Source organism: Micromonospora sp. NPDC050695 (genome assembly GCF_040654415.1).
Taxonomy (GTDB): domain Bacteria; phylum Actinomycetota; class Actinomycetes; order Mycobacteriales; family Micromonosporaceae; genus Micromonospora.
Window position 1 is genome coordinate 57312 of sequence record NZ_JBFAHZ010000001.1, and the last position, 57671, is coordinate 114982.

Sequence of the window (57671 nt, forward strand, 5' to 3'; positions counted from 1 at the left end):
GCAGGCGGCGCTCGGCGGGGCGGACACGCTCGCGTCGCCGGTACACGACCAGGCGGGGTCGGTGCGCGACGCGGAAGCCGCCGTCCCGCACGGCCCGACCCAGCCCACCGCCTCGGACCTGAGCCTGTCGTCGGCGTCGCCGCTGGCCGGCGACGCGCCGGGTCGTCCGGTGCTCTCGACCGAGGCGGCCGTGTCATCCCCGGACGGGCACGGCCCGGCCATCGCGGACCGGCCCGGCCCAGCGCACCCGATCGCCGCCGACCCCACCCTCTCGTCGGTGGCCGCGCCCACGGCCGGCGCCCTCTCGTCGGTCGCGGTGCCCACGGCCGACGCCCTCTCGTCGGTCGCGGCGCCCACGGCCGGCACTCTCGACCAGGCCACGCCACACGGTGGTTCGGTTGCCCCGGGTGTCACCGGCCCGTCCGGGTGGTCCCCGCCGGCCACGAGCCCGCCCAGCACCCCGGCCACGTCCCGCACCCCGGCCACGACCGTCGGCCCGGCACCGCTCGCCAGCCCGGCCTCGCCCTTCGCGATCCGGGAGGCGTTCGCTCCGGGACGCGTACCCGCCCACCCGGCACGCGGCCGGGCGTCGATCCCCACCGACCTGTCAGCACCCTCGCAGTCCGAGATCGAGGACAGCGACTGGTACGCGGCCCGGTGGGCCGCCGAGGCGGAAGCCGCCGAGCGGCGACGCTACCGGGGCTACTACGAGTCGCGACGCAACGAGTTCGAGAACAGCCGGCGGCAGGCCGAGGCCGACCGACTGCACGCCCTGGCCGCCGAGCACGACCGCAGGGCCGTCGAATACGCCACCTACGCCCGGCAACTGCACCGGACCGGCCACCCCCGGTGGGCCGACGGCTGGCAGCGGGCCGCGAACGACGAGACGCGCGCGTACACCCAATGCCGTGACCTGGCCGACGCGGTGCTGGCCGGCACCCGGGCACCGCAGGTCGTCGACATCGGCGACGCCGCCTTCCGGCAGGCCAACAAGGACGTGGGCGCGCTCGCCCTCGGCGCGGTGGAGACCGCCGGGCCATCCCGGCTCACCGGCGACGACGTACCCCCGCCGATCGACGACTCCCGGCCATACGGACAGCCCGGCGGACTGCGCCCGCCGCTGGCCCTGCACCAGGTCGACGTCGAACGGCAGATGCCCCGCGACCCGGACGGCAACGTCACCCGCACCGCCGACCCCCGCCGCGGCGCCTGGTTCCGGCTCTTGAACGACGGCGGTCCGATGGCCGACGCCACCCGGGGCATCAACTGCCTGGACTGCACCCTGTCGATGTTCGAGACATGGGTGCACGGACGGCCGCGGGTGTCGGCACCGCGCACCTTCGACGGCTACCTCGACGGCGACACCCGTCGCCCGATCCGCGGCGAGGCCGGCGGGCCCGGCCGGGTGGAAGACGTCACCGGTGGTCGTTTCCAGCAGGTCCTCGCCCCGCCGCCCGGCCAACGGCTGCACCCCGCACACGCGCGGCAGGCCGCCGACCGCAGCTACCGCAACCTGCACGACCAGTTGCTGCTCGGCGGCCACGGCAGCTACGCGTTCCTGGTCACCGAATGGGCCGGCGGAGGCTCGCACGCCTGGGTGGCGCTCAACCAGAACGGCACCGTCCTCTACGTCGACCCGCAGACCGGCCTCATCCGCGACCGACCGCTGTACCCCGACGTGGTCGGCATCGACGCGCTGGTGCTCGACGGAGGCGGCCGCCCCATGCCGCTCGGCGGACTACCCCGAGGCCGGTTCAGCGAACGGCCCGACCTGCCGCACCACCCACCGGTACGCGACGACGGTGGCCACGGCGACCCGTACATCAACCGGATGTACCTGCTCCTGGACGGGCCGGGCGCGGCCTCGTCATCGCCGGACGGCGATCGGTCGCCCGGCGCTACGTTGGATCAGCCCTCGCCGCCCGCTGACCCGGCCCGCGCCGTCACGCTGGCCGAAAGTCTGGACCAGGTCTTCGCGGCCGGGGTGAGCCCCGTTGAGTTCGCGTCAGTGGTCGATCCGCCCACCCTTCGTCGGCTCCTGCCGGAGCTGGACGAGGCGTCGGCCCGGGATCTCGTGCGGTTGTTTGCCGACGATCGGGTCCGCGACATGCTCGACCACGCCCGGCGGGAGCCGCCCTCGAACGAGCCGGCCCTGGCCGAGAACCTGGTTCGGCAATTGGTGCGGCGGCCCGATCTGGCCCGCATGATCGAGTCCACACCGGAACTCGGGAAGTCGTTGACCGCTCGCCCGCTGACCCTCTTCCACCTGGCCAGCCACCAGCAGGCCATCGACGTCCTCGCCGAGGTCCTGAACGATGTCGCCCAGCAGGAGGTGAGAGGGTCGGATACCGCTGAAATGGAGATCAACCGGCCCGAGCCCACTCCTCTGACGGACCAGCAGCGCTCGATCAGCGCGAGCATTCGGTTGCAGGATTCTTCGGCCACACAACCCGGTTTTGACAGGCGTCATCACGCAGACCCGTCTTATCGGCAGCGCTACGTCGATGAACTGTATGCGGAGGCAGTTGTCGCCCAGGTGGAGCTGAACCAGTTGGCGGTTTCCCTGGCCGAGGTGAATGGCGATCGTGTCGGCCAGCCTGGCTGGCGGCAGCAGCCCAAGGATCGCCGTCGGGCCGAAGACAAGTTGGGGAAGTATCGGGGTGACGCGTCCAAGTTGCTCGACCTGGCCGCCGCGAAGGTCGAGTTTCGCCGCTTGGACGATCTCTACGCAGCGCTCGCGCGGACACGAGACCATCCCGATATCACGATCGTCTCCTGCGATGACCGCTTCGTATCCCCTATGGACAGCGGCTACCGGGACGTCCAACTCGTTCTGCGGATGAGCAATGGCCACCTGGCTGAGTTCCGGCTACACCTGGCGGCGCTCGACGAGGTCGCGGTCTGGGAGCATGTGCTCTATGAGGTCCGGCGCGACATCGAAGCAATCGCCCAAGCCGACGGGCGAGCCCTGACGCCGAGAGAGCGATCGATTACCGGAGGCATCCGGCGTCGCGAGCAACAACTGTTCTGGCAGGCATTGCAGTCAACCTTCGAGGAGAACGACTAGTGTCAGAGGGTCTATCGCTCCCCTCCTACTACCTCTATTACCAATCCCCGGTAAAGATCGTGGAAACCCCGGATGGGGGTGCCAGAGTGTGGCGCGTTTCCATCGATACCGGCGGTTGGCAGGAGGAAAATGGCATCTTCGTGGAGATCACGCTAGGTGTCGGGGGTGAAATTTTTCGGCGCACCCCAGAGGACTTCGTTCAGGAGGTGGAACGCTTTCGGGCGCACTATCTCGAGGGCGACGGGCCGATCTTCGGCCTCTACGAGACGATACAGGCGCTTCGAGATGCGGCGACGGCCGAAGACCGCCACCTGACGCCCAGAGAGCGAGCCCTCATTCGTGGAATCCGCCAGCGGACGTTCGTGATGTTCGAGGAGCAGCTGCGCCTCGCTGGCGACCCTGGCGCGGACCCCGATATCGCCGGCCGGACTGTTCGTGACTGATGGGGGCTTGGGGTAACGCGATCCTGTGGGAGCACCGCAGCCGAGGATGGGCTTTCGATCCCGACCTGGTCGAGCGATTCGATCCAGATGCCCAGTACGAGTTGAGGAGGTCGACATGACCCGGAGATCCGGGTCGGACGCCGAGAGCAGGGCCGAGCCTCACATCTCCGGCGGTGAACCCACGCGGGTCTTCGGCTGGTCGACGATGTTCGTTCATTCGGGCGACGACCCGCGCTCGGGCGGCAATTTCGCCGATGAGCGGACCGTCCTCGTCGAGTTCCTGCGCAACCAGCGCCTGACGCTGGAGCGCAAATGTGACGGCTTGGACGCCGAGCAGTTGGCCCGCCGTTCCGTCCCGCCGTCGACGATGTCGCTGCTCGGCTTGATCCGGCACTTGGCGGAGGTGGAGCGGGGGTGGTTCCGGCGGACGATGGCTGGCCAGGAAGCGCCCCAGATCTACTGTTCGGATGACGATCCCGACGGGGACTTCGACGGCGCGTTAGCCGATCCGGCAGTGGTCGACGAGGCACGACGCGCCTGGCGGGCCGAGGTCGAGTTCGCCGAGCGGTTCGTGGCCGAGGCTCCGGACCTTGAGGTGCAGGGGCGGCAACGGAAGGGCAACGTCGTCGTGCTGCGCGAGCTGTTGGTGCACATGATCGAGGAGTACGCGCGCCACAATGGCCACGCTGATCTGCTGCGCGAGCGGATCGACGGAAGGGTCGGCCTGTGATGGTCGCAAACTTTGTCGCCGGCCCTTCAGGGCCGCCGCCCAGCCTGATGGGGTAGTTCGGGTCGGCGAATAACATTGAGGGATGGCAGAGCCCAAGACGGAGAAGAGCACGTCCAACGCCTGGGCATGGCCGGTCGGCATTCTGATCGGTCTGGTGATCGGCATCCCCTCGTTCGGTTCGACGGGTGGAGTCGCCTTCGGTGTCGCCCTCGGCATCGCCTTCGCGCTCGCCTTCGGCGCGACCGGGAAGCGGTCCGAAGGCGGCCCATCCGCAGGCGACACGGCCGAAGGCGACCCGTCGGCAGGCGGCACGGCCGGAGAAGGGGGCTCGACCGCAATTCCCCCGAAGGGTTCCTCCATCCCGGACATTGCGGACGCCAGCGCAACCGGAGACAGTGCCGACGGTCCGCGCCGAGGGTGATCCACTCCCGTTCACCGAAAGTGGGGTATCCGGGGCCTGGGGATAGCCCGCTTTCGCCGAAGCCGAGTGGATTAAGCAGTGCGCCAGGCCTGACGGCCGCGCCGCGCACTGTTGCGGAGGCGGTGGGCGTGCAGGAGGCGTTGCGACCGCTCGTTGACCTGGTCGGGCCGGGCCCGGCCACGCCGGTGATGGTGGCCGGGCTGGACGTCGCGTACGCGCAGAGCGGTGACCTGCTCGCGGCGGCCGTGACCGTGTTGGACGCCCGGACGCTGGCCGTGGTGGATTCCGCGGTGAGCGTGGGTCGGCCGGCATTCGGGTACGTGCCGGGGTTGTTCGCGTTCCGTGAGTTGCCGGCGCTGCTCGCCGCGCTGGATCGGCTGTCCACCCGACCGGACCTGCTGGTCTGCGACGGGCACGGGTTGGCTCATCCGCGCCGGTTCGGGCTCGCCTGCCATCTCGGGGTGGTGACGGGGCTGCCCGCGATCGGGGTGGGTATGACGCCGCTGATCGGTGAGTGGGATCCGGTGCAGCGGGGGCGGGGTTCCTGGTCGCCGCTGCGGGACGGGGGTGACGTCGTCGGCCGGGTGGTGCGGACGCAGGACGGGGTGAAGCCGGTCTTCGTCAGCGTCGGGCATCGGATGAGCCTGGACAACGCCACCACTCAGGTGTTCGCGTTGGCGCCGCGGTACCGGCTGCCGGAGACGACCCGGACCGCCGACCGGCTGTGCCGGGAGGCGCTGGCCCGCGCCCGTTGACCGCGGCACCGGTCGACACGGCTCGGCCGACCGAGCCGACCGAAGGCCGAGCCGACCGAAGGCCGAGCCGACCGAGCAAAGGCCAGGCGGAAGGCCCGGCCGACCGAGCGAAGACCGAGCCGACCGAGCAAAGGCCAGGCGAAGGGCCGTGCGGCGCAGGGGTCGGCGAGCGGGCGGGCGGGGCCGTAAACCGTAACGCCGCACACATGCGGACCGCTCTATGACCAGGGGTGGGGGTGGGCCGGTAGTAGCCTGACCCGCGGACCCCACCCGGGGAGAAACGGTGAGGTGATCATGACGGTGCGTCGGCGCGCGGCGCGGCTCGCGACGATCTGCGGTGTTCTGGGCGGCCTGGTGCTGCTCGGCGCGTCGCCGGCGTTGGCCGACGACGACTCGGTCCGGGTCGCTTCGGCCAGCAGTTTCGCCGCCGGTGGCTCCCCCCAGGGGGTGAATGTCGCGGTGCGCAAGCGCTCCGACGGGTGCGTCGTGCTGCGGACCGCTCTGGGTCTGCATCTCGAGGGTCTCCAGCCGGATCAGGTGGCGGTGCAGGTGAACGCGGGTGGGCGCTGGTTCCCGGTGGCGGTGTCCGGGAATGACGGCAGCGCGGTGACCGCGCAGACGTCGCCGGCGAAGCCGACCCTGTGCAAGGGCAAGGGCATCACGGTGCGGTACCGGGTGGCGTTCGCCGCGGGCGCTCCGGGCGGCCGGCTCGTGGTGACCGGCGTGGGGGCCAGCGCGGCCGGTCAGGAGTTGGGCCGGGGCACCGACACGGCGAAGGTGACCGGTGCCCGGGTCACCCCGTCGCCGACGCCGTCGAAGAAGCCGACCCCGACCCCGAGTCCGACCGAGGCCGCGACGGCCGCTGAGGCGGTGAACCCGGTCGCGCTGGGTCCGACGTCGGGCGCGCCCGACGCGTCGGCGGCCGCCGACGAGTCCGGAGGTGGCTCGCCGGTGATGTTCTTCGGTATCGCGATGGTCGCGGTCGGGCTGCTGCTCATCGTCCTGCTGGTGCGACGCTCCCGGCAGGACCGGCCGCCGGCCGACCGGCCGTCCGGGCCGCTTCCGGGCAACCCCGGCGGCACCACCTACCGCTCCGGCGGTGGGTCGCCGGCCGCGCCCGGTCACCCCGGCTCGGTGTACGGCCAGCAGCCGCCGCCCGGCAGCTACCCGACGGTGCCCGTCCCGCGGCCCACCCCCGGTGGGGTCTACGGGACGCGGCCTGCCGCGACGGAGTCGACTCCGCACGCGACGCAGCCGATGCCGGGTGCGCCGGGTGCCAAGGGGCAGCCCGACGATCCGTCCGACGGCGGAGAGCACACCACGGTCATGCCCCGGCTCCCCGGCTGAGCGGGGCCGGACCCCTCCCCTCCGATACGCTCAGGTTCGGTGGAAACTGCGGCCAAGGAGCGAAACTAGTGTCTGATCTGTCCCGGATTGTGAAGGCGTACGACGTCCGAGGGACGGTGCCGGACCAGTGGGACGAGCGGGTCGCCGAGGCACTTGGAGCCGCGTTCACCCAGCTTCTCAACTCCACCGACGAGCCGGGCGACGCGGTCGTCGTCGGGTACGACATGCGGGCGACCTCGCCCGGGTTGGCTGCCGCCTTCGCGGCCGGCGTCCGCGCCGAGGGCCGTTCGGTGATCGAGATCGGGCTCGCCTCCACCGATCTGCTCTACTTCGCCTCGGGTTCGCTCGACCTGCCCGGGGCGATGTTCACGGCCAGCCACAACCCGGCGCAGTACAACGGCATCAAGATGTGCCGCTCGGGTGCCCGGCCGATCGGCCAGGCCAGCGGGCTCGCCGAGATCCGGGACCGCGCGCAGGCCCTGTTGGACTCGGGTGAATCCCGTCCGGCGGGTGAGCCGACCCGACCGGCCGAGCGGCGTGACCTGCTTCCCGACTACGCCGCGTACCTGCGCAAGCTGGTTGACCTGTCCGGCATCCGGCCGTTGAAGGTCGTGGTCGACGCGGGCAACGGGATGGGTGGGTTCACGGTTCCCACCGTGCTCGGCGACGCGGCACTGTCGGCGCTGCCGTTGGAGATCGTGCCGCTCTACTTCGAGTTGGACGGCAGTTTCCCCAACCACGAGGCCAACCCGTTGGATCCGGCGAACCTGGTTGACCTGCAGCGCGCCGTGGTCGAGCACGGCGCCGAGATCGGGCTGGCCTTCGACGGTGACGCCGACCGGTGCTTCGTGGTGGACGAGCGCGGCGAGCCGGTCTCGCCGTCGGCGATCACCGCGCTGGTGGCCGCGCGTGAGCTGGCGAAGCACCCGGGTTCCACGGTGATCCACGGCATCATCACGTCCAGCGCGGTTCCGGAGATCATCCGCGAGCACGGCGGCAAGCCGGTCGTCGCGCGGGTCGGGCACTCGTTCATCAAGGCGGAGATGGCGCGGACCAATGCCGTCTTCGGTGGTGAGCACTCGGCGCACTACTACTTCCGGGACTTCTGGTTCGCCGACACCGGGATGCTCGCCGCGATGCACACCCTGGCCGCGCTGGGCGAGCAGTCGCTGCCGCTGTCCGTGCTGGCGGGGGAGTACGAGCGCTACGTCGCCTCCGGCGAGATCAACTCGACGGTGGCCGACCAGGCCGCCGCGGTGGCCGACGTGCGGGCCGCGTACGCCGACGCGGTCGTCGACGAGATGGACGGGCTCACCCTGCGTTTCCCCGACGGCGCCTGGTTCAACCTGCGTGCCTCCAACACCGAGCCGCTGCTGCGGCTCAACGTCGAAGCACCCACCCGGGAACGGATGGTCTCGCTCCGGGACGACGTGCTCAACCGCGTTCGCCGATAAGATCGCCTGCGCCGGTCGGCACCGCCGCCGGTCAAGCCGCACACGTGGAAGGAGCCGTGCCATGGCCCTGGATCCGCAGTTGCTCGAGATTCTCGCCTGTCCGGACACGCACCACGCCCCGCTCACCTACGATGCCGAGGCGCAGACGTTGACCTGCACGCAGTGCGGCCGGATCTTCGAGGTCCGGGACGACGTGCCGGTGCTGCTGCTCGACGAGGCGCGTGGCGGCCCCGGGCAGGCATCATGATCGACGGTACGGCCGGGGTCAGCGGTCGTCGCGAAGCCGACGAGGCCCTGCTCGACAATCCGGACGCGCTGGCCGAGCACGATCCGGGCGGCATGCTCCGACACACCGCGTCGGCCGGCGCGCAGGTACGTGAGAGCGCGGCGTTGGCCGCCGAGGCGAATCTGGCGGTGCTGGCCGACGACGGGCGGCCCCGGGCCGTGGTGATCGCGGGCATCGGCACCGCGGGGCGTACCGGTGACGTGCTGGCCACGGTCGCCGGCCCGCGCTGCCCGGTCCCGATCATCGGGCACCGCAGCGCGGGCGTACCCGGCTGGGTGGGTGCCGCCGACGTGGTGATCGCGGTGAGTGCGTCCGGTCGGAGCCCGGAGGCGCTGGGCGCCGCCGAGGCGGCGCACCGGCGGGGTGCCCGGCTGGTCGCGGTGGGTGCCCCGGATTCGCAGTTGCAGTCGATCGCCGAGCAGGCCCGTGCGCCGTTCATCCCGGTGCCCCGGCGCGCGCCGGCGCGGGCCAGCCTCTGGGCGCTCACCGTGCCGGTGCTGCTCGCCGCCCGCTCGCTGGGCCTGGTGAAGGTCAACGAGGCGGATCTGGCGGAGACCGCCGCCCGGCTCGACGCGGACGCCGACCGCTGTCGTTCCGCCGCGGAGTCCTTCGTCAACCCGGCGAAGTCGCTGGCCATGGGCCTGGCCGGGTCCATCCCGATCGTCTGGGGTTCGTCCCCGCTGGCGACCGTGGCGGCCCGCCGGTTCGGTGACACCCTGTCGGCCAACGCCCGCTACCCGGTGGTCACCGGGGCGCTCGGTGAGGCCGGTCGTGGTCGGGTCGGCCTGCTCGACGGCGTGTTCGGTGGTCTGGCCGAGGGGGAGCGGGACATCTTCGCCGACCCGTCGGAGGACGACGGCGAGGGGACCCGTCTGCGGCTGGTGCTGCTGCGCGACGGCGGGCTCAACGCCGAGGACGACACCGACGAACCCTTCGCCGTGGAGGAGCGCCGCGCGGACGCGGTGCAGACCCTCGCCGAGCGTCGCGGGGTGCGGTGTGACGTGGTGACCGCCGAGGGCGGCTCCGCGCTGGAGCGGCTGGCCTCGCTGATCGCGGTGCCGGATTTCGCCTCGATCTACCTTGCTCTGGCCCACGGGCTGGATCCGATGGCCGTACCGGCCATCACCGAGATGAAGGAGCTGTCGAACCAGTGAACGAACGTAGGGGGCGGCGCGTCATGCGCGGACCGGTCGGCTTCGTCGGGCGAAGCGGAGCGGCGGCATGAGCGCCAACGGTGGGACGAGGGCGATCGTCGCCGCTCTGCTGGCCAACGTCGGCATCGCCGTCACCAAGTTCGTCGCGTTCCTGCTGACCGGGTCGTCGTCGATGCTGGCCGAGTCGATCCACTCGGTCGCCGACTCCGGCAACCAGGGTCTGCTGCTGCTCGGTGGCAAGCGGGCCAAGCGCGCGGCCACCCCGGAACACCCCTTCGGGTACGGCCGGGAGCGCTACATCTACGCGTTCATCGTGTCGATCGTGCTGTTCAGCCTCGGTGGCCTCTTCGCCCTCTACGAGGCGTGGCACAAGTGGTCGGATCCGCACGGCATCAGCGAGTGGCAGTGGGTGCCGGTGACCGTGCTGGTCGCGGCGATCCTGATGGAGTCGTTCTCCTTCCGGACCGCGATCAAGGAGTCGAACCACATCCGGGGCAACCAGTCCTGGGTGCGTTTCATCCGCCGGGCGAAGGCGCCGGAGCTGCCGGTGGTGCTTCTGGAGGACTTCGGCGCGCTCGTCGGTCTGGTGTTCGCGCTCTTCGGCGTCACCATGACGCTGATCACCGGCAACGGCGAGTGGGATGCCGCCGGCACCGCGATGATCGGCGTACTGCTGGTGGTCATCGCCGTCGTGCTGGCCATCGAGACCAAGAGCCTGCTGCTCGGTGAGGGTGCCGAGCCGAAGGACCTGGCCGCCATCGAGCACGCCGTCACCGATGGTCCCGAGGTCGAGCGGATCATCCACATGAAGACGCTCTACCTGGGTCCGGAGGAGCTGATGGTCGCCGCGAAGATCGGCGTTCCGGCCTGCGAGAGCGCCCACGACCTGGCCCGCGGCATCAACGCCGTGGAGGCGCGGATCCGTGCCGCCGTGCCGATCGCGCGGGTGATCTACCTGGAGCCGGACGTCTACAGCGTCGCAGCCGCCGAGGCCGGCACCGGTGCCGCCGCCGACACCGCGGTGCCCCAGGCCCAGGACGTGTCGGGCGAGGCGGCCGGGCGGCCCGGGGGCTGACGGGTGGAGCTCCTGTACGGACCGATCCGGGACTACGCCTGGGGGTCGCGCTCGGCGATCGCCCTGTTGCAGGGCCGGCCGGTGCCCAGCGCCGGCCCGGAGGCGGAACTGTGGCTGGGCGCCCACCCGGGCGCCCCGGCCATGGTGGAGCGCGCCGGGCTCCAGGTCAGCCTCTGTGACCTGGTGCGGGACGAACCGGGGCAGTGGCTCGGCCAGCGGGTGTCCGACCGGTTCGGCAATCGGCTGCCGTTCCTGCTCAAGGTCCTCGCCGCGGACGCCCCGCTGAGCCTGCAGGCCCACCCGGACGCCGAGCAGGCGCGGGCCGGGTACGCGGCGGACGCGGAGCGCCCCGAGGCGGAACGCAACTATTCCGACCCGCACCACAAGCCGGAGTTGCTGGTGGCGCTCACCCCGTTCGAGGCGCTGTGCGGCTTCCGGGCACCGGCCGAGTCGGCCGAGGCGCTCGCGGCGTTCGGCGTACCGGTGCTGACGCCGGTGGTGGACGCGTTGCGGGCCGGGCCGGCGGGGCTGCGGACGGCGGTGCGGACGCTGCTCTGCTGGCCGGCCGGGGAGCGCGAGGACCTGCTGTCGGCCGTGGTGGCGGCGCCGGCCGACGGCCCGGACGCGGAGTTGGCCCGCCGGTTGGCGGTCGCCTACCCGGGCGATCCGGGTGTGCTGGTCGCGCTGCTGCTGCACCACCTGCGGCTGGTGCCGGGGGAGGCGATCTGGATGCCCGCCGGCAACCTGCACGCCTATTTGAGCGGCTGTGGCGTGGAGATCATGGCGGCCAGCGACAACGTGCTGCGCGGCGGACTGACACCGAAGCGGGTGGACGTCGACGAGTTGCTGCGGGTGCTGCGTTTCGAGGTGCTCGACGACCCGGTTCGGACGGCGCGGCCGGTCGGCCCGGGGGTGGACTGTTGGCCGGTGCCGGTGGACGACTTCGCGCTGCACCGGGTCCGGGTCGGGTCGGCGGTGCCGTCGGTCACTGTGTTGCTGCCCGGCCCGCGGGTGGTGCTCTGCGCCTCGGGGTCGATCACGGTGGACGACGGGGCGGGTGCGGTGACGCTGGTCTCGGGTCAGGCGGCGATCGGCGACGCGGCCGGCGAGCCGTTGCGGATCGGTGGTGCCGGTGAGGCGTACGTGGCGACGTCGGGGCTGCGCTGACGCGCGCCCGTCGCTACGACACAAGTCCGACTTTCCCGGAATGGCTTGACGCGTCCCTGCCTCAGTGTGACTCTATGAGTACGCAGCGTTATCGCGACGATGGTCCGACGACGTGCGGGGGAACCAAACCGGGGGGATGCGCGGGGCGGGCGGGACGTGGGCGGATGTCTGTCCACCACCGACCGCCCCGTGCGCTGTCCGTGGACCGTCCCCTGATGTCCGTCGCCGACGCGCGTAAGGTGGAAGGTCGGCGCAGACATCGTTCGACAGGAGCTTTCATGACCAGCACCCTCCCGGCGTCCGCCAGCGGTACGCCGTCCGAGGCCCGGCCGAGCACGCTCGCCGAGGGCGACTTCAAGGTGGCGGATCTGTCGCTCGCCGAGTTCGGGCGTAAGGAGATCCAGCTCGCCGAGCACGAGATGCCCGGCCTGATGGCGATCCGTCGGGAGTTCGCCGAGGCGCAGCCGCTCGCCGGCGCGCGGATCACCGGTTCGCTGCACATGACCATCCAGACCGCCGTCCTGATCGAGACGCTGGTGGCCCTCGGCGCGCAGGTGCGCTGGGCGTCCTGCAACATCTTCTCCACGCAGGACCACGCCGCCGCGGCGATCGTCGTCGGCCCGGACGGCACCCCCGAGGCCCCCGCCGGCGTCCCCGTGTACGCCTGGAAGGGCGAGACGCTTCCGGAGTACTGGTGGTGCACCGAGCAGGTGCTCCTCTGGCCGGACGGCCACGGCCCGAACATGATCCTCGACGATGGTGGCGATGCCACCCTGCTCGTGCACAAGGGCGCCGAGTTCGAGAAGTCGGGGGTCGTCCCGCCGGTCGAGTCCGCCGACTCCGAGGAGTACGCGGTCATCCTCGAGCTGCTGCACCGTTCGCTCGGCGAGGACGGCCAGCGCTGGACGCGGATCGCCGCCGACATCAAGGGCGTGACCGAGGAGACCACGACCGGCGTGCACCGGCTCTACGAGATGCACCGCGCCGGCACCCTGCTCTTCCCGGCCATCAACGTCAACGACTCGGTGACCAAGAGCAAGTTCGACAACAAGTACGGCTGCCGGCACTCGCTCATCGACGGCCTCAACCGGGCCACCGACGTGCTGATCGGCGGCAAGATGGCCGTCGTGATGGGCTACGGCGACGTGGGCAAGGGCTGCGCCGAGTCGCTGCGCGGTCAGGGTGCCCGGGTCGTGGTGACCGAGGTGGACCCGATCTGCGCGTTGCAGGCCGCGATGGACGGCTACCAGGTCGCCACCCTGGACGACGTGGTCGAGCAGGCGGACATCTTCATCACCGCCACCGGCTGCTTCGACGTCATCACCAACGAGCACATGGCCCGGATGAAGCACCAGGCCATCGTCGGCAACATCGGCCACTTCGACAACGAGATCGACATGGCCGGCCTGGCGAAGCGTTCCGACGTCGAGCGGGTCAACATCAAGCCGCAGGTCGACCTGTGGCGCTTCGCCGACGGGCACGCGATCATCGTGCTCTCCGAGGGCCGCCTGCTGAACCTGGGCAACGCGACCGGGCACCCGAGCTTCGTGATGTCGAACTCGTTCGCCAACCAGACGATCGCCCAGATCGAGCTGTTCACCAAGACCGAGGAGTACCCGATCGGCGTCTACGTGCTGCCCAAGCACCTGGACGAGAAGGTGGCCCGGCTGCACCTGGGCGCGCTCGGCGCCAAGCTGAGCACGCTCACCAAGGAGCAGGCCGCGTACCTGGGTGTCTCCCAGGAGGGTCCGTTCAAGCCGGACCACTACCGCTACTGATCGACGTTTCCGGACCGGGTCGGCTGTTCGCAGCCGGCCCGGTTTCGTCGTATCCGGGTCAGGGGCGGCGACGCGCGGGCCGGAACCAGGTCCAGACGCACCAGGCCAGCCACGAGAGTGACACGACGGTGGCCAGTGCCCGCAGGCGCAGCGCGCTGAGCAGCAGCACCACGGCCAGGACGGTCAGCCACGGCAGGAATCCCTTCACGGCGGGATCCTCCCACAGTCGGCGAGAGTGAGCTTGTCATGAACGACTTGACGAGCGCCCTGAGCAGGGAGGAAGGTATGGCTGCCCTAAGTTAGCTGAGGCGTGCCTAACGAACACGGAGCCCGGATGTTCGCCACCTACCTGATCGGCCTGCGGGAAGGCTTGGAAGCGACCCTGGTGGTCAGCATCCTGGTGGCGTTTCTGGTGAAGTCGCAGCGTCGGGACCGGTTGCCGCAGGTCTGGGCGGGCGTCGGCCTGGCCGTGGCGCTCTCGGTGCTCTTCGGCTGGCTGATCGAGTACACGTCGACCTCGCTGCTGGCCCGCTCCGAGGACCGGGAGCTGTTCGAGGCGATCACGTCCGTCGCCGCCGTGGTCTTCGTCACCTGGATGATCTTCTGGATGCGCCGTGCCGCCCGGACCATCGCCGGCGAACTGCGCGGCAAGCTCACCGAGGCGCTGGCCGTCGGATCCCTCGCGGTCGCCGGCATGGCCTTTCTCGCGGTGATCCGCGAGGGCCTGGAGACCGCGCTGATCTTCTACTCCGCGGCCCAGGGCGCGGCCGGTGACAGCGGGCCGCTGCTCGCGTTGATCGGCGGCATCGTCACCGCCGTGGTGCTCGGCGCGCTGCTCTACGCCAGCGCCCTGCGGATCAACCTCAGCAAGTTCTTCACCTGGACCGGCGCGCTGCTGATCCTGGTCGCCGCCGGCATCCTCAAGTACGGCGTGCACGACTTCCAGGAGGCCGGCGTGCTGCCGGGCCTCAATGACCTGGCCTTCGACATCACCAGCGCGCTCGACCCGACCACCTGGTACGCGGCACTGCTGGCCGGGATGTTCAACGTGACGCCCGCGCCCACCGTGCTGGAGACCATCGCCTGGGTCGGGTACGCGGTGCCGGTCCTCCTGCTCTTCCTGCGCCCGACCCGGCGTAAGCCGACCTCCACCGCGACCGCCACCACCGGCACCGAGGCCGAGGCGGCGACCACGCCGCAGCCTGCCTGACCCCACGAGGAGAGACAGCTCAGATGCGTACCACCCGCTTTTTCGCGCTGGCCGCCGCCGGCGTGCTGGCGACGGCCGGTGTGGCCGGTTGTTCCGACTCCGACAAGGGTGACGCGGCCGGTGCCGGCGGCCCGATCGTGGTCAAGGCCAGCGACACGGCCTGCGAGGTCGGCGCCACCGACCTCGACGCCGGCACCGCCACCTTCAAGATCACCAACTCGGGTGCCAAGGTGACCGAGTTCTACGTGTACGCCTCCGGCGACCGGGTGATGGGCGAGGTGGAGAACATCGCCCCCGGCCTGAGCCGCGAACTGCACGTCGAGCTGCCGGCCGGCACCTACGAGACGGCCTGCAAGCCGGGGATGAGCGGCAAGGGCATCCGGGGTGCGCTCAAGGTCAGCGGGTCGGCGCAGCCGCTGACCGCCGACGCCGCGCTGGCCGGTGCCACCGAGAACTACCAGCGCTACGTCAAGAGCCAGACCGACGCCCTGCTGGTCAAGACCGAGGAGTTCGTCGCCGCCGTGAAGGCCGGCGACGTGGCGAAGGCCAAGGCTCTCTACCCGGTCGCCCGCACCTACTGGGAGCGGATCGAGCCGGTGGCCGAGATCTTCGGCGACCTCGACCCCAAGATCGACGGCCGCGAGGAGGTCATCGAGGAGGGGATGGAGTTCACCGGCTTCCACCGGATCGAGAAGGACCTCTGGCAGTCCGGCGACATCAGCAAGGACGGTCCGATCGCCGACCGGCTGCTGGTCGATGTCAAGGAGATCGTGGCCAAGGCCAACGCCGAGAAGCTCTCCCCGCTGCAACTCGCCAACGGTGCCAAGGAACTGCTCGACGAGGTGGCCAGCGGCAAGATCACCGGCGAGGAGGACCGCTACTCGCACACCGACCTGTGGGACTTCGCCGCCAACCTGGAAGGTTCCAAGGCGGCCGTGTCGGCCCTCCGGCCGGCGCTGGAGCAGCGCTCGCCGGAGCTGGTCACGCAGTTGGACACCGAGTTCGCCAACGTCGAGGCGCTGCTCGGCAAGCACCGGGACGGCGACGGCTGGAAGCTGCACACCGCGCTGAGCAAGACCGAGCTCAAGGACCTGTCCGACGGGATCAACGCGCTCGCCGAGCCGATCAGCAAGGTCGCCGCGGCCGTCGCTCGGTGACCGGACCTCAGGGGGAGTCGAAACCGATGAGCGGGAGCAGGGTGACCCGGCGGCGGGCGATCACGCTCGCCGGCGCCGGGGTGGCCGGTGTCGCCGGAGTGGCGGTCGGTGCGGGAGCGCTGGTCAGCGGCTCCCGTGGCCCGGCCGCCGCGAGCGACCACCCGGCCGGGGCGGTGCCGTTCCACGGTGAACACCAGGCCGGCATCGTCACCCCGGCCCAGGATCGGCTGCACTTCGTCGCCTTCGACGTGATCACGAAGGACCGGGCCCGGCTGGTCGAGCTGCTCGAGGAGTGGACCGCCGCCGCCGCCCGGATGACCACCGGGCGCGACGCCGGTGTGCTGGGCGCGGTCGGTGGGATGCCGGAGGCGCCGCCGGACGACACCGGCGAGGCGCTGGGCCTGCCCCCGTCGCAGCTCACCCTGACCATCGGTTTCGGGCCGACGCTGTTCCGCGACGCCGACGGCCGGGACCGGTTCGGCATCGCCGACCGGCGCCCGGCCGCCCTCGCCGAGCTGCCCCGGTTCCCCGGCGACGCGTTGCAGCCGCAGATCTCCGGCGGCGACCTCTGTGTGCAGGCGTGCGCGAACGATCCGCAGGTCGCGGTGCACGCCATCCGCAACCTGGCCCGGATCGGCATGGGCGTGGTGAGCGTCCGCTGGTCGCAGCTCGGCTTCGGCCGGACCTCGTCGACCTCCCGCGACCAGGCCACCGCGCGCAACCTCTTCGGCTTCAAGGACGGCACCGCCAACCTCAAGGCCGAGGACACCGCCCTGCTGCGCGACCAGTTGTGGGTGCAGCCGGGCGACGGGCCGGACTGGATGACCGGCGGGTCGTACCTGGTCACCCGCAAGATCCGGATGCTCGTGGAGACCTGGGACCGGACGTCGTTGTCCGAGCAGGAGGAGATCGTCGGCCGGACCAAGGGCAGCGGTGCCCCGCTGGGCCGGACCGACGAGTTCGACGAGCCGGACTTCGCGGCGCGCGGCGCGGACGGCAAGCCGGTGATCGCCGAGCACGCCCACGTCACACTGGCCCACCCGAGCCGCAACAACGGCGCCCACCTGTTGCGTCGCGGCTACAACTTCGTCGACGGGTCGGACGGCCTCGGCCGCCTCGACGCGGGCCTGTTCTTCATCGCCTACCAGCGTGATCCACGCCGGCAGTTCGTGCCGATCCAGACCCAGTTGGCCCGCCACGACGTGATGAACGAGTACCTGCGGCACGTCTCCAGCGGCCTGTTCGCCTGCCCGCCCGGCGTCCGTGACGGGGGCGACCACTGGGGGCGGGCGCTCTTCGGCTGACCGCCGTCCGGATCACGACAGGGCGACCGGCTGGAGGCAGCGGTGGCGCTGGGCGGCGCCGACGGGGGATCATGGGGGCAGCCCGGCCCGGGATCCACCCGACGCCGGTCCCACCGAACTGAACGGGGATGCAATATTAATCCCATGAGAGCCCGGGTACTGGTGGTCGACGACGACCCCGCACTCGCCGAGATGCTCGGCATCGTGCTGCGCAGTGAGGGTTTCCTGCCCTCGTTCGTGGCCGATGGTGAGCGGGCGTTGGCCGCGTTCCGCGACAGCCGGCCCGATATCGTCCTGCTCGACCTGATGTTGCCCGGGATGAGCGGTATCGACGTGGCCCGGTCCATCCGGGCCGAGTCCGGCGTGCCGATCGTCATGCTGACGGCCAAGAGCGACACCGTGGACGTGGTGCTCGGCCTGGAGTCCGGCGCCGACGACTACGTGGTCAAGCCGTTCAAGCCCAAGGAGCTGGTCGCCCGGATGCGGGCCCGGCTGCGCCGGGGCGAGGACGTGGCGCCGGAGATGTTGACCATCGGCCCGCCCGGCAACCAGATCACCATCGACGTGCCCGCGCACACGGTGAGCCGCAACGACGAGGAGGTGAAGCTGACGCCGCTGGAGTTCGACCTGCTGGTCGCGCTCGCCCGCAAGCCGCGTCAGGTCTTCACCCGCGAGGTGCTGCTCGAGCAGGTCTGGGGCTACCGGCACGCGGCCGACACCCGCCTGGTCAACGTGCACGTCCAGCGACTGCGGGCCAAGATCGAGCCGGACCCGGAGCGACCGGAAATCATCCTCACCGTGCGGGGCGTGGGCTACAAGGCGGGGACCGGATAGCCTGGTCACACTGTGTTGACCTCGCCGCCCCCGCACCCCTCGACCACGGCTACCCGCCGGCCCACCGCCGGTGGGGAGTTCTGGCGTGCCGTGAGTGGTCGCGCCGCCCGGGTGGTGGCCCGGGTGCACCAGACGTGGCGTCGCTCGCTGCAGGTGCGGGTGGTCACCATCACGCTGGTCGCCTCCAGCCTGCTGGTCGGCGGGTTCGCGTTCCTGATCGCCGACAAGATCACCACGATCCTGCTGGACAACGCCCGCACCGACGTCCGGCTGCGCGTGAACAGCGGTGCCAGCTACGCCGCCAAGCAGGTCTCGCTGTACGGCCAGGCGCAGGAGGCGCAGCTCCAGGAGACCATCGACGGCACGGTCAACTACCTGGCCGGCGGCGACCCGCAGCAGACCAGTGGCGTGGTGGTGGCGATCACCGCGGACAACTACCCCAACGACATCCAGACCCGCACGGCACCGTCGGTGAACGTCCAGCCACTGATCAGCCCGGAGCTGCGGGCCGCGGTCGCCGACGGCAAGGTGGCCAGCCAGATCCGCACCGGCCGGCTCACCGGGCAGAGCACCAAATACCTGGTGTACGGCTCTCCGGTGCCCACCCGCTTCGGCCAGATCGAGCTCTACTACCTGGTGCCGTTGACCCGGCAGGACTCCACCGCCGCCGACGCCCGAGCCACCGTGGTGGCCACCGGCGTCGCCCTGGTGATCCTGCTCGGGCTGCTCGCCGCGCTGGTCACCCGCCTGGTGGTCAACCCGGTCCGGGTCGCCGCGCGTACCGCCCAGCGGCTCTCCGCCGGCCTGCTCGACCAGCGGATGGTGGTCAACGGCGAGGACGACCTGGCCCTGCTCGCCGCCTCGTTCAACCAGATGGCCACCAACCTGCAACGGCAGATCCTGCGCCTGGAGGAGATGTCCCGGTTGCAGCGTCGGTTCACCTCCGACGTTTCGCACGAGCTGCGTACCCCGTTGACCACGGTCCGGATGGCAGCCGACCTGATCTTCGCCGAGCGCGACGAGTTCGACCCCGCGGTGGCCCGCAGCGCCGAGCTGCTCCAGGCCGAACTGGACCGATTCGAGGAACTGCTCACCGACCTGCTCGAGATCAGCCGGTTCGACGCGGGCTTCGCCATGCTGGACGCGGAGCCGACCGACCTGGTGCCGGTGGTGCACCGGGTGGTCGAGCGGCTGGCCGGCCTGGCCGAGCGGGTGGGCGTACCCATCGAACTCGACCTGCCGGGTACGCCGGTGATTGCCGAGGTCGACCCGCGCCGGGTCGAGCGTGTGCTGCGTAACCTGGTCGGCAACGCCGTCGAGCACGGTGAGGCCCGGCCGGTGCTGATCACCCTCGGCATCGACGACACCGCCGTGGCGATCACCGTGCGGGACCACGGAGTGGGCCTCAAGGCGGGCGAGGAGAAGCTGGTGTTCAACCGGTTCTGGCGGGCGGACCCGTCCCGGGCGCGGCAGACCGGGGGCACCGGTCTGGGCCTGTCGATCAGCCTGGAGGATGCCCGGCTGCACGGCGGCTGGCTGGAGGCGTGGGGCGCTCCGGGTCAGGGTGCCCAGTTCCGGCTCACCCTGCCGGCCCGTGCCGGCGACCGGTTGACGACCTCGCCGCTGCGGCTGGTGCCGGCCGACGCCGCGTTGCCGTTCGGCGGCCCCCGCGACGGTGGCCCGCTGGCCATCGGCCCCGGCACCGGTGGGGCGTTGGCGATCGGCCCGGCACCGGCCGGGGACGGGCAGCGGGCGGAGGTGGGTTCGTGAAGCGGCCGGCCCTGCTCGGAACACTCGGCGTGGTGCTGATGGTCGGTGCCGCCTGCGGCATCCCGGCATCGTCGGACGTGCGGGTGGACGGCAAGGGCGGGGCCGCGACCGAGGCCGGCTCGGTCGACGGCCGGCGGAGCGAGCCGCCGTCGCGGACGGCCAGCGGCAGCTCCAACGAGGCGTTCGTCCGCAACTTCCTGTCCGCCGCCGCCGGCGAGCCGGACCGGGCGTACGAGCGGGTCAAGGCGTTCATCCTGCCGCAGGACCGGCCCCGCCTGCAGGACAAGAAGGGCAGCGAGGTCGCGCTGACCGTGGTCCGGTTGCGGGAGTCGGTCTACACGCTCAACAGCGACTCGACCACCACGGTGAAGATCACCGTGCAGCAGCTCGGTGTGCTGCGGGCCAACGGCACCCTGGCCCCGCCGGTGGCCACCGAGACGGAGTACGAGTTCCGGCTGCGCAGCGGTGCGGTCAACGGCGCCGGCACCGACGAGCGGGCCGGCCTGTACGTGCTCGACCCGCCGAACGTGCTGCTGCTCAGCGACATCGCCCTCCAGCAGTACTACAAGAGCGAGTCGATCTACTTCTGGAGTTCCGACCGCACCCGGCTGGTGCCTGATCAGCGCTACCTGCCCGAGGCGGTGCCGGAGGAGCGCCGGGTCAACGAGGTCGTGAAGTGGCTGGTCGGCGGCCCGTCCGACTGGCTGCGCCCCGGTGTCGTCGGGCTACCCGACCGCACCGAGCTGATCAACAACGCCACCGGCGCGAACGACCGGTGGGAGGTCAATCTGGACATGTCCGGCGATGACCAGAACACCATCGACCAGCTGGTCACCCAGCTCGCCTGGTCGCTGGGCGACCTCGCGGGCGAGCTGGAGTTGAAGATCCGCAACAACTCGCAGCCCGTGCAGGACCTGAGCGCCCGCCGGGCGGCACAGCGGCTCTACCCGATCAGCGAGAACCCGCAGCGGTTCTGCGTGTACGAGGGCACGATCCGTCCGCTCGACTTCGTCGGCGAGCTCAGCGGCGCGGTCCCGCTGGCGGCCGAGGTCAACCGTGGCATCGTCTCGGCCAGCATGGCGCGGGCCGACAACCGGATCCTCGCCGCGATGGTGTTGACCGGCGGCAAGAGTCGCCAGCGGCTCGCGGTGGGCACCGGGCCCGCCCCGATCACCACGATCACGCGCAGTACGAGCGAGTACGCCTCGATCAGTCGTCCGGTCTGGTTGCGGATGGCCGACTCCCGGCCCGGTCGGGGTCTGGTGGTGGCCGATGGCCAGCTCTACCGCTTCGACGAGGGCGCACGGATGTACCCGGTGCCGCTCAACCTGCCCTCGGCACCGGTCACCGCGGTGGCCGCCGCGCTGGACGGTCAGCGCGTCGCGTTGATCGCCGGCGGCCGGCTCTACGTCGCGGCGGTCAACCTCGACGGCGGTGGGGTCTCCATCGGCCCGCCCCGGCAGTTGATCACCTCGCTGTCCGGCCTCACGACGGTGGACTGGGGTCGGGAGGACCAGCTGGTGGTGGGCGGGTCGGCCGGCCAGCCGGCGATCTACGAGATCAGTGTCGACGGCGTCCTGGAGACACCGCTGCGCACCGACGTCGGTGCCAAGGTCAACCACCTGGCGGCGTACCCGACGAACCGCAGCGTGCCCCTGCCCAGCGGGGCGTACATGTACGAGGCGAACGGGGTGGCGTACCGCAGCAGCCCGTTGGAGCGGATCGGGCTCGAACGGGTACGCGACATCGCCCCGCCGTCGGCCGGCGTCCGGCCGAACAACCCGTCCGCCCCGTTCTTCCTCTACTGACGCCGTGCGCGGGCTCTGGGCGGACCTCACCGACCTGGTGCTGCCCGCCGACTGCGCGGGCTGCCGGGAGAGCCGGTCCGGCCTGCGGCACGGCGTCTGCCCCGCCTGCGTGGCGACGCTGAACGCGCTGCGTCCCGGGCCGGTGCGTCCCACCCCCGTCCCGGCGGGCATGCCACCGTGCGTCGCCCTCGGTCCGTACGCCGGCCCGTTGCGCGAGGCCCTGCTGGCGTACAAGGAGCACGGCCGGCACGGGTTGGCCCGTCCGCTCGGCGGGCTGCTCGCGGAGGTCGTCGCGACGGCGGTCGGCGACGTCCGCCGTCCGGTGGCGCTGGTGCCGGTGCCCGACACCGCCGCGGCGGCCCGGGCCCGGTACGGCGACCACCTGGACCGGTTGGCGCGGCACTGCGCGGCCCGGCTGCGCCGGGGTGGCTGGTCGGTCCGGGTACGCCGGCCGCTGCGCGCCCTACCCCGACCCGACTCGGTGACGCTGGACAGCGTGGGCCGGGCGGCGGCCGCCGAGGCGGCGTTCCGACCCCGCTCCCCGGTCGGTGCCGGCGCGGCGGTCGTGGTGCTGCTGGACGACATCGTGACCACCGGGGTCACGCTGGCCGCGGCGGCCCGCGTGCTGGGCGCGACCGGTTCGGCACCGAGTGTCGCGGCGGTGCTCGCGGCGACCGAGAAAAGACGCCGTTTGTAACCGACCGTGTTTCCGTTTCACCCGTTGGTGTATGAGCTGCGAAAATCCTGGGCGGTCTCGGCAACATGGGGTGACTGCCGGGCAAACAGGCGTTAGCGTTTTGCTGTCGGGGGTAGGAGGTCGTTCCACCCGCCCCCGGCGGTGAGAGGAGGCGTAGCCGTACTGACCGGTCGACGCCAGCGGGTCTCCCACGGCGCGCGACCGGGTTACCGGATCGAAGACCATCCGAACAAGGGAGGTCACGTGGACATCGTGGTCAAGGGCCGTAACGTCGAAGTGCCGGACCATTACCGGGTACACGTAGCCGAGAAACTCGCAAAGATCGAACGCTACGATCACAAACTGATTCGTGTCGATGTCGAGCTGTTTCACGAGCGCAATCCGCGCCAAGCCGACCACTGCCAGCGGGTGGAGATCACCTGCATTTCCCGCGGCCCGGTGATGAGGGCCGAGGCCTGCACGAACGACTTCTACAGCGCACTCGACGCCGCTATCGCGAAGCTCGACACCCGGCTGCGTCGCGCGGCCGATCGCCGCCGCGTACACCGGGGTCGGCACGCGCCGATCTCCGTCGCCGCCGCCACCGCTGGCCTACCGGTCGCGGACCTGGTGGCCGCTCCGCTCAGCGCGCCGGGTGACGGCGCCCGCGCCGGCACCGCCGTCGCGGAGCGGGTCGACGATGAGGGCGACGACCGGCAGCCGTGGCACATCGCCCGGGAGAAGGTGCACCCGGCGGAGCCGATGACGATCGACGACGCGTTGTTCGAGATGGAACTGGTCGGCCACGACTTCTACCTGTTCCAGGACAAGGAGTCCGGCCGCCCCAGCGTCGTCTACCGGCGCCACGCCTACGACTACGGGATCATCTCCCTCGCCACCTGACCGGTCGCGGAGCCATGTCGATCATGGAGTTGTGGTGGGCGACCACCACAACTCCATGATCCGGCGTCACCGGAGGTCGGCGGGCAGCAGCGCGAAGGTGAGGTCGTCCAGGCGGCCCCCGGCCAGGCCGGGGAGACTCGCGCGGTGCAGGGCCTCCCGGTGGAAGCCGGTCCGCTCCAGCACCCGGTGCGAGGCGGTGTTGTCCGGCACGGTGCCGGCGGTCAGCCGGGCGACTCCGGCCGAGCCGAACGCCCAGGCCGCGATCAGCCGGACCGCCCGGGTGGCGTACCCCCGGCCCCGCCAGTCGGGGAGCAGCGCGTAGCCCACCGACGCCTCGCCCCGCGCCACGTCGGTGTACGACAACCCGCAGCTGCCCACCGGCTCGCCGCTGGCCACGTCGGTGATCAGCAACCGGGCGATGTCACCGGTCAGCCACCCGCTCTCCGCGAGCCGGCAGCGCCGCTCGATCGCCTCCCGCGTCGGCGGTACCGGCGGCGCCTGGTTGGCGACGACCTCGGGCCGGCTGTGCAGCCGGTACATCAGCTCCGCGTCCTCGGGCGCCAGCCGGCGCAGGGTAACCACCTGATCGGTGAGCACCCCGCCGGGTAGGTCGGGCAGCAGCCGGGCGGCCGGGCCGGGCGGATCGTCGGCGAGGCGTACCCAGGCCAGCAGATCGTGCCGGTCGCCGCCGCGGCCGGACCCGGCCGACCGGCGCGAGCCCTCGTAGTGGAAGCCGGCGGCCAGTGCGACACGCTGGCTGGGGGCATTCGCCGGGTTGGTGAGCAGCTCCAGCCGGACGGTTCCGGTGGCGAACGCGTGTTCGCTCAACGCGCGGGTCGCCGCCGCGGCGACGCCGCGTCCGCGCGCCGACGGCCGTACCCAGTAGCCGATCTCGGCCTGGCCTCGCGCGGGCACCGGATTGCTGAGACCCACCGTGCCGAGCAGGCGGTCGGTGGCCGGGTCGGCGACCGCGTACGCGGCGCCGCCGCCGGCCCAGGCCGCCGGGGCCCCGGCGTCGATCCACCGGCGGGCGTCGACCTCGGTGTACGGGGCCGACAGGCCCGTCATGAACCGCTGGCTGACCGGGTCGGCCAGGCCGTCGACCACGTCGGCCGTGTCCTCGGGGCGAAACGGCCGCAGCCGCACCCCGTGCGCCTCGACGACCTCCTGCGGCGTCATGCCAGATCCTCGGCCAGCAGCGCGGCGATCCAGACGTCGGCCCGCTCACCCCGGTGCGGCACGCCACCCCGGGCGACCCCCTCGAACGTGAAGCCCGCCTTGTCCGCGACCCGGCGGGAGGCCGTGTTGCCCACGTTCGCCTTCCACTCGATTCGGGCCAGGCCCAGGGCGGTGAAGCCCCAGGCGCTCAGCGCGAGCAACGCGGCCGGCATGTAGCCCCGACCCCGGACCTCCGGGGCGGTCATGAACCCCACGTCGGCCAGCAACGGATCGCCGGGGGAGAGCCGCAGGTCGATGGTGCCGGCGTACCGGTCGTCCGGGTCGGCGATCGCGAAACACGCGGCGTCGCCGCGCGCCCAGAGCTCTCGACCGTATCCCTGGTACCACTGCGCGTCGGCATGGTCGTACGGGTCCGGCACGGTGGTCCAGCGGACGCTCTCCGGGTCCTGGCAGGCCCGCACCACGGCGTCCAGATCCTTTGCCTCCATCGGCCGCAACCGCAGCTCGCCGGCGCCGGCGGTGGCGAAGAGGGTCGGCTGCGGGCGGCCGAAGACGGCGGCCCGTCGGGCGGCCAGGGTGCCCGCTCCGGCCGGCCCGGTCGACCCCGGCTCGGGCACCTCGCCGGGCAGCAGCGAGCCGACCCAGCCGTCCGACGCTGGTGGGGAGAGCCGCAGCCGGCCGTCGATCCGGAAGCCGGCCCGGAGCGCGACCAGGCGGGAGGCGTGATTACCCACCTCGGCCCGCCAGAGCAGTCGGCTCAGCCCGAGCGTCCCGAACGACCAGCGGGCCACGGCCCGGGTCGCCCGGACGCTCACCCCCCGGCCCCGCGCCCACGGGGCCGTCCAGTAACCGACCTCGCCGGTGCCGGCACCGTCGATGGAGACCAGACCGCACGAGCCGAGCAGCTCGCCGGAGGCCGGATCGCAGACCGCGAACGGTGCGCCGGTGCCCTCCGTCCAGGCCCGTCCGCTCAGCTCGGTGACGAAGCCGTGAGCGTGTTCGGGCCGATATGGGCGCGGTACGCTCGTCCAGTGCTGAATGTCCGGATCCTGGCACGCTCGGTGTACGGCGTCGGCGTCGGCCTCCTGCCAGGGGCGCAGCAGCACGCCGTCCTCGATGATCTCCACGGGCTCCACTCGTGCATCGTGCCGGAACGTTCGCCGACGGCGTAACCGGATAACGTCCAGCGCACGGCCAGGACGTGACTTATGTCGGGTTCGGTGTGACGGACCACCGCCACCAGTGACCATGGCGCCGATGGAGCGCCTACGATGGTTCGAGACTGTCTAGGGGAGCGTTGATCCGTGTCGATTCTGGAAAAGGTCCTTAACGCGGGCGAAGGCCGCATGGTGCGCCGGCTCAAGGCCATCGCCAATGCCGTCAGCTCGATCGAGGACGACTACGTCAACCTCACCGACGAGGAGCTGCGCGGCATGACCGAGCAGTTCCGGGAGCGGCTCGCCGACGGCGAGACCCTCGACGACCTGCTGCCGGAGGCGTTCGCCGTGGCCCGCGAGGCGGCCGCCCGGGTGCTCGGCCAGCGGCCGTACGACGTCCAGGTGATGGGTGGAGCGGCGCTGCACTTCGGCAACATCGCCGAGATGAAGACCGGTGAGGGCAAGACGCTGACCTCGGTCATGGCCGTCTACCTCAACGCGCTCTCCGGCGACGGCGTGCACGTGGTCACCGTCAACGACTACCTCGCCCAGCGCGACGCGGCCTGGATGGGCCGGGTGCACGAGTTCCTCGGGCTGACCGTCGGCGTGGTGCTGCCCAACCGGCCGGCCAGCGAGCACAAGGCCGCCTACGAGTGCGACATCACCTACGGCACCAACAACGAGTTCGGCTTCGACTACCTCCGCGACAACATGGCCTGGTCGAAGGACGAACTGGTCCAGCGCGGCCACAACTTCGCGGTGGTCGACGAGGTCGACTCGATCCTGATCGACGAGGCCCGTACCCCGCTGATCATCTCCGGTCCGGCCGAACACTCGGCCCGCTGGTACGGCGAGTTCGCCGGCGTGGTGGCCCGGCTCCAGCCCGGCACCGACGGCGAGGGCGACTACGAGGTCGACCACTCCAAGCGCACCATCGCGGTGACCGAGCGCGGTGTCGCCAAGGTCGAGGACCGGCTCGGCATCGACAACCTGTACGAGTCGGTGAACACTCCGCTGGTCGGCTACCTCAACAACGCCATCAAGGCCAAGGAGCTGTACAAGCGCGACAAGGACTACATCGTCAGCGACGGTGAGGTCCTGATCGTCGACGAGTTCACCGGTCGCATCCTGCACGGTCGTCGCTACAACGAGGGCATGCACCAGGCGATCGAGGCCAAGGAGGGGGTGGAGATCAAGCAGGAGAACCAGACCCTGGCCACCATCACCCTCCAGAACTACTTCCGCCTCTACAACAAGCTGTCCGGGATGACCGGTACGGCGCAGACCGAGGCGAGCGAGTTCAACAAGGTCTACAAGGTCGGCGTCGTGAGCATCCCGACGCACCGCCCGATGGTCCGCGAGGACCGGCCGGACGTCATCTACAAGACCGAGAAGGCCAAGTTCAACGCCGTCATCGAGGACATCGCCGAGCGGCACCAGCTGGGCCAGCCGGTGCTGGTCGGCACCGTCTCGGTGGAAAACTCGGAGATCCTCTCCCAGCTGCTGCGCCGCCGCGGCATCCCGCACAACGTGCTGAACGCCAAGTTCCACGCCCGGGAGGCCGAGATCGTCGCCCAGGCCGGGCGTAAGGGCGCGGTCACCGTGGCGACCAACATGGCCGGCCGCGGCACCGACATCCTGCTCGGCGGCAACCCCGAGTTCCTCGCGGCCAACGACCTGCGCCAGCGCGGTCTCGACCCGCTGGAAAACGAGGAGGAGTACGCCAAGGCGATGGAGGAGGTCCTGCCCACCTGGAAGCAGGCCTGCGACGCCGAGGCGGACGAGGTCTCCGCCGCCGGTGGCCTGTACGTGCTGGGCACCGAGCGGCACGAGTCCCGTCGGATCGACAACCAGCTGCGCGGTCGCGCCGGCCGGCAGGGCGACCCGGGCGAGTCCCGCTTCTACCTGTCGCTGCAGGACGAGCTGATGCGGCGCTTCCGGGCCGGCGCGGTCGAGGCGGTGATGGAGCGCTTCAACATCCCGGAGGACGTGCCCATCGAGTCGAAGATGGTCACCCGCCAGATCAAGAGCGCCCAGGCCCAGATCGAGGGCCAGAACGCCGAGATCCGCAAGAACGTGCTGAAGTACGACGAGGTGCTCAACAAGCAGCGCCAGGTCGTCTACGCCGAGCGGCTGCGGGTGCTCAACGGTGAGGACCTGTCCGACCAGGTCCGCAACATGATCGACGACACCGTCGAGGCGTACGTGCGGGGTGCCACCTCCGAGGGCTACGGCGAGGACTGGGACCTGGAGCAGCTCTGGTCCAGCCTCAAGCAGCTCTACCCGGTCGGCGTGACGATCGAGGAGCTGGAGGAGGACGCCGGCGGCTCCCGGGCCGGCATGGATGCCGACTTCCTGGTCGCCCGCCTCAAGGAGGACGCGAACGCCGCGTACGACCGCCGCGAGGAGCAACTCGGCACCGAGGGTGTGCGCCAGCTCGAGCGGATGGTGCTGCTGCAGGTCATCGACCGCAAGTGGCGCGAGCACCTCTACGAGATGGACTACCTCCAGGAGGGCATCAACCTCCGGGCGTACGCCCAGCGTGACCCCGTGGTGGAGTACCAGCGCGAGGGCTTCGACATGTTCGCCACCATGATGGACGGCATCAAGGAGGAGACGGTCGGCTTCCTCTACAACGTGGACGTCCAGGTGACCGAGCCGGAACCCGCGGAGTCGGAGGAGGTCACGCTGCTCGACAAGCCGGTGGAGATCCGGGCCAAGGGTCTCAACCGCGCCCCGCAGCGCCAGGGCCTGCAATACTCGGCCCCCACCATCGACGGTGAGGCCAGCCCGGGTGCGGTGGCGGTCGAGCAGGCCGAGCAGCAGGCGCCCGCGCTCGGTGTGGGCCGTCCGGCCCAGGCTGCACCGGCGGCGCCGGGGCAGACCGCACCGTCCGCCCCGCAGCGGCCGGCCTCCGGGCTGCGTGGCCCGGCGCTCCCGACCGCCGGCTCCCGACGTCCAGCGCCGAACCAGGCGGACGCCGGCAACGGCCCGTCGCGCAACGCGCCGTGCCCGTGTGGCTCGGGCCGCAAGTACAAGCGCTGCCACGGCGCCCCCAACGGCGGCAACTGACCGACAGCAGTCCCGACGGGCCCCGGCCGATCTGGCCGGGGCCCGTCGGCGTCTCCAGCCTCGCGCGCCCGGCCCGGCCCGGCCTCGCCGACTGGCCCCGCGTCGGTGTCGGCCGCTTGAGAAGTGCCCGCGTCGGAGGGCTCTCGAAGGGCCCGTCGGCCGGGGTGCTGGCCGTGGCGGCGGGCGGTCAGAGGACGTGTAGGGCGGTGCAGAGCCAGCGGCCTCGGCGGTGCTCCAGGCGGAGCGCCATTGCCCAGCTCCGCCCGCCGTCGCCGGTGAACACGGCGGCGGCCTCCACCGCCGCGTCCCGAGGTTCACAGACGCGAAGACGGAGCAGCCGGGCCAGCGGCCTCGTACCGCGGCGGCGGGGCGTCCCGGCCCGCCCGGACGCCCGTGCCAGTTCGATCAGCAGGTCGCCGGACCGGGTCGGGTCGAGCAGTGGCCGGACCTGTGCGGGCGAGCGGTAACCGTTGACCGCCTCCAGACACGTGCTGACGAAGCGGTGCGCGGCCCGGGTCGCCTCGGAGACCGTCGCGGACGGCAGCGGCGCACCCGGGTGGCCGGCGGGCCGACCCGGCACCGGACGCAGCGAGCGGCGGCGCTCCGGCGGTCGGGCCTGGTCCTGTCGGGACGCGGCGAACAGGTCGAGGGCGAGCTGGCCGTGGGTCGGCGCCGGCCAGTACGCTCCGTCGGCCTCGTCGGTGTACGGCGGATCGATGGGTGGGGCGGGGCGCAGCCGTACGGGTGGTCGGGACGGACGCTCACTCATCGCAGCCCTCTCGATCTTGCGTTTGCCTTCGTTTGCCTCCGACACCATAGATTGTGAGCGATGGGCGGCACCGGGGTCAATGGCAACAGTGGGGAGGGACGCGCCGTCGCAGCGCGTGATCCGCGTCGTTTCGCCAGTGGCGGGTTGTCCAGGCCGCGCGGATACCGCGACATCGGTGAGACGGAGTGGATTCTTACTCCGGATCGCGGTCGACCAGGGGATTGCTCTGCACCCACTCGGCGGTCTCGTCGTACTTGCGGGCTATGTACTCCTCCAGTCGAGCGCGCTCGACACGCCACTGGCCGCGCCCACCGATCTTGATCGCCGGCAACTCTCCGCTGCGCACCATGTGGTAGACCTGCGAGTCCGACACGTTCAGCTCGGTGGCGACGTCGGACAGCAGCAGGAACCTGGGCTCCACAGAAACTCCCGGGGTTGATGTCGTTTGGCTCAGTTTGCCACCGACAGCGCCGACCGCCCAGCACCGTAACAGCACCGGTCCCGGACCGGCGTCGGCGGACACACCGGCGGGGAGCTTCCGCCGACCGGAGGTGCGGTGTATGACGGTCACGGCGTGCGGCATGATCTGCGCCCGTGCCGGCGGCCGCCGGCGCAGGACCGAGCGGGGAGACGACCGGTGAACCACGAGCTTGTCCGGGTGTACGTAGCGGCGACCGTACCGATGCTGGCCCGGCTGCGTGAGCAGGGCCTGAGCGCCGACCAGGCGCACGCCGTGACCCCGGCGCTGCGCGAGTGGTACGCCGAGGGCGACGAGGAGGAGCTGGAGTACGTCGCGTTCACCCGGGCCGCCCAGGACGCGCTGCACCTGCTCCGGGACGACCCGAGCGCACCTCGCCGCCGGGTGGTCGTCTCGGCCGACCTGCCGCCGGCCGCGCTCGGGCGGGGCGACGGCGAGCTGGGATCCAGCACGGTGACGTTGGCCGACGTCGTGCCGGTCGGTGCCGTGGCGGCGATCCACGTGGACGGCGCGGACGCCGCCGAGGAGGTCGCCGCGGCGGCCGACGTGGTGGCCGAGGCCGCCGCCGGTGACCCGGACGCCCAGTTCACCGTCGACGGCGCCGAGGACCACGAGCTGGAGTGGTACGACGTGACGGAACTGGACCTGCTGCTGCACGCGGCCAGCTGAGCCGGCCGTCGGTCAGCGCGCCGGGTCCGTTTCGACGGCGTCGACCTCGCCCGCGTCGGTGGGGGAGTCGGCGGGTTCGTCGTCGGTGTGCGCCGGCCCGAGTGTGCGGCCGAACGCGATGAGCGCGGTCAGCGCGCCCACGAAGAGCACCCAGATGCCGTTGTCCACCCGCGAGGTGCCCAGCGAGGTCTGCGCCACCGCGTCCGCCTCGCTGAGCGCGCTGGCCAGGTCCAGCAGTGACCGGCCGCCGATCCGGATGATCACCTCGGCGACCAGCAGGAGCAGCCCCGGCCCGGCGCCGGCGAGCAGGTACGCCGGCCAGCGCGGCGCGGGCGTCGCCGGATCGCGGCGGACGACCCGCCGGCGTGCCCAGGTCAGGTAGCCGAAGGCGAGCAGTCCGGCGAGCAGTCCGGCGACGAGCGATTCGGTACGCGACACCCACTTTGCCGCGTTGACCATCGACTCCTGGCTGTCGCCCGCGCCGAAGAGGTCGAACAGCGGGTCCCGGGCCTGGCTGAACGCCACCACGAAGAGCAGGGTGCCCAGGGCGGCGGTCACCACGGCGCCGACCGTCGGGGCCGAGCGCGCGCCGGCGATCGCACCACCGATGACCGCGGCGGCGGCGGTGGTGCCGGCGATCACGTTGGTGATCGAGGTGTCGAAGTAGGTCAGGTTGATCGCCAGCGCGGCGGCCAGCCCGACCACCATTCCGACGCCGATCGCCCCGACGAAGCGCAGGGTGACCCAGTCGCCGTAGCGGCGGGCCAGCAGGTTGCCGCCGGCCAGCGCCATGGCCGCCCCGGCCACCAGCGCGGCCGAGATCACGCCGGGCAGGGCGAACGCGGAGAGGCTGATCGCGGTGATCCCGGCCGAGGCCGAGGTGATGGCCTCCCGGGTCGACCAGAGCATGGCGGTCAGCCAGCCCAGCGCCAGCAGCGCGAGCACCGCAGCGCCGGGGGCGGGTGCCGGACGGCCGTTGGGGATGGCCGCATCGACCGCCGCTTCGTTCGACTCCGCGGCCGTGACGCGGCCGGGCTGCTTGGTCATCGTCTTCCCTTCGACGCGGCAGGTCACCGACCACTCAGGGTACGCGGGCCCGCGGGCCAGTCCGTCGCCCCGGGACGGTCCGCGCCGGCTGGGAGCCCTCGGCGTGCCGGCCGGGCTGCCCGGCGTCCAGCGTCGGCCGGCCACCCGGCGTCCGGTGTGGGCCGGCCACCCGGCGTCCGGTGTGGGCGGCTACCCGACGCAGGGGCGGATCGTCGGATCGAGCCCGATCGGTAAGGAGAGAAGGGGTGGGCCGGTCCTTGGCCCAGGGAGGTGGCCCAGGTGGAGCGGGTGGCCTCGCATGGGAGAATCCTGGGAGGTCCCGCCGCTGCTCGGCCCTCCCGTGCGGCGTCCGGTGTCCGGCCGTCCGGTCGGTGCCCGCGGGTCCGGTTTCGCCACTGCTGTCGAGATCGCCAGGAGCCTTGATGGATGCCGTGTTCTCCGTACCCGAGCCGCGCAACGAGCCGGTTCGTAACTACGAGCCGGGCAGCACCGACCGGGAGCGGCTCCAGCGGCGGCTGACCGAGCTGGCTGCGGAGCGCGTCGACCTGCCGATGACCATCGGCGGCGAGCAGCGGATGGCCGCCGGCGATCCGATCAACGTGGTGCAGCCGCACAGGCACGCGCACGTGCTGGGCGTGACCGGGCACGCCACCCACGACGACGCCCGCGCCGCGATCAAGGCGGCCAAGGACGCTGCCCCGATGTGGCGGGCGCTGCCGTTCGAGGAGCGCGCGGCGATCTTCCTGCGCGCCGCCGAGCTGCTCGCCGGCCCGTGGCGCGACACCCTGAACGCCGCCACCATGCTCGGCCAGTCGAAGACCGCGATCCAGGCGGAGATCGACTCGGCCTGCGAGTTCATCGACTTCCTGCGGTTCAACGTGCACTTCGCCCGGCGCCTGCTCGAGGAGCAGCCGGCGTCGTCGCCGGGCGTCTGGAACCGCTTCGACCACCGCCCGCTGGAGGGCTTCGTCTACGCGGTCACCCCGTTCAATTTCACCGCGATCGCCGGCAACCTGCCGTCGGCGCCGGCCCTGCTGGGCAACACGGTGATCTGGAAGCCGGGCCCGACCCAGCAGTTCGCCGCGCACTTCACCATGCGCCTGTTCGAGGCCGCCGGCCTCCCGCCCGGCGTGATCAACATGGTCACCGGCCGGGGTGAGGAGGTCTCCGACGTCGTGCTCGCCGACCCGGACCTGGCCGGCATCCACTTCACCGGGTCGACGAAGGTCTTCCAGCAGTTGTGGCGGACCGTCGGGGAGAACATCGCCCGCTACCGGGGCTACCCGCGGCTGGTCGGCGAGACCGGCGGCAAGGACTTCGTGGTCGCGCACACCAGTGCCGACGTGGACGCCCTGCACACCGCGCTCATCCGCGGCGCGTACGAGTACCAGGGTCAGAAGTGCTCGGCGGCCTCGCGGGCGTACGTGCCGCGTTCGCTCTGGGAGGGTGGGCTGCGTGATCGGCTGGCCGCGACCACCGACTCGTTGACCTACGGTGACGTCGCCGACTTCAGCAACTTCGGCGGTGCGGTGATCGACGACAAGGCGTTCGCCCGGCACACCGCCGCGCTGGAGTTGATCGCCGGCGACGACAGCTGCCGGGTGCTGGCCGGCGGCACCGCCGACGACTCGGTCGGCTACTTCGTCCGGCCGACCCTCTTCGAGTGCGGCGACGCCGCGCACGAGACGTTCACGACCGAGTACTTCGGGCCGATCCTGGGCGTGCACGTGTTCGACGACGCCCGCTTCGACGAGGTGGTGGCGCAGGCCGAGTCGATCGCCCCGTACGCGCTGACCGGGTCGGTGTTCGCCACCGACCGGCAGGTGGTCGACGCGGTCGCCGAGCGGATGCGGTACGCGGCCGGCAACTTCTACATCAACGACAAGCCGACCGGCGCGGTGGTCGGGCAGCAGCCCTTCGGCGGTGCCCGGGCCAGTGGCACCAACGACAAGGCGGGCTCCTGGCTGAACCTGGTCCGCTGGGTGTCGCCGCGCACGATCAAGGAGACGTTCGTGCCGCCGACCGACCACACGTACCCCCACATGGGCTGACCGTCGACGACCCGCCGGCGGCGCGCGTGGCGCCGCCGGCGGTCGGCCGATCGTCCCAACTCATCGATAGTCCTCAACGGACAGTCTGCCGCCGACAGTGCACTTAGGAAGTCCTGTCGGGTGGCAAACTGCCAAATCCTGGACGCCGCGTGCGCAAAGTGGCAGCGTAGTGGCCATGGCGGAATCCGGAGTCAACCCTACGGCGGCGGCCCTTCTCGGCCTCCTCCACGAGGGCCCGATGACAGGCGGCCAGTTGATGGCCGCCGCTGAGCGCCGACTGGCGCCGTACTGGTCGATGACCCGCAGTCAGGTCTACCGCGAGTTGCCGGTGCTGGCGGAGCGGGGTTTCGTGCGGCTCGGCAAGCCGGGGCCGCGAATGAGCCAGCCGTACGCACTCACCGCCAGCGGGAAACGGACATTTTCTCGTTGGCTGGCGGAAAACCCGGGGCGGGACACCATCCGCAACCCGATAGCGCTCCGGATGGCCTTCGGCAACCTGCACTCCGCCAGCCAGTTGAAGGGCCTGTACGCCTCCGCCAACGAGTACCACACGGAGGCTCTCGCCCAGGTACGCGAACAGGTCAAAAACGCCAAACGGGACGGCGAGACCTACGACGCCAGCGCGCTGGAGTTCGCGGTCGCCTACCACCGGGCGGCCCTGTCGTGGCTGAAAACCGCCCCCGTCGGGTGACGATCGGCGGGTTCCCGCATACGCGACGAGCTGGGCTGCCTACGGCACAGTACGCTTGTCTGTCGTGACCGCTGCCGATTACGCCGAACAGCTCAAGGAACTCGACGCGACCCTGCGAAACATCGAGGCCGTCCTCAACATCGACCGTCTCCACGAGGACAAGGCCCGCCTTGAGCAGGAGGCGTCCGCCCCTGACCTCTGGGACGACCAGGCCAAGGCCCAGCAGGTGACCTCGCAGCTGTCGTACGTCAACGGCGAGATCAGCAAGCTGGGCAGCCTGCGCGCCCAACTCGACGACGCCCGGGTGCTGCTGGAGCTGGCCGAGGCCGAATCCGACCCGGGTGTGCTCACCGAGGTCGAGGCGGAGATCACCGGGTTGACCAAGTCGATCCAGGAGATGGAGGTCCGCACCCTGCTCTCCGGCGAGTACGACTCCCGGGAGGCGTTGGTCGCCATCCGGGCTGGTGCGGGTGGCGTGGACGCGGCGGACTTCGCCGAGATGCTGCTGCGGATGTACCTGCGCTGGGCGGAGCGCCACGGCTACCCGACCGAGGTCTACGAAACCTCGTACGCCGAGGAGGCGGGCCTCAAGTCGGCCACCTTCGCGGTCAAGGTGCCCTACGCGTACGGGACGCTCAGCGTCGAGTCGGGGACGCACCGCCTGGTCCGGATCAGCCCGTTCGACAACCAGGGCCGCCGGCAGACCAGCTTCGCGGGCGTCGAGGTTCTGCCGGTCACCGAGCAGACCGACCACATCGACATCCCGGAGAACGAGGTACGGGTCGACGTCTACCGCTCCTCCGGCCCCGGTGGGCAGAGCGTCAACACCACCGACTCGGCGGTCCGACTCACCCACATCCCGACCGGCATCGTGGTGACCTGCCAGAACGAGAAGTCCCAACTGCAGAACAAGGCGTCCGCGCTGCGGGTGCTGCAGGCCCGGCTGCTGGAGCGCAAGCGCCAGGAGGAGCAGGCCAAGCTGGAGGGGCTCAAGGAGAACGCCGCCGGCTCGTGGGGCGACCAGATGCGCTCCTACGTCCTGCACCCGTATCAGATGGTGAAGGATCTCCGAACCGAGCAGGAGACCGGCAATCCGAGCGCGGTCTTCGACGGCGAGTTGGACGGGTTCATCGAGGCGGGTATCCGTTGGCGCAAGCAGCGTCAGCTCGCTGGCGACGGTGCGTGACGGCTCGCGGGCGGAGCGCGTCGTCGATCTCCAGGTAGAAGCCTGATTCGACGACGCGCGCCGGATCTGTGGGGCGTGGGGCTTGGCTCAGTTGTTACACCGCGTAGACTCACCACCCGTGATTCAGCTTGAGCAAGTGACGAAGACGTACCCGAAGGCGTCCCGGCCTTCGCTCGACAACGTGTCCGTCTCGATCGAGAAGGGCGAGTTCGTCTTCTTCATCGGTCCATCCGGCTCCGGCAAGTCCACAATCATCAAGATGCTGCTGCACGAGGTCGCCCCCAACAAGGGCCGCGTCGTCGTCAACGGCAAGGACGTCACGTCGATGCGCTCGTGGAAGCGACCCCACTTCCGGCGTTCGATCGGCTGTGTCTTCCAGGACTTCCGGCTTCTGCCGAACCGCACCGCCTACGAGAACGTGGCGTTCGCTCTCGAGGTGATCGGCAAGACCAAGGCGGTTGCCCGCCGGGTCGTGCCGGAGGTGCTGGAGCTGGTCGGTCTCGGTGGCAAGGAGCACCGCTACCCGCACGAGCTCTCCGGTGGTGAGCAGCAGCGGGTCGCCGTCGCCCGGGCGTTCGTGAACCGTCCGCTGATCCTGCTGGCGGACGAGCCCACCGGAAACCTGGACCCGGACACCTCGATCGAGATCATGCGCCTGCTGGACCGGATCAACCGCACCGGCACGACCGTCGTGATGGTCACCCACGACTCCAACATCGTGAACCAGATGCGCCGCCGCGTCGTCGAGATCGAGAGCGGTCGCATCGTCCGTGACCAGGCCCGCGGCGTCTACGGGTGAGCCGGCGCTCCACCCCTGCGCAGCCTGACGACGAACACCTCATGCCGGAGACCCGGAGGAAATCCCGATGCGCGTGAAATACGTCCTGTCCGAGGTACTGGTCGGACTGTGGCGCAACGTGACCATGTCCATCGCGATGATCATCACGATGGCGGTCTCGCTGACCATGCTCGGCGCCAGCGGTCTCATGTACCGCCAGGTCGACGACATGAAGGACCTCTACTACAAGAACATCGAAGTCTCGATCTTCTTGAACCAGGAGGTGAGCGAGCAGGAGCGCACAGAGCTGCAAACCAAGCTCGACGGCGACCCTCTGGTGAAGGACGTCCTTTACGTCAACAAGGACGAGGCGTACAAGCGCTTCAAGGAGATGTACCAGGACGCTCCGGACCTGGTGAACGCCGTCAAGCCGGACCAGCTGCCCGAGTCGTTCCGGCTCAAGCTGAACAACCCGGAGCAGTACAAGGACATCTACGACCAGTACAAGGACACGGCGGGCGTCGACGAGATCGTCGACCAGAGCCGCCTGCTGGACAAGATCTTCAACATCCTCACCTCGATCCAGAACATCGCGCTGGCCGCGGCCATCGTGATGGCGATCGCCGCCCTGCTGCTGGTCGCGAACACCATTCAGGTGGCCGCGTACAGCAAGCGGCGCGAGGTGGCGGTCATGAAGCTCGTCGGTGCGTCCAACTGGTTCATCCAGGCGCCGTTCGTGCTGGAGGCCGTCGTGGCCGGCCTGATCGGCTCGCTGCTCGGTCTGGTCGCTCTCGTCGCGGCGAAGTATCTGCTCTTCGACGGGTCGCTCAGCGCGTTGCAGGGCCTGCTCTCGCCGATCAGCTGGGGTGACATCCTGTTCATCTTCCCGCTGATGGCCGGCGTCGGTGGCCTCGTGAGCGCCGCCACCGCCTGGATCACCCTGCGCTTCTACCTGCGGGTCTAGGCACCGTACGGGTCGTCCCGTCGTCTCCCGGGGACCCTCCCGCGGCCGGAAATAAACGGCGCGGGAGGGTCCTTGTCATTCAGGTAACATGATCGGTTGTCCGGCCGGGGTGACCCCGGCCGAGGACGACGCAGGAGAGGGGGTGGCACCGATGCCACGGGAAAAGGGGCGCAAGGTGGTCGCCTCCAACAAGAAGGCACGCCACGACTACTCGATCCTCGACACGTACGAGGCGGGCATGGCGTTGACCGGCACCGAGGTCAAGTCGCTGCGGGCCGGGCGGGCGTCGCTGGTCGACGCGTTCGCCCAGGAGCGCGACGGCGAGTTGTACCTGCACGCCATGCACATCCCGGAGTACACGCAGGGCACCTGGACCAACCATGAGCCCCGGCGTACGCGCAAGCTGCTGCTCAACCGTGTCGAGATCGACAAGCTCGTCGGCAAGACCCGCGAGGGCGGTTTCACCATCGTCCCGTTGCAGGTGTACTTCGCCGACGGCTGGGCCAAGGTGGAGATCGCCCTGGCCAAGGGCAAGAAGTCGTACGACAAGCGTCAGGACCTCGCCAAGCGGGACGCGGACCGGGAGATCGCCCGGGTGTCCGGTCGACGCGGTAAGGGAATGGACGACTGATTCATCCCGTTTGTCCTGGTCGGCCCGCCCGGCCCGGGCCTCGGGATGAAAGGCGTTGCGGCAGGCGTTAGTCTTGTCAGTGCCGCCACATCGGTGGCCTGTCGAGGGGGTGACTGGTTTCGACTTCGTACGCAGCGACAGGGGAAGCGAGCCGAGGAAGCCGACGTCGTCTCGAGAATCGGTCGTCGGAAACTTATAAGCGCCAAGAACAATCGCGCTGACTTCGCTCTCGCCGCCTGAGGCGAGTAGCTAAGTCTGTCGGCCTGGGAACGCCTTCGTCCCAGTAGCCGGCATCAGCTAGAAGGCTGGCCAATCGGACCCGGTCGCGGGGTCCGTGCGGCGAGATCAATCAGCGACTGGGCCCGTCACACCAACTTGCTCGCGTGAGCGGTGGGGCCGAGTAGAGGCACAGCGAGCTGCGCTCGGAGAAGCCCTGACAAACCGGCGAAGGACCCGGGTTCGATTCCCGGCACCTCCACCACCTCGAGCGAAGCGCCCCGGCCCACGGCCGGGGCGCTTCGTCGTGTGGACGCTGGCCCTCACTCGCCTACGCTGCCGGTGTGACGAACCAGCAGCTGCGCCTGTCGGTCGGCGCTCCGCCCGGCCGGCGTGCCGTCGCGATGGTGGTCGGCGTCCTGGTGGCGGGCGTCGGTGCGGCGTTCGTGCTGCTGCCCCTGATCGCTGGCGGGCTACTGCGTCGGCTGACCGGCCCGGGTGACGCGCTCGCCTCATACGAGGAGGCTCGCGACCTGCCGCCGGGGATGCTGCCGCCCGCGTTGCGGGAGTCCGGCGGCGGCTCGGGAGGCTCCGGCCCGTTCATCGGGCTGTGCGGCCTGCCGTTCGTCCTGCTCGGCGTCTACCTCGTGCTGCGGGTGCTCCGCACGGCCGCCTGGCTGGACGGCAGCTCGCTGCGGGTGCGCGGCGCGTTGCGCACCCGCACCGTCGACCTCGCCACGGCCCGGATCGAGGTCGCGTCGCACCGCGAGGCGGTCGACGACCCGCTAGCGCGCGGGCACCGGTCACCGAGCCTCGTCGCCACCGATCGGGACAGCGGGCGCCAGGTCACGGTGCCGCTGCGGGGCATGGGGCTGCCCACCCTGCCGCCGTCCGAGTTGCGGGCGCTGGCCGACGCGATCGCGGCGAGCCGACCCGACGACCGACCCGATGGCGACGTGGCCGGCGAGCTGCGCCGCCTGGCGGAGCGCCCGTCAGGCGACTGAGCGCATCGCCGGACCCGCTCGGCGGAAGGACGCGGGGACGGTGACCGAAGGAGCAGATGGGGGCTCTTGAGCCCCTGGACAGGGACGGCGGGCGGGTTCACCATCGCGGTATGGGGTAGCAGCGCCGCGCGGGAGGTGCCATGGTCACCGGTCCGGTCCACCAGCCGTCACACGTGCTCTCCGCTCCCGATCCGTACCCCGCTGGTCTTCCCGGCGAGCCCCGGCCCGCCGGGCTCGCCGGCGACGTGCACGCCCTCGCCCGGGCGGTCGCCGTCGCGACGTCCGAGCCGCGCTGGCGCGAGGACGTGCTGCTCCGCCTGCGACCGGTCGAGCAACGCTTCGCCGAGCACGTCCGGGTCACCGAGGGCCCGGCCGGTCTCTACCGGGAGCTGCTCGCCCACTCGCCCCGCCTGCACCACGGGGTACGGCTGTTGACCCGGGAGCACGCCGGGATCGTCGCCGCCCTCCGGGCCGTGCGACGGCTGGCCGAGCACTGCGACGCCAGCCCCGACGAGGTGCGGCACCGGGCCGGGTACCTGCTGCGGACGCTGGCCCGCCATCGGCGACGCGGCGCCGACCTGCTCTGGCAGGCGTACCAGACGGATCTGGGTGGCGAAACCTGAGCGTCGGCCCGGGAACCGGGGTGTCGACGGGCGCGTCGAACCGGCATGCGTCGACCGGCTCTGCTGCTCGTACTCCCGCTGCTGCTCGCCGCGGGCTGCGCCCCGACTGGCGCCGGCCCGGCGGTCGGGCCCACCGATCCGGCAGAGCGGTCGGCGGCGTTCGACCAGCGGGCCACCGAGGTCGCGCAGGCGTGGCGGCCTGACGCGAGCTGGCGAAGCGGGTACGTCCCGTTGCAGGGCCCGACCGTGCTTGTCGGCGATCCACGCTTCACTCCCGACACCGAGGCGGCGTTCCGGGCCGGCTGGTACCGCGAGCAGGTCCCGATCACGCCCATGCGGGTCGGCGGGGAGATCCAGTTCCCGGACGGTCGCCTCACCGTGCCGCTGGTCAACGCGGTCGAGGCGTACCGGCAACTCGACCAGGGTGATCCGCCACCCTGCCCCGGGCGACCGAAACGGCCCGGCCTGCCGAGCCCCGGTGGCCCCACCGTCGAACCAGGACCGGACGGCTGGGCCACCAGCACGACGCAGACCGCCTGCCTGCCGCTGACCGTCACCGGCGTCACGTTGGGGGCCGTGCCGGTCCACACCAGCCGGGGCGAGGCGCGGGTGCCGGCCTGGCTGTTCACGATCGAGGAACTGGCCGTCCCGGTGGCCCGGCTCGCCGTCGCGCCGACGGCGGTGACGGCGGTCCCCGAGCCCACCGTGCCGCCCCGGCCCCTGCCGGACGGGCTGGTCGGTGCGCAGGACCTGGTGGCCGTCGACGGGGCACGGGTGACCGTCCGGCTCGGCGTCGGCGCCTGCGACACCGGGATCACACCGCTGGTGCGGGAAGGACCCGACGCCGTGGTGGTCGGTGGCGCCGTCACCCGATCCACCGGAGTCTGCATCGACCTGCTCAAACTCGAACCGGTCACGGTGACCCTCGCGGCACCCCTGGGTGCCCGGCCGGTGCTGGACGCCTTCACCGGAGCTCCGCTGTCGATCGCCGCGCGCTGAGGTGGACCGGGTCAGAGGATGCTGGGCACGTCGGTGCTGATCGGCACCGGCAGGACGGTGGGACGGTCGGCGCGCAGCCCGGCGGCGAGCGCCGCGCCGAGCTGGTCGGGTGTCTCGGCCACCTCGGTGGCGCAGCCGTAGCCGGCCGCGATGGCGGTGATGTCCAGCCCCGGCAGATCCAGGCCGGGCACCCCGGGCGTCTCCTTCAGCTCGGCGAACGCCTTGAGGATCGCGTACTGCTGGTTGACCGGGACGACGACCACCACCGGCAGTGCCAGGCGCGCGGCCGTCCACAGCGCCTGCACCGAGTAGTGGAACGAGCCGTCGCCGATCACCGCCACCACCGGCCGACCCCGCCCGGTGTCCCGCTCGGCCAGCGCCACGCCGATCGCGGCCGGCAGACCGTAGCCGAGGCCACCACTGGCCATCGTGAAGTACGACGCGGGCCGGGTGACCCGCAGCTGGCGGCGCAGCGCGGCCAGGTTGGACGGTGACTCCTGCACCAGCACCCCGTCGGTCGGCCAGTGCGCGGCCAGCGCGGCGAACAGGGCGTCGGCGCTCAACGGCACGGTCACCTCCGGCGCCGCCGGCGTGGCGCGGGGTGCCGGGGCGGGCCGGTCGGTCTGCGGTATCCGGTCGAGCAGCGCGGCCAGGGTCAGCCCGGGGTCGCCGAGCAGGCTGTCGCCGACCGGCGCGCGGGCGGCCTCGTCCGGGTCGTCCGTGACGTGCAGCAGACGGGTGCCTGAGGGCAGGTGCTCGCCCGGCACGTACGGGTAGTAGCGGAACACCGGGGCGCCGACGACGAGCACCGTGTCGTGGCCGCTCAGCGCCTCGGCCAGCGGCCCGATCGCGAACGGCAGCACCCCACGAAAGTGCGGGTGGTCCTCCGGGAAGACGGCCCGCTCCGGTGCGGGCGCCGACCAGACCGGTGCGGCCAGCCGCTCGGCCAGCGCGACCGCGCTCGCCCAACTGCCCGAACGGTCCACTCCCGGCCCGAACACCAGCACCGGGTCGCGGCTGCCGGCCAGCATCCGGGCGAACTCGTCGAGCCGCTGCGGATCCGGGCCGAACCGGGTGGCCACCGAGCGCTGCTCGGGCGTCGTGCCGGCCGGCTGGGCCCAGTCGTCCATCGGCAGCGAGAGATAGACCGGGCCGGCCGGCGGTTGCACCGCGGTGGCGTACGCCCGCAGCACCGCCGCCGGGATGTCCTGCGCCCGGGCCGGCTCGTAGGCCCACTTGACGTACGGCTGCGGCAGCTCGGTGGCGCGGCGGCTGGTCAGCCGTGGTTCGAGCAGCAGCATCTCCCGGGTCTGCTGGCCGGCGGTGACGATCAGTGGGGTCTTGTTGTGCCAGGCGGTGACCAGGTTGCCCATGCCGTTGCCGGTGCCCGGGGCGGTGTGCAGGTTGACGTGCGCGGGCACACCGGCGGCCTGGGCGTAGCCGTCGGCCATGGCGACCGCCGTCGCCTCGTGCAGGGCGTGGACGTAGTGGAAGTCGGCCGGGAAGTCCCGCAGGAACGGTTCCTCGGTGGAGCCGGGATTGCCGAAGACGGTGGTCATGCCGAGGGTGCGGAGCACGTCGTACGTGGCGTCCCGGACCGTTGCCATCGCCGCCTGCCTCCGTATCGCGCGCAGGGGCGACCGTGGTCGCCCTCCCGATCAACCGAATCTATCGGGATGTGACGGACCTTTCGGGCGTTTCCCGGGCGTCCGTGGCGACGCGCTCGTGGGCGCGTCGGCTCAGGGCAGCGCGAAGGGCAGGGTGATGCCGTCCAGCGCCCGGCCACAGGCGCAGTCCTGAGCGGCCGGCAACGCCGCCAGCGCGTCCAGCAGCACGTCCCGCAGCCGGTCGGTGTTCGCCGCGAAGACCCGGAACACCTCGTCCTGCGTCACCGACTCGCCCGCCTGCACCCCGGCGTCCAGATCGGTGATCAGCGCAATCGACGAGTAACAGACGGCCAGTTCCCGGGCGAGGACCGCCTCCGGGTGGCCGGTCATGTTGACGACAGTGCCGCCGATCGAGGCGAACCAACGCGACTCGGCCCGGGTGGAGAACCGGGGGCCCTCGACCACCACCACCGTGCCGCCGTCCACGGCTGAGACGTCCCGGCCCACCGCGGCGGTGAGCAGCGAACGCCGGCCGTTCGGGCAGTACGGGTCGGCGAACGGCACGTGCACCGCGCCCCGGTCGTAGTAGGTCTGCGCCCGACCGCTGGTCCGGTCGATCAGCTGGTCCGGCACCACGAACGTGCCCGGCCCCAGCTCAGGGCGCAGCCCGCCGACCGCGCACGGGGCGAGCACCTGGCGTACGCCCAGGGAGCGCAACGCCCAGAGATTGGCCCGGTAGGGGATCAGGTGCGGTGGATACCGGTGGTCGCGACCGTGCCGGGGCAGGAACGCGACCCGCCGCCCGGCGACCTCGGCGATGGTCACCGCATCCGACGGTGGGCCGTACGGGGTGTCCAGCTCATGCGTGGTGCCGTCGAGGAGCGCGTACAGGCCCGAACCGCCGATCACCGCCACGTCCGCCGTCGGTGCCATTGACCCTCCGTCTCAACTGTCCGATCACCTGCCGGTCAGACCTTAGCCAGCGCCCGGGACGCAGGCTATGGTGCCAGGCATGGCGTTGACAGCGCGGCTGATCCCGGTGCACCGTGCGGATCCGGTGGGTGACGGATCCCCGGTGCGGGCTCACGGTTGACGGGTGTGTGAGATGCAGGGAGAGGGCCAGGCGATCGGCGGACGAGCGATGGAGTCGATGACCGGGCGGCTGCTGGTCGCGACTCCGGCGCTCAAGGACCCGAATTTCGACCGTACGGTGGTGCTGCTGGTCGCCCACGAGCCGGGCGGCGCGCTCGGCGTGGTGCTGAACCGGGCCACCGAGGTGCCGGTGGCCGACGTGCTCGGCGACTGGAGCGACCTGGCCCGCCACCCGGCGGTGCTCTTCGAGGGCGGCCCGGTGCAGCCCGACTCGGCGATCTGCCTGGCCCGGATGCGGCACCCGATGCGCCGGGTCAAGGGGTTCCACCAGGTCTCCGGGGCGGTCGGCACGATCGACCTGTCGGTCGACCCGGAGCGGCTGCGGGAGAGCATCGGCGGCATCCGGGTGTTCGCCGGCTACTCGGGGTGGGGCAGCGGGCAGTTGGAGCAGGAGATCGCGGACGGCTCCTGGTTCGTGCTGGACGCGCTGCCCGGTGACGCCTTCGTCGACCGGCCGGACGACCTGTGGCCGATGGTGCTGCGCCGGCAGGGCGGGATGATGGCCGCCGTCGCCCACTTCCCTCCGGACGTGGCGCTGAACTGACCCCGGCCCGGCGGTGACCCCCGCGAGATGACCATGCCGGCCGGTCTGTGTATAGTTTCCCAGTGCCCGGGCGACCGGGACGACCGCAAGGGGCCGTGGCGCAGCTGGTAGCGCACCACACTGGCAGTGTGGGGGTCAGGGGTTCGAGTCCCCTCGGCTCCACCTTGCGAAGACAGGCCAGCGGCCCGGTTGATGATCATCAACCGGGCCGCTGTCTGTGCTGCACCCGACCTGCGGGTCAGGCGGGGCTGCCGGTCACCGACGTACCGGCCTTCGTCACGCGGTACGTGATCTGCGTGCCGCTCCAGAAGTGGAACGTCAGGGTGACCACACCGTCGTTGACCTCGGCGAAGAACTCCGGCTTCATGATGATCGTGTTCGCGCCGTAGTCGGGTTGGAAGCTGCTCCAGAACTCCTTGTACGAGGTCCAGTTGGCCGGGCCGGCGGGGCTGCCGTCGGCGTACGTGGCCTCCATGGTGGCGAGCTGGTCACCGCGGAACTGGGTGGGGATGACGAGTGAGCTGGTCGTCCCGTTTGCAGCGGTCTGCGTCGGGGGGTCGTAGGAGATGATGCTGATCGACCACGGCACACCCTGCGAGAAGGTCGCTTCCAGGCTGGCGTTGACGCCCGGCGCGCGGTTGCCGACCAGCCGGGTCAGCGCCGCGCTGGTCAGGGTCAACGTGTTGCCGGACACGGTGTAGTCGGTGCCGTTGGTCAGGACGGTGCTGCCGTGGCGCAGGCTCCGGAACGAGGCGCCGTTGAGGTTCAGCGTGAGGGACCTGCTGGTGATGGTGCCGCTCCGGCGTACGTAGATCTGGTCCGACGACGCCGTGGCCGAACGGGTGGTCCAGCTCGCCTTCATCAGCGCGTACAGGCCGGGGTCGCGCCACTGCAGGTCGTTGCGGTTGAGGAACGAGCCGGCGTCCCAGAGCATGGTGGTGAGCTTGCGGATCCGCGCCTGGTAGCCGACCGCCTCGAAGTACTTGAGCAGTTCGCCGCGTTCGATGATGCCGGGGCGGGTGTAGTCGTAGCTGAGCAGGGCCCACTCGCCGACGATCACGGGGATGCCCCGGGCGACGAGGGTGTCGTGCACCCGGTCGAAGCCGTCGACCATGTCCTGCTCGACGTTGGCGTCGTAGCGGGTGCCGCCGGCGATGTTGACGCTGAACGGCCACCATCCGTAGAAGTGGACGGTCGCCGCGATGTTCCTGTCGCCCAGCTGGCTGATCGTGGTCGCCAACGCGTCGAGCTGGGCCTGGTTGGAGTTTGTGTTCAGGGTGGGCAGCACCAGCAGCCGGGTGGCGTTGTTCCCGCCGGACTGGCGCAGGAGGAGGACGAACGCGACGTTCAGCTCGCGCAGCACCTCGTCGCTCTGGGCGTCGCCGGACGTGCCGGTGAACTGCGGTTCGTTGATGCTCTCGAACACGAGCTTCGATGAGTGGTTGCGGAACGTGGTGGCGATCTGGGTCCACAGCGCGGTGTAGCGGTTCATGACGGTCGTCCGGTCACCGGGATAGCCGTTGATCCACTGCCAGGAGTCGTGATGCAGGTTGACCAGCACGTACAGGCCCTCCGCCAGCGCCCAGTCAACGATCTGGCGTACGCGGCCCATCCAGGCCGCGTCGATGGTGTAAGTCGGGGCCGGTCCGTGGTGGTTGCTCCAGGTCACCGGGATCCGGATGCTGTTGTAGCCCTGCGACTTGATTTGGCGCAACAGGGCCTGGGTGACCAGCGGGTTGCCCCACGCTGTCTCGTCGGGAATGGCGTCGAGGGTGTTGCCGAGGTTCCAGCCGGGCTGCATTGCCGCCACCGTCGCCATCGCGTCACCGGCCGGTGGTGGGGGATCGGTGGGGGTCGGTGTCGGGGTCGGCGTGCCGACGGTCCCCGTGCAGGTGACCCCGTTGAGGGCGAACGACGTCGGTGCGGTGTTACCGCCCGACCATGATCCGTTGAAGCCGAAGGAGACCGTCGCGTTCGTGGCGATGGCCGCGTTGTAGCTCATGTTCCGCGCGGTGACCTGGTCGCCCGACGACGTTACCGTCGCGTTCCACGCCTGGGTGACCCGCTGGCCGGACGGGAACGTCCAGGTCAGGCTCCAGCCGTTGACCGCGTCGCCGAGGTTGGTGACCTTCACGTCGGCGGTGAAGCCACCCTGCCACTGCGACGGCACGGCGTACGTCACCTGGCAGCCGGCCGCCGCCTGGGCGTTGCCGGCGACCATCAGGCCCGCTGTGAGCAGCGCGAGCACCGCGCCGACGACGAGGGCGACCCGCCGGCGTGCTGTTCGGAGGTACTGCGAATTCATCAGGGAACTCCTCGCCATGGTGGCGCCTGTGATGGTGGTCCGGCCGTCCCGACGGCATGTGCCGTCGCGGCGGACCCGAGGGGGGTGTGCGGAGTTGGCTCGCGGTGAATCGGGCGGTCAGCCTGACCCGGTGGCGTGCGACGCCGACCGGGACGCCCGGAGTGACCTGCCGTGTTGCCCGTGGGCCGCGTCGGCGGCCGGTGCGGGCCCGGTGAAGCGTGGAAGCGTGCCCTTCGCCTCTGCGGCGACGGTAGCTGTTACCGCTAACATTGACAAGCCATCGATGGCTGTGACTGGATCCGCGAGGCCGCGCGGGCGCGGCCGGCACCTAGCGGATGATCGGTGACCACTCCCGCTGGCTGACGATCGTCACTCCCGAGGTGCGGTAATACGGGTCCTCGGCGACGATCGCGGCGAACGCCTCGGCGTCCGGGACGTCGAAGACGAGCAGCGCGCCGGAATCGTCGGAGAACGGCCCGGCCATCACGAGCAGGCCCTCCCCGTGCAGGGCCTGGAGACGCTCCCGGTGCGCCGGTCGGGCGGCGAGCCGGTCGGGGTCGTCGCCGAAGGACAGCTCCAAGATGAACACGAGGTCCCCCTCACCGGGCCGACTCTTCCGAGGCACCCTAGTTCGGCGACAGCGCCGTCGCCAGGGAGTTCACCGCGACGGCGTCGAAGAACCGGGTCTGGACGTACGCCGGGTTGCTGGGCCAGCCGTCGATGAGCTGCCGGATGCTCAGCGGGACCTGGGCCGGCGGCGACGTCCGGGCGTGGGCGGCGGCCGCCCGGGTCGACCGGCGTGAGACCCGCTGCTGGCCCAGGCGGACCAGGTGGGCGGTGGCGTCCGGGTCCAGTCGCAGCACGCGGGCGAGCGCCTCCAGGACCTGCACCGACGGGTTGCGGTCCCGGCCCTGCTCCAGCCGCAGGTAGTAGTCCGAGCTGATGCCGGCGAGCAGGGCGACCTCTTCCCGGCGCAGGCCCGCGCCGGCGCCGATGCCGACGTCGTCCGGCCGGACCAGCTCACGTCGGGCCCGGAGGAACTCCCCGAGCGGGTTGTCGCCGTCCATGCCACCAACGGTAGGTCTTTCCCCCGTTGTCACGGGCGTCCGGGTACGCGAAAACGCCCCGACCGGAGTGACCCGGTCGGGGCGTTCGTCGACTGTGTGTCCGGTTGGGGGGTTATCAGCCCTGGCGGCTCTTCCACTGCGGGTTCGCGCGGTTCACCACGACCACCCGGCCACGACGGCGGACCACCACCGAACCCGGCTTCTGCTTCAGTGCACGCAACGAGCTACGTACCTTCATGTCTGCCTCCTCGGTGCAAGCGGTTCCGAGTATCGAAACGCTGGGCACCCCCGCCGGATTCCCGGCCATCCGGCGTCGAACCTTTGGCCCCCCGCGCCCGTACCACTGCTGGGAGGTCACGTCATGACCATGCGCCGAGTGCTCGCCGCCGTACTGGTCGCTGCCGCGACGGTGCCGCTGTCCGCCACGCCCGCCGCCGCGCACGGCGCCCCGACCGACCCGATCAGCCGGGCCGCGGCCTGCGGACCCGAGGGCCGGTACGCGGCCACCGCCGCCTGCCGGGCCGCTGTCCAGGCGGGCGCCGCCGTCCGCGAGTGGGACAACGTGCGGGTCGCCGCGATCAACGGCCGGGACCGGGAACGGATCCCGGACGGCGAGCTGTGCAGCGGCGGGCTGTCCGCGTACCGGGGACTGGACCTGCCCCGGACCGACTGGCCGTCCACCGAGGTGACCAGCGGCGCGACGTTCACCTTCCGGTACCGGACCACCATCGAGCACCGGGGCGCCTTCCGGCTTTACGTCACCCGGCCCGACTACGACCCCCGCGCACGGCTCACCTGGGCGGACCTGGAGGCGCGCCCCTTCCTGACGGTGACCGACCCGCCGGTGCGGGCCGGGGCGTACCAGTTGGCGGGTCGACTGCCGGCGGGCCGCGAGGGGCGGCACCTCATCTACACGATCTGGCAGAACTCCAACACCCCGGACACCTACTACTCCTGCTCGGACGTGGTGTTCCGCACGGCGAAGAGCGGCACGGCGAAAAGTGGCGCGGCGAAGAGCGCGCCGGCTGCTCCGCGTACCCCCGCGAGCCGGCCGCCCGCCACCGAGCAGGCGGTGGCGGCGGCGGCCGACCCGGGCGTCTCGGTGGCGTCGGTGACCAACCTCAGCGCCCGCTGGCCGGTGCTGGCCGGCGCCGCTGTCGTGCTCGTGCTGGCACTGCTGATCGGCGCGAGCCGGCGACGTCGCAGCGCCGCCGCCCCGGTCGGCCGGCAGTGCGAGGTACGCAACCACCGGGCCGGGCGGCGCCGGATCTGGTGACCCGGGCCGCCCGCACCGATCAGCCCAGGAGGCCGTCGATCTCGGTCAGTTCCTCGCCGGTGAAGTCGAGGTTGTCGAGCGCGGCGATGTTCGTCTCCAGCTGCTCCACGCTGCTCGCCCCGATGATCAGGCTGGTCATCCGCGGGTCCCGCAGCGCCCACGCGAGAGCGAGCTGCGCGAGGGACTGGCCGCGCCGCTCGGCGACCGCGCCGAGCCCCCGGATGGTGGCCATCCTGTCCTCGCTGAGGTCGCTCTCGTTGAGGAAGACGCTCGTGCGCACCCGCGAGTCCGCCGGGATGCCGCCCAGGTAACGGTCGGTCAGCAGGCCCTGGGCCAGCGGGCTGTACGCGATGCACCCCGCCCCGACCTGCTCCAGCGTGTCGAGCAGGCCGTCGTCCTCGGTCCAGCGGTTGAGCATCGAGTACGACGGCTGGTTGATCAGCAGCGGTGTACCCAGCTCACGCAGGATCGCGGCGGCACGAGCGGTCTGCTCCGAGTTGTAGTTCGAGATGCCCACGTAGAGCGCCTTGCCGGAGCGCACGACGGCGTCCAACGCGCCCATCGTCTCCTCCAGCGGGGTGTCCGGGTCGAAGCGGTGCGAGTAGAAGATGTCGACGTAGTCGAGCCCCATCCGAGCCAGCGACTGATCCAGCGAGGAGATCAGGTTCTTGCGCGAGCCCCACTCGCCGTACGGGCCGGGCCACATCAGGTAGCCGGCCTTGCTGGAGATGACCAGCTCGTCGCGGTACGGCTTGAGGTCGGTGGCGAGCAGCCGGCCGAAGTTCTGCTCCGCCGAGCCGGGCGGCGGCCCGTAGTTGTTGGCCAGGTCGAAGTGGGTGACACCCAGGTCGAAGGCGCGCCGGACGATGTCACGCTGCCGGTCGAACGGGCGATCCGGGCCGAAGTTGTGCCACAGCCCGAGCGAGACGGCGGGCAGCCGCAGGCCACTGCGTCCGCTGCGCCGGTAGGTCATGGTGTCGTAGCGGTCATCCGCGGCGAGGTAGGTCACGATCATGAGCCTAGCTCCGGCCGATGGTGCCGGGGATCGGGTGTGCGAACCGGGACATCGGGGTAGTTTCGACGCCATGCGGTTCGCCCGCCTCGCCGGGCCATGGGGAAAGTGAGCACAGTGGACGACATCACCGCGTTGATCCTGGACGACCACGCCGCCTTCCGGCGCGGCTTCGCCCGCCTCGACGATGCCCGCGACGAGCAGGAACTGCTCGCCATCTGGGACGCCCTCAACCTGCACCTCGACATCCACGCCGAGGCGGAGGAGGCGATCCTCTACCCGCACCTGGTGAAGCACGGCGACGACGGCGAGGACGAGACCGCCGACGCGATCGGCGACCACAACAAGATCCGCGACGCCATCGCCGAGTCGAAGCTGCACCCGGTCGGCTCGAAGCCCTGGTGGGAGGCGGTCGGCACGGCCCGCCGGGAGAACAGCGAACACCTGGCCGAGGAGGAGGACGAGGCGCTGCCCGACTTCCGCCGGCACGCCAGCTTCGAACTGCGCGCCGAGCTGGGCCAACGCTGGCTGACCTTCTACGGCGAGCACAAGAACGGCCGTAACCTGCCGTTCCGCGACAAGGACCCGAAGGAGTACGTCGCCGACCACCGCTGAGATCTCCCCGGTGCGGGGGAGTCGCACCCCGGGACGCGGCAGCAGAATGACCGGATGAGCTTCCGAGCGGCGCTGGGCCCGCTGGTTGCCGGCACCACCTGGCGGCGCGGAGTGTTCCTGCTGCTAGGCGGGGTGCTGGCGCTGCCGTACGGGCTGCTCGCGGTGATCTTCGCCCAGCTGCTCGCCGACTCGGAGATCCCCCGCCCCCTCGTGTACGCCCTGCTGGTGATCGCGGCGCTGATCGCCGTGGTGCCGCTGCTGCTGGACGGCAGCCGGGCCCTGGAGATCGCCGCCGTACGGGCGTTGCTCGGCGTCGATCTGCCCGAACCCGCACCGGGCCACCGTGGCGACCGGGAGACCCGGCTGCGCAGCGCGCTCTGGATCGCCACGCACCTCATCGTCGGCGCTCTGGTGATGATCGCGCTGTTCAGCGCCCTGCCGATGGCGTTGGCGTTCATCGCCCAGCAGTTCGGCATCGGCGTCGAACTGACCAGCCGGGAACAGTTCGGCCCGCTGGACGGGCGGGACGGCGGGTGGGCTGCTGCTGGCCGGTGCGGTGCTCGCCTGGCAGCGCCGTACCGCCGGATCCTGCGTCGGGTGCGGCCGCGACGACACCGACCAGGGCTGGACCACCCCGGCCGCCGCCACGCGCTGGGGTCGGTGGGCCGCCGGCATCGCCGCGGCCATCCCGCTGGCGTACGCGTCGACCCGGTTCGCCTGGGCGGCCGGCATTCCGCTGGGCATCTCCCGGGAGTTCCTGACCGAGATGCAGGACACCGGGCTGGTGTGGGCCGGGTTCGGGTTGGGGGCGTTCGCCACCGTCGGCGCGATCCTCACCCTCGGGCTGGTGCAGAGCTGGGGCGAACGGTTCCCCCGCTGGATGGTCGGGCTCGCCGGTCGCCGGGTGCCGGTGACGCTGGCCGTGGTGCCGGCCACGCTGGTCGCCATCGCGGTGACCGCGGCCTCGTTGGGACTGCTCAGCAACCCCACGTTCTGGGAACTCACCGGCGGGATCAGCCTGACCGGGGCGCCGATGCTGCTCTGGCCGGTGTGGGGTGTGGCGCTCGGTGCGGCCACGTACGCGTACCACCTGCGTCGCCGCGGCGCGTGCCGGCGCTGCGACCGGGCGTGATTCCGGCGGTGGGGGCGCCCCGCGATGCCCGGGGCGCCGTGGTAAATGTGAGCTAGCGTGGGTCGGGTGACTGCGCCTAACCCGGTAATCCCGGTTCCACCGGCCGACCTGCCCGGCACGCTCGGCGCGCTACGGGCGGCCGGTCACCAGTACCGCACCGTCAAGCAGGAACTCCGCGACAACCTCATCGCCCGGATGCGTTCCGGCGAGCCCCGTTTTCCCGGCATCGTCGGCTACGACGACAGCGTCCTGCCCGAGGTCGAGCGGGCCCTGCTCGCCGGGCACGACATGGTGCTGCTCGGCGAGCGCGGCCAGGGCAAGACCCGACTGATCCGCGCACTCGGCGGCCTGCTCGACGAGTGGACCCCGGTGATTGCGGGCTCGGTCCTCAACGAGCACCCGATGCACCCGCTCACCCCGGCGTCCCGCGCCCAGGTCGCGGAGGCCGGCGACGACCTGCCGGTCGGCTGGCTGCACCGCTCGATGCGCTACGGCGAGAAGTTGGCCACCCCGGACACCAGCGTCGGTGACCTGATCGGTGACGTCGACCCGATCCGGATCGCCCAGGGTCGTACCCTCGGTGACCCGGAGACGATCCACTTCGGGCTGGTGCCGCGCACCAACCGGGGCATCTTCGCCGTCAACGAACTTCCCGACCTGGCCGAACGCATCCAGGTGGCCCTGCTCAACGTGCTCGAGGAGCGGGACATCCAGGTCCGCGGCTACCAGCTGCGCCTCCCCCTGGACCTGCTGCTGGTGGCCAGCGCCAACCCGGAGGACTACACCAACCGGGGTCGGATCATCACCCCGCTGAAGGACCGGTTCGGTGCGGAGATCCGTACCCACTACCCGGTCGACCTGGAGTTGGAGCTGGCGCTGATCCGCCAGGAGGCTGACCTGGTCGCCGACGTGCCGGAGCACGTACTGGAGGTGCTGGCGCGCTTCGCCCGCGCGGTGCGGGAGTCGCCGTCGGTGGATCCGCGCTCCGGCGTCTCCGCCCGGTTCGCCATCGCCGCCGCCGAGACCGTCGCCGGTGCCGCGTTGCGCCGCGCCGGCCTGCTCGCCGCCGTCGGCACCCCGGAGGACCGCCCCGAGGCCGCCGTGGCGCGCGTCGGTGACGCCGTGTCGGTGACCAGCACGTTGCGGGGCAAGGTGGAGTTCGAAAGCGGCGAGGAGGGGCGGGAGATCGAGATTCTCGCCCACCTGCTGCGGACCGCGACCGCCGAGACGTTCCGGGCGCACCTGGCCGGGCTGGACCTGTCCGGGTTCACCGCCCTGGTCGACGACGGCGCCGCCATCGAGACCGGAGAGCTGGTCAGCTCCGCCGAACTGCTGCGCCAGGTCGGCACCGTACCCGGCCTGGCGAAGGTCCTGGACCGGCTCGGCCTGGGTGACGCGCCCACCCCGGAGGAGGCCGCCGCCGCCGTCGAGTTCGTGCTGGAAGGACTGCACCTCACCCGACGGCTCGGCAAGGACGTCACCGACTCGGGGCGCACCGTCTACGGCGGCCGGGGCTGACCGTGGCCGGCAACCGGTTCCGGTACGGGCAGTGGAACGGCGGGCCCGACCCGCTCGCACCCCCGTACGACGTGCGTGAGGCGGTGGACGCGGTCGGCGCCGAGGTGCTGGCCGGCGGCAGCCTGCGGGAGGCGCTGCGTGATCTGCTGCGCCGTGGTCCGCAGGGACGCGGTGGCCTGGACGACCTGGCCGCCCGGGCCCGGCGGCTACGCCGAGAGGCGCTGCGTCGGGGTGATCTGGACGGCGCGGTGACCCGCGCACAGGCACTGCTCGACCAGGCCCTCGCCGCCGAGCGGGACGAGCTGCGGGGTCGCGACGACGACGCCGCGCGGTTCGCCGAGTCGGTGCTGGACAACCTGCCCCGTTCCACCGCTCGTGCGGTGGAGGAGCTGTCCGGCTACCAGTGGGCCAGCGACGATGCCCGCCGCTCGTACCAGCAGATCCTCGACCAGCTCCGCGACGACGTCCTCGGTCAGCGGTTCGCCGGGCTGCGCGACGCGGTGCGCGCCTCGGCCGACCCGGCCGCCCAGCAGCGGCTCGCCGAGATGATGGGCGACCTGAACGACCTGCTGGCCCGGCACGCCCGCGCGGAGGACACCACCGACGCGTTCGCCGAGTTCATGCGCCGGCACGGCGACTTCTTCCCGGAGAAGCCGGAGACCGTGGACGAGCTGATCGACGTCCTCGCCCGCCGCTCGGCGGCCGGCGAGCGGCTGATGAACTCGCTGTCCGACCGGCAGCGGGCCGAGCTGGCCGGCCTGATGCAGCAGTCGCTCGGCGACCGCCTCGCCGGGGAGCTGTCCGCGCTCGACGCGAACCTGCGGGCGCTGCGGCCCGATCTGCGGTGGGGGCGCGGCGAGCGGGTCCGCGGCGAGCAGCCGCTGGGCTACGCCGACGCGGCCGGCGCGTTGGGTGAGATCGGCGACCTGGACGACCTGCTGGATCAGCTCGACCAGGAGCACCCCGGGGCCACCCTCGACGACGTGGACGTCGACGCCGTGGCCCGGACACTGGGCCGGGACGCCGCCGACGACGTCCGCCGCCTGCGCGAGCTGGAGCGCGAGCTGCGCCGGCAGGGCTGGGTGAGTCGGGACGCGGAGGGGCTCACGCTGAGCCCGAAGGCGCTGCGCCGGCTCGGCGGGACCGCGCTGCGGCGGGTCTTCGCCGAGCTGACCGCCGGGCCACGCGGCCAGCACGACCTCCGCTCGGCGGGTGCGGCGGGCGAGGTCAGCGGCGCGTCGCGCCCCTGGGAGTACGGCGACGAGCAGCCGCTGGACGTGGTCCGCACGCTGACCCGGGCGGTTCGCCGGGCCGGGCCGACGGTCCCGCTGCAACTCGCCGTGGACGACTTCGAGGTGGTGGAGACCGAGAAGCGGGCCTCCGCCGCGGTGGTGCTCTGCGTCGACCTGTCGTACTCGATGATCTCCCAGGGTCGTTGGGGGCCGATGAAGCAGACGGCGCTGGCGCTGGCGCACCTGATGGAGACCCGTTTCCCGCAGGACGCGTTGCAGATCGTCGGGTTCGGCCGGGAGGCGATGACGCTCACCCAGCAGGAGTTGGCGGCCGTCGAGCCGGACATGGAGCAGGGCACGAACCTCCAGCATGCGTTGCGGCTGGCCGGACGGCACCTGCGTCGACACCCGGACGCCGAGCCGGTGGTGCTGGTGGTCACCGACGGCGAACCGACCGCCCACCTGGACCCGGACGACGGGGAGGCGCTGTTCCACTGGCCGCCGCTGCCGGAGACGATCGAGGCGACGGTCCGTGAGGTGGACCGGCTCAGCCGCTACGGCGCCACGCTCAACCTGTTCATGCTCGGCGACGACCCGGGCCTGCGGCGCTTCGTCGACGCGGTGGCCCGCCGCAGCCGTGGCCGCATGTTCACCCCGGACACCGACGACCTGGGCGAGTACGTGGTCAGCGACTACCTCCGCTCCCGCCAATCCCGCCGCTAACCCGCGCCGGGACGGGTTGACTGGGGGGATGGAGAGCGGGGGTTTGCGGCGGGCCTACGGCGCGGTGTTCGCGGAGATTGACGCGGGTTCGTTCGGGGCGGCGCCGGAGGGGCAGCTCAGCGCCGAGCAGATCGTCGCGCATCTGGTGGCCAACGACGAGCTGATGATCCAGGCCACCGAGGCGTTGCTGGCCGGGTCGCCGTTCGCCTACTACGAGCTGGAGGAGGACGTGCACCGGCCGCAGCTCGACGCGCTGGTCGCCGAGCAGGGCGGTCTACGCGGCGTGACGGCGCTGCTGCACGGCACCAGCGACCGCCTGTGCGCCCTGGTCGACCGGCTCGGCCTGGCCGTGGAAACCCCGGTCGAGACGCATCTACGCGAGGGCTTCGACCTCGTCGTCGACGAGCCGCTGCCCTGGTCCCGCACCCTCGACCTGCACGCCCGGGTCCACCTCCCCAAACACCAGTCCCAACTACACCTGCTCCGGGCCTGAGCAGCGGCGGTCGTGCGCCGGCCGGTCAGGGTGGGGCCGTCCTGGTCTATTGAGCGTGATGCCTGTGAGTCATCAAGATGACTCACAGGCATCACGCTCGAAGTAGTACTGCCCCCCGACCGGAGAAGCCCGGCAACCGGGCGACAGCATGTGCACGGTCGCGGGAAGCGGGTCGCGGGAAGCGGGAAGCGGGAAGCGGGAAGCGGGTGGCGGGTCAGCCGTTGATCAGCTCGGCGCGGGGGTGGAAGGTGCGGCGGTAGGTCGAGGGCGCCACGCCGATGCGCTGGTGGAGTTGTTGGCGCAGGGCGGCCGTGGTGCCGAAGCCGCTGCGGTGGGCGATCTGGTCCACGGTGAGGTCCGTCGTCTCCAGCAGCAGCCGCGCGTGGTCCGTGCGCTGTTGCAGCAGCCACTGTGCCGGGCTCAGCCCGGTCTCCGACCGGAACCGCCGGGTGAGGGTGCGCACGCTCATCCGGGCCTGCTCGGCCAGGTCGCGCAGGGCGATCGGCTCGTGCAGCCGCTGCCGGGCCCATTCGCGGGCGGTCGCGGTGCTGGCGTCGCTGACCTTCGGCACCGGCTGTTCGATGTACTGCGCCTGCCCGCCGTCGCGCCACGGCGGCATCACGCAGCGGCGGGCCGCCCGGTTGGCCACCTCACTGCCGTGGTCGAGGCGGATGACGTGCAGGCAGAGGTCGATGCCGGCGGCCACTCCGGCCGAGGTGAGCACCCGGTCGTCGACGATGAAGAGCACTCCCGGGTCGAGGTCCACCCGCTGGTGCAGGCGGCGGAACTGCTCGGCGTACGCCCAGTGGGTGGTCGCCCGACGCCCGTCGAGCAGGCCCGCGGCGGCCAGCACGAACGCACCGGTGCAGATCGACATGATTCGGGCGCCCCGCTCGTACGCCGCGCGCAGCGCCTCGGCCACCTCCGGCTCGACGATGCCCGAGGTCAACGCGCTGCCGGCGTGGATGCCCGGCACGATCACCGTGTCGGCGGTCTCGAGCAGCTCCAGACCGTGGTCGGGGACCACCTGAAAGCCGGCGGTGCTGCGGACCGGCTGCCCGCCCGGGGTGCACACCCGCACGTCGTAGAAGGGTGCCCCGTCGGTGCCCCGGGCGGTGCTGAAGACCTGGGACGGAGTGCCCAGGTCCAGGCCGACGACGTGGTCGAGGGCGAGGACGGCGATCCGGTGCGGGCGTACGCTCATGGCCCGATTATTGCGCATGATGGCTTTCCGGCCACTCGCCGCCGTCCTCGGTGCCGCCCAGACTTGTCGCGTGACCAAGAACCGCCGCCTGCATCCCGCCTGGCTCGTCGCCGCCGTCGCCTTCGTGGCGCTGGTCGGCGCGGCCGGTTTCCGCGCCACACCGTCGGTGCTGCTGCACCCCCTGCACGAGGAGTTCGGCTGGCCACTGGCCACCATCTCCGCCGCCGTCTCGGTCAACCTGCTGCTCTACGGGCTCACCGCGCCGTTCGCCGCCGCGCTGATGGACCGGTTCGGCATCCGTCGGGTGGTCTCGGTGGCGCTGCTGCTGGTCGCCGCGGGCAGCGGGTTGACCGTCTTCATGACCGCGAGCTGGCAGTTGTGGCTCTGCTGGGGTGTGCTGGTCGGTCTGGGCACCGGCTCGATGGCCCTGGCGTTCGTGGCCACCATCACCGGTCGCTGGTTCGTCCACCGCCGGGGCCTGGTCACCGGTGTGCTGACCGCCGGCGGCGCGGCCGGGCAACTCGTCTTCCTGCCGCTGATCGCCGTGCTGGTGCGCGACCACGGTTGGCGCACGGCGGCGCTCGTCGTGGCCGGAGCCGCGCTGGTGGTCGTACCCCTGGTGGTGTGGCTGCTGCGCGAGCACCCGGCGGATCTCGGGCTGCCGGCCTATGGCGCGACCGAGGTCGTCGCGGCGCCGCCGCCGGCCGGCGGCGCGGCGAGCCGGGCGTTGGGCGCGCTGGCCGCCGCGGCCCGGACCCGGCCGTTCTGGCTGCTGGCCGGCGGGTTCGCGATCTGCGGCGCGACCACCAACGGCCTCGTCGGTACGCACTTCGTGCCGGCCGCGCACGACCACGGCATGGCCGAGACCACGGCGGCGGGGCTGCTCGCGCTGGTCGGGTTGCTCGACATCGTCGGCACCATCGCCTCCGGCTGGCTGA

54 protein-coding genes, 1 tRNA gene and 1 other RNA gene (2 of these 56 cut by a window edge) are annotated in these 57671 nt (G+C 71.5%); 41 read left to right on the forward strand and 15 right to left on the reverse strand.

The window, feature by feature from the left end:
• From AB0H52_RS00265 to ahcY, 12 genes are all read left to right on the forward strand, one after another.
• Positions 1-3067, forward strand: the 3' portion of a protein-coding gene (locus tag AB0H52_RS00265; RefSeq protein ID WP_357944224.1) for a toxin glutamine deamidase domain-containing protein. Its footprint begins 1274 nt before the window's first position; 3067 of the gene's 4341 nt are visible here — the last part of the coding sequence; the start codon falls outside the window, past its left edge; the stop codon is at positions 3065-3067.
• A gap of 86 nt (positions 3068-3153) precedes the next feature.
• A complete protein-coding gene (locus tag AB0H52_RS00270; protein ID WP_357944227.1) occupies positions 3154-3510 on the forward strand; it encodes a hypothetical protein in 357 nt (118 codons plus the stop codon).
• Positions 3511-3625: 115 nt separating this feature from the next.
• Positions 3626-4240, forward strand: coding sequence for a DinB family protein (locus AB0H52_RS00275; RefSeq protein ID WP_225854703.1), 615 nt, complete (start codon positions 3626-3628; stop codon positions 4238-4240).
• Positions 4241-4322: 82 nt separating this feature from the next.
• Complete coding sequence (locus tag AB0H52_RS00280; protein ID WP_151493427.1) at positions 4323-4661, forward strand: hypothetical protein; 339 nt, start codon at positions 4323-4325, stop codon at positions 4659-4661.
• A gap of 89 nt (positions 4662-4750) precedes the next feature.
• Positions 4751-5416: an endonuclease V gene (locus tag AB0H52_RS00285; protein ID WP_151493407.1), complete on the forward strand. Its 666-nt coding sequence runs from the start codon at positions 4751-4753 to the stop codon at positions 5414-5416.
• Between the two features lie 294 nt (positions 5417-5710).
• Positions 5711-6763: a hypothetical protein gene (locus tag AB0H52_RS00290; protein ID WP_151493036.1), complete on the forward strand. Its 1053-nt coding sequence runs from the start codon at positions 5711-5713 to the stop codon at positions 6761-6763.
• A gap of 68 nt (positions 6764-6831) precedes the next feature.
• The gene (locus tag AB0H52_RS00295; protein WP_151493035.1) at positions 6832-8217 is read left to right on the forward strand and encodes a phosphomannomutase/phosphoglucomutase; all 1386 of its coding nucleotides are present in this window, start codon (positions 6832-6834) and stop codon (positions 8215-8217) included.
• A 61-nt stretch (positions 8218-8278) separates the two neighbouring features.
• Positions 8279-8464 (forward strand): Trm112 family protein, encoded by a 186-nt coding sequence (locus tag AB0H52_RS00300; protein WP_139585754.1) that lies wholly within the window; start codon positions 8279-8281, stop codon positions 8462-8464.
• Positions 8461-9657 carry an SIS domain-containing protein gene (locus AB0H52_RS00305; protein WP_151493034.1) on the forward strand — a complete coding sequence of 399 codons (1197 nt, stop codon included), beginning with the start codon at positions 8461-8463 and terminating at the stop codon, positions 9655-9657. The genes AB0H52_RS00300 and AB0H52_RS00305 overlap by 4 nt, the downstream gene beginning before the upstream one ends.
• Before the next feature lie 67 nt (positions 9658-9724).
• Positions 9725-10732 carry a cation diffusion facilitator family transporter gene (locus tag AB0H52_RS00310; protein WP_151493033.1) on the forward strand — a complete coding sequence of 336 codons (1008 nt, stop codon included), beginning with the start codon at positions 9725-9727 and terminating at the stop codon, positions 10730-10732.
• Positions 10733-10735: 3 nt separating this feature from the next.
• On the forward strand, positions 10736-11899 hold the full coding sequence (gene manA / locus AB0H52_RS00315) for a mannose-6-phosphate isomerase, class I (protein ID WP_151493032.1): 1164 nt from the start codon (positions 10736-10738) through the stop codon (positions 11897-11899).
• A gap of 278 nt (positions 11900-12177) precedes the next feature.
• Positions 12178-13677, forward strand: coding sequence for an adenosylhomocysteinase (gene ahcY / locus AB0H52_RS00320; RefSeq protein WP_151487640.1), 1500 nt, complete (start codon positions 12178-12180; stop codon positions 13675-13677).
• A 58-nt stretch (positions 13678-13735) separates the two neighbouring features.
• Here ahcY and AB0H52_RS00325 read toward each other — a convergent pair whose 3' ends face one another.
• Complete coding sequence (locus AB0H52_RS00325; protein WP_192580080.1) at positions 13736-13885, reverse strand: hypothetical protein; 150 nt, start codon at positions 13883-13885, stop codon at positions 13736-13738.
• Positions 13886-14011: 126 nt separating this feature from the next.
• Between AB0H52_RS00325 and efeU the strand changes: the two genes are divergently transcribed.
• The 8 genes from efeU (at position 14012) to raiA (ending at position 23339) form a co-directional block, all read left to right on the forward strand.
• Positions 14012-14887 (forward strand): iron uptake transporter permease EfeU, encoded by an 876-nt coding sequence (efeU, locus tag AB0H52_RS00330; RefSeq protein WP_357944235.1) that lies wholly within the window; start codon positions 14012-14014, stop codon positions 14885-14887.
• 23 nt (positions 14888-14910) lie between these two features.
• Complete coding sequence (gene efeO, locus AB0H52_RS00335; protein ID WP_151487638.1) at positions 14911-16044, forward strand: iron uptake system protein EfeO; 1134 nt, start codon at positions 14911-14913, stop codon at positions 16042-16044.
• A gap of 26 nt (positions 16045-16070) precedes the next feature.
• Positions 16071-17348, forward strand: a complete 1278-nt coding sequence (efeB, locus tag AB0H52_RS00340; protein ID WP_151487637.1) for an iron uptake transporter deferrochelatase/peroxidase subunit — start codon at positions 16071-16073, stop codon at positions 17346-17348.
• 144 nt (positions 17349-17492) lie between these two features.
• Positions 17493-18182: an MtrAB system response regulator MtrA gene (gene mtrA, locus AB0H52_RS00345; RefSeq protein ID WP_007455837.1), complete on the forward strand. Its 690-nt coding sequence runs from the start codon at positions 17493-17495 to the stop codon at positions 18180-18182.
• A 12-nt stretch (positions 18183-18194) separates the two neighbouring features.
• Complete coding sequence (gene mtrB / locus AB0H52_RS00350; protein WP_151487636.1) at positions 18195-19952, forward strand: MtrAB system histidine kinase MtrB; 1758 nt, start codon at positions 18195-18197, stop codon at positions 19950-19952.
• A complete protein-coding gene (locus tag AB0H52_RS00355; RefSeq protein WP_225854079.1) occupies positions 19949-21760 on the forward strand; it encodes an LpqB family beta-propeller domain-containing protein in 1812 nt (603 codons plus the stop codon). Before mtrB ends, AB0H52_RS00355 begins: the two co-directional genes overlap by 4 nt.
• 37 nt (positions 21761-21797) lie before the next feature.
• Positions 21798-22457 carry a ComF family protein gene (locus AB0H52_RS00360; protein WP_151487649.1) on the forward strand — a complete coding sequence of 220 codons (660 nt, stop codon included), beginning with the start codon at positions 21798-21800 and terminating at the stop codon, positions 22455-22457.
• Between the two features lie 243 nt (positions 22458-22700).
• Positions 22701-23339, forward strand: a complete 639-nt coding sequence (gene raiA, locus AB0H52_RS00365; protein ID WP_151487635.1) for a ribosome-associated translation inhibitor RaiA — start codon at positions 22701-22703, stop codon at positions 23337-23339.
• A gap of 66 nt (positions 23340-23405) precedes the next feature.
• On the opposite strand, the gene AB0H52_RS00370 is transcribed toward raiA, so the two are convergent.
• Positions 23406-24518: a GNAT family N-acetyltransferase gene (locus AB0H52_RS00370; RefSeq protein WP_357944242.1), complete on the reverse strand. Its 1113-nt coding sequence runs from the start codon at positions 24516-24518 to the stop codon at positions 23406-23408.
• The gene (locus AB0H52_RS00375; protein WP_357944244.1) at positions 24515-25654 is read right to left on the reverse strand and encodes a GNAT family N-acetyltransferase; all 1140 of its coding nucleotides are present in this window, start codon (positions 25652-25654) and stop codon (positions 24515-24517) included. The genes AB0H52_RS00370 and AB0H52_RS00375 overlap by 4 nt, the downstream gene beginning before the upstream one ends.
• A 168-nt stretch (positions 25655-25822) precedes the next feature.
• On the opposite strand from AB0H52_RS00375, the gene secA reads away from it, so the two are divergent.
• Positions 25823-28747 (forward strand): preprotein translocase subunit SecA, encoded by a 2925-nt coding sequence (gene secA, locus AB0H52_RS00380; protein ID WP_151487632.1) that lies wholly within the window; start codon positions 25823-25825, stop codon positions 28745-28747.
• A 187-nt stretch (positions 28748-28934) separates the two neighbouring features.
• Here the strand turns inward: secA and AB0H52_RS00385 are convergent, their stop codons facing one another.
• The gene (locus AB0H52_RS00385; protein WP_151487631.1) at positions 28935-29516 is read right to left on the reverse strand and encodes an Rv3235 family protein; all 582 of its coding nucleotides are present in this window, start codon (positions 29514-29516) and stop codon (positions 28935-28937) included.
• 193 nt (positions 29517-29709) lie between these two features.
• Entirely contained in the window at positions 29710-29937 is a 228-nt protein-coding gene (locus AB0H52_RS00390; protein ID WP_088946326.1) for a helix-turn-helix domain-containing protein, read from the reverse strand.
• Between the two features lie 216 nt (positions 29938-30153).
• Between AB0H52_RS00390 and AB0H52_RS00395 the strand changes: the two genes are divergently transcribed.
• Complete coding sequence (locus AB0H52_RS00395; RefSeq protein WP_151487630.1) at positions 30154-30663, forward strand: hypothetical protein; 510 nt, start codon at positions 30154-30156, stop codon at positions 30661-30663.
• Positions 30664-30675: 12 nt separating this feature from the next.
• Here the strand turns inward: AB0H52_RS00395 and AB0H52_RS00400 are convergent, their stop codons facing one another.
• Positions 30676-31710, reverse strand: coding sequence for a hypothetical protein (locus tag AB0H52_RS00400; RefSeq protein WP_151487629.1), 1035 nt, complete (start codon positions 31708-31710; stop codon positions 30676-30678).
• A 422-nt stretch (positions 31711-32132) separates the two neighbouring features.
• Between AB0H52_RS00400 and pruA the strand changes: the two genes are divergently transcribed.
• The 10 genes from pruA to AB0H52_RS00450 all read left to right on the forward strand — a co-directional run bounded on the left by pruA (position 32133) and on the right by AB0H52_RS00450 (position 40853).
• Positions 32133-33761, forward strand: coding sequence for an L-glutamate gamma-semialdehyde dehydrogenase (pruA, locus tag AB0H52_RS00405; RefSeq protein WP_151487628.1), 1629 nt, complete (start codon positions 32133-32135; stop codon positions 33759-33761).
• A gap of 175 nt (positions 33762-33936) precedes the next feature.
• The gene (locus AB0H52_RS00410; RefSeq protein WP_151487627.1) at positions 33937-34452 is read left to right on the forward strand and encodes a PadR family transcriptional regulator; all 516 of its coding nucleotides are present in this window, start codon (positions 33937-33939) and stop codon (positions 34450-34452) included.
• A 64-nt stretch (positions 34453-34516) separates the two neighbouring features.
• Positions 34517-35638, forward strand: a complete 1122-nt coding sequence (gene prfB, locus AB0H52_RS00415; protein ID WP_151487626.1) for a peptide chain release factor 2 — start codon at positions 34517-34519, stop codon at positions 35636-35638.
• A gap of 118 nt (positions 35639-35756) precedes the next feature.
• Complete coding sequence (gene ftsE, locus AB0H52_RS00420; protein WP_030331491.1) at positions 35757-36437, forward strand: cell division ATP-binding protein FtsE; 681 nt, start codon at positions 35757-35759, stop codon at positions 36435-36437.
• Between the two features lie 67 nt (positions 36438-36504).
• Positions 36505-37380: a permease-like cell division protein FtsX gene (gene ftsX / locus AB0H52_RS00425; protein WP_151487625.1), complete on the forward strand. Its 876-nt coding sequence runs from the start codon at positions 36505-36507 to the stop codon at positions 37378-37380.
• Between the two features lie 151 nt (positions 37381-37531).
• Positions 37532-38011: an SsrA-binding protein SmpB gene (gene smpB, locus AB0H52_RS00430; RefSeq protein WP_151487624.1), complete on the forward strand. Its 480-nt coding sequence runs from the start codon at positions 37532-37534 to the stop codon at positions 38009-38011.
• Positions 38012-38116: 105 nt separating this feature from the next.
• Positions 38117-38492: a transfer-messenger RNA gene (ssrA, locus tag AB0H52_RS00435) on the forward strand.
• 79 nt (positions 38493-38571) lie between these two features.
• Positions 38572-39231, forward strand: coding sequence for a hypothetical protein (locus AB0H52_RS00440; RefSeq protein ID WP_151487623.1), 660 nt, complete (start codon positions 38572-38574; stop codon positions 39229-39231).
• A gap of 140 nt (positions 39232-39371) precedes the next feature.
• Positions 39372-39854 carry a hypothetical protein gene (locus AB0H52_RS00445; RefSeq protein ID WP_151487622.1) on the forward strand — a complete coding sequence of 161 codons (483 nt, stop codon included), beginning with the start codon at positions 39372-39374 and terminating at the stop codon, positions 39852-39854.
• Positions 39855-39899: 45 nt separating this feature from the next.
• A complete protein-coding gene (locus AB0H52_RS00450) occupies positions 39900-40853 on the forward strand; it encodes a hypothetical protein (protein ID WP_357944254.1) in 954 nt (317 codons plus the stop codon).
• 11 nt (positions 40854-40864) lie between these two features.
• Here the strand turns inward: AB0H52_RS00450 and mdlC are convergent, their stop codons facing one another.
• Complete coding sequence (gene mdlC / locus AB0H52_RS00455; protein WP_357944257.1) at positions 40865-42460, reverse strand: benzoylformate decarboxylase; 1596 nt, start codon at positions 42458-42460, stop codon at positions 40865-40867.
• 132 nt (positions 42461-42592) lie between these two features.
• Positions 42593-43393: an S-methyl-5'-thioadenosine phosphorylase gene (locus tag AB0H52_RS00460; RefSeq protein WP_151487619.1), complete on the reverse strand. Its 801-nt coding sequence runs from the start codon at positions 43391-43393 to the stop codon at positions 42593-42595.
• Between the two features lie 172 nt (positions 43394-43565).
• On the opposite strand from AB0H52_RS00460, the gene AB0H52_RS00465 reads away from it, so the two are divergent.
• Positions 43566-44156, forward strand: a complete 591-nt coding sequence (locus tag AB0H52_RS00465) for a YqgE/AlgH family protein (RefSeq protein ID WP_151487618.1) — start codon at positions 43566-43568, stop codon at positions 44154-44156.
• Positions 44157-44245: 89 nt separating this feature from the next.
• Positions 44246-44318, forward strand: a tRNA-Ala gene (locus tag AB0H52_RS00470).
• A gap of 76 nt (positions 44319-44394) precedes the next feature.
• On the opposite strand, the gene AB0H52_RS00475 is transcribed toward AB0H52_RS00470, so the two are convergent.
• The 4 genes from AB0H52_RS00475 to AB0H52_RS00490 all read right to left on the reverse strand — a co-directional run bounded on the left by AB0H52_RS00475 (position 44395) and on the right by AB0H52_RS00490 (position 47766).
• Positions 44395-46461 carry a cellulase family glycosylhydrolase gene (locus AB0H52_RS00475; RefSeq protein WP_151487617.1) on the reverse strand — a complete coding sequence of 689 codons (2067 nt, stop codon included), beginning with the start codon at positions 46459-46461 and terminating at the stop codon, positions 44395-44397.
• Between the two features lie 328 nt (positions 46462-46789).
• Positions 46790-47050 (reverse strand): YciI family protein, encoded by a 261-nt coding sequence (locus tag AB0H52_RS00480; RefSeq protein WP_151487616.1) that lies wholly within the window; start codon positions 47048-47050, stop codon positions 46790-46792.
• Between the two features lie 37 nt (positions 47051-47087).
• Positions 47088-47528, reverse strand: coding sequence for a helix-turn-helix transcriptional regulator (locus AB0H52_RS00485; protein WP_151487615.1), 441 nt, complete (start codon positions 47526-47528; stop codon positions 47088-47090).
• A 115-nt stretch (positions 47529-47643) separates the two neighbouring features.
• Positions 47644-47766, reverse strand: a complete 123-nt coding sequence (locus AB0H52_RS00490; RefSeq protein WP_030490864.1) for a 50S ribosomal protein L36 — start codon at positions 47764-47766, stop codon at positions 47644-47646.
• Positions 47767-47889: 123 nt separating this feature from the next.
• Between AB0H52_RS00490 and AB0H52_RS00495 the strand changes: the two genes are divergently transcribed.
• The gene (locus tag AB0H52_RS00495) at positions 47890-48804 is read left to right on the forward strand and encodes a lytic polysaccharide monooxygenase (protein WP_151487614.1); all 915 of its coding nucleotides are present in this window, start codon (positions 47890-47892) and stop codon (positions 48802-48804) included.
• Positions 48805-48823: 19 nt separating this feature from the next.
• On the opposite strand, the gene mgrA is transcribed toward AB0H52_RS00495, so the two are convergent.
• Positions 48824-49819, reverse strand: coding sequence for an L-glyceraldehyde 3-phosphate reductase (gene mgrA, locus AB0H52_RS00500; RefSeq protein ID WP_151487613.1), 996 nt, complete (start codon positions 49817-49819; stop codon positions 48824-48826).
• 96 nt (positions 49820-49915) lie between these two features.
• Between mgrA and AB0H52_RS00505 the strand changes: the two genes are divergently transcribed.
• The gene (locus AB0H52_RS00505) at positions 49916-50431 is read left to right on the forward strand and encodes a hemerythrin domain-containing protein (protein ID WP_225854078.1); all 516 of its coding nucleotides are present in this window, start codon (positions 49916-49918) and stop codon (positions 50429-50431) included.
• A gap of 123 nt (positions 50432-50554) precedes the next feature.
• Here AB0H52_RS00505 and AB0H52_RS00510 read toward each other — a convergent pair whose 3' ends face one another.
• Positions 50555-50824: a hypothetical protein gene (locus AB0H52_RS00510; RefSeq protein WP_192580079.1), complete on the reverse strand. Its 270-nt coding sequence runs from the start codon at positions 50822-50824 to the stop codon at positions 50555-50557.
• 163 nt (positions 50825-50987) lie between these two features.
• Between AB0H52_RS00510 and AB0H52_RS00515 the strand changes: the two genes are divergently transcribed.
• The 4 genes from AB0H52_RS00515 to AB0H52_RS00530 are packed head-to-tail and all read left to right on the forward strand — an operon-like array spanning position 50988 to position 55529.
• On the forward strand, positions 50988-51563 hold the full coding sequence (locus AB0H52_RS00515) for a hypothetical protein (RefSeq protein ID WP_192580078.1): 576 nt from the start codon (positions 50988-50990) through the stop codon (positions 51561-51563).
• Between the two features lie 57 nt (positions 51564-51620).
• A complete protein-coding gene (locus AB0H52_RS00520; RefSeq protein WP_357944266.1) occupies positions 51621-53081 on the forward strand; it encodes a sigma 54-interacting transcriptional regulator in 1461 nt (486 codons plus the stop codon).
• A 2-nt stretch (positions 53082-53083) separates the two neighbouring features.
• Positions 53084-55036: a VWA domain-containing protein gene (locus AB0H52_RS00525; protein ID WP_151487610.1), complete on the forward strand. Its 1953-nt coding sequence runs from the start codon at positions 53084-53086 to the stop codon at positions 55034-55036.
• A 28-nt stretch (positions 55037-55064) separates the two neighbouring features.
• Positions 55065-55529 (forward strand): hypothetical protein, encoded by a 465-nt coding sequence (locus AB0H52_RS00530; protein WP_151487609.1) that lies wholly within the window; start codon positions 55065-55067, stop codon positions 55527-55529.
• 214 nt (positions 55530-55743) lie between these two features.
• Here AB0H52_RS00530 and AB0H52_RS00535 read toward each other — a convergent pair whose 3' ends face one another.
• Complete coding sequence (locus AB0H52_RS00535; RefSeq protein ID WP_151487608.1) at positions 55744-56751, reverse strand: DJ-1/PfpI family protein; 1008 nt, start codon at positions 56749-56751, stop codon at positions 55744-55746.
• A gap of 52 nt (positions 56752-56803) precedes the next feature.
• Here AB0H52_RS00535 and AB0H52_RS00540 point away from each other — a divergent pair, with 52 nt between their 5' ends.
• Positions 56804-57671, forward strand: partial view of an MFS transporter gene (locus tag AB0H52_RS00540; protein WP_151487607.1) — the 5' portion only. The gene runs 437 nt beyond the window's last position; 868 of the gene's 1305 nt are visible here — the first part of the coding sequence; it begins with the start codon at positions 56804-56806; its stop codon lies off the right edge, out of view.

Coding starts and splice junctions, on each gene's coding strand:
- pruA (WP_151487628.1), top strand. CDS start 32,133: ATGGATGCCGTGTTCTCCGTACCCGAGCCGCGCAACGAGCCGGTTCGT.
- AB0H52_RS00450 (WP_357944254.1), top strand. CDS start 39,900: ATGCGTCGACCGGCTCTGCTGCTCGTACTCCCGCTGCTGCTCGCCGCG.
- AB0H52_RS00305 (WP_151493034.1), top strand. CDS start 8,461: ATGATCGACGGTACGGCCGGGGTCAGCGGTCGTCGCGAAGCCGACGAG.
- efeB (WP_151487637.1), top strand. CDS start 16,071: ATGAGCGGGAGCAGGGTGACCCGGCGGCGGGCGATCACGCTCGCCGGC.
- AB0H52_RS00445 (WP_151487622.1), top strand. CDS start 39,372: ATGGTCACCGGTCCGGTCCACCAGCCGTCACACGTGCTCTCCGCTCCC.
- AB0H52_RS00460 (WP_151487619.1), bottom strand. CDS start 43,393: ATGGCACCGACGGCGGACGTGGCGGTGATCGGCGGTTCGGGCCTGTAC.
- efeU (WP_357944235.1), top strand. CDS start 14,012: ATGTTCGCCACCTACCTGATCGGCCTGCGGGAAGGCTTGGAAGCGACC.
- AB0H52_RS00535 (WP_151487608.1), bottom strand. CDS start 56,751: ATGCGCAATAATCGGGCCATGAGCGTACGCCCGCACCGGATCGCCGTC.
- ftsX (WP_151487625.1), top strand. CDS start 36,505: ATGCGCGTGAAATACGTCCTGTCCGAGGTACTGGTCGGACTGTGGCGC.
- AB0H52_RS00275 (WP_225854703.1), top strand. CDS start 3,626: ATGACCCGGAGATCCGGGTCGGACGCCGAGAGCAGGGCCGAGCCTCAC.
- AB0H52_RS00495 (WP_151487614.1), top strand. CDS start 47,890: ATGACCATGCGCCGAGTGCTCGCCGCCGTACTGGTCGCTGCCGCGACG.
- AB0H52_RS00400 (WP_151487629.1), bottom strand. CDS start 31,710: ATGACCAAGCAGCCCGGCCGCGTCACGGCCGCGGAGTCGAACGAAGCG.
- smpB (WP_151487624.1), top strand. CDS start 37,532: ATGCCACGGGAAAAGGGGCGCAAGGTGGTCGCCTCCAACAAGAAGGCA.
- AB0H52_RS00465 (WP_151487618.1), top strand. CDS start 43,566: ATGCAGGGAGAGGGCCAGGCGATCGGCGGACGAGCGATGGAGTCGATG.
- AB0H52_RS00310 (WP_151493033.1), top strand. CDS start 9,725: ATGAGCGCCAACGGTGGGACGAGGGCGATCGTCGCCGCTCTGCTGGCC.
- AB0H52_RS00505 (WP_225854078.1), top strand. CDS start 49,916: ATGGGGAAAGTGAGCACAGTGGACGACATCACCGCGTTGATCCTGGAC.
- mdlC (WP_357944257.1), bottom strand. CDS start 42,460: ATGGCAACGGTCCGGGACGCCACGTACGACGTGCTCCGCACCCTCGGC.
- AB0H52_RS00370 (WP_357944242.1), bottom strand. CDS start 24,518: ATGACGCCGCAGGAGGTCGTCGAGGCGCACGGGGTGCGGCTGCGGCCG.
- AB0H52_RS00280 (WP_151493427.1), top strand. CDS start 4,323: ATGGCAGAGCCCAAGACGGAGAAGAGCACGTCCAACGCCTGGGCATGG.
- AB0H52_RS00490 (WP_030490864.1), bottom strand. CDS start 47,766: ATGAAGGTACGTAGCTCGTTGCGTGCACTGAAGCAGAAGCCGGGTTCG.
- AB0H52_RS00385 (WP_151487631.1), bottom strand. CDS start 29,516: ATGAGTGAGCGTCCGTCCCGACCACCCGTACGGCTGCGCCCCGCCCCA.
- efeO (WP_151487638.1), top strand. CDS start 14,911: ATGCGTACCACCCGCTTTTTCGCGCTGGCCGCCGCCGGCGTGCTGGCG.
- AB0H52_RS00485 (WP_151487615.1), bottom strand. CDS start 47,528: ATGGACGGCGACAACCCGCTCGGGGAGTTCCTCCGGGCCCGACGTGAG.
- AB0H52_RS00530 (WP_151487609.1), top strand. CDS start 55,065: ATGGAGAGCGGGGGTTTGCGGCGGGCCTACGGCGCGGTGTTCGCGGAG.
- AB0H52_RS00300 (WP_139585754.1), top strand. CDS start 8,279: ATGGCCCTGGATCCGCAGTTGCTCGAGATTCTCGCCTGTCCGGACACG.
- AB0H52_RS00290 (WP_151493036.1), top strand. CDS start 5,711: ATGACGGTGCGTCGGCGCGCGGCGCGGCTCGCGACGATCTGCGGTGTT.
- AB0H52_RS00475 (WP_151487617.1), bottom strand. CDS start 46,461: ATGAATTCGCAGTACCTCCGAACAGCACGCCGGCGGGTCGCCCTCGTC.
- mgrA (WP_151487613.1), bottom strand. CDS start 49,819: ATGATCGTGACCTACCTCGCCGCGGATGACCGCTACGACACCATGACC.
- AB0H52_RS00410 (WP_151487627.1), top strand. CDS start 33,937: ATGGCGGAATCCGGAGTCAACCCTACGGCGGCGGCCCTTCTCGGCCTC.
- ahcY (WP_151487640.1), top strand. CDS start 12,178: ATGACCAGCACCCTCCCGGCGTCCGCCAGCGGTACGCCGTCCGAGGCC.
- mtrA (WP_007455837.1), top strand. CDS start 17,493: ATGAGAGCCCGGGTACTGGTGGTCGACGACGACCCCGCACTCGCCGAG.